General features: G+C 58.9%; 56 protein-coding genes, 2 tRNA genes and 1 pseudogene (1 of these 59 running past the window's edge). 26 read left to right on the plus strand and 33 right to left on the minus strand.

What is annotated here, in order from left to right:
* Together AACR93_RS16575 and AACR93_RS16580 are read right to left on the minus strand one after the other, a co-directional pair.
* A protein-coding gene (locus AACR93_RS16575) for an FKBP-type peptidyl-prolyl cis-trans isomerase (protein WP_033113327.1) crosses the window boundary here: on the minus strand, window positions 1-71 show its 5' portion. It extends 400 nt beyond the left edge of the window; 71 of the gene's 471 nt are visible here — the first part of the coding sequence; its start codon is at window positions 69-71; its stop codon lies off the left edge, out of view.
* 172 nt (window positions 72-243) lie between these two features.
* A complete protein-coding gene (locus tag AACR93_RS16580) occupies window positions 244-1392 on the minus strand; it encodes a sodium:phosphate symporter (RefSeq protein ID WP_043851397.1) in 1149 nt (382 codons plus the stop codon).
* A gap of 249 nt (window positions 1393-1641) precedes the next feature.
* Between AACR93_RS16580 and AACR93_RS16585 the strand changes: the two genes are divergently transcribed.
* Window positions 1642-2016, plus strand: a complete 375-nt coding sequence (locus AACR93_RS16585; protein WP_225315422.1) for a hypothetical protein — start codon at window positions 1642-1644, stop codon at window positions 2014-2016.
* 93 nt (window positions 2017-2109) lie between these two features.
* Here the strand turns inward: AACR93_RS16585 and AACR93_RS16590 are convergent, their stop codons facing one another.
* The 5 genes from AACR93_RS16590 to AACR93_RS16610 all read right to left on the minus strand — a co-directional run bounded on the left by AACR93_RS16590 (window position 2110) and on the right by AACR93_RS16610 (window position 9090).
* Window positions 2110-3456 (minus strand): APC family permease, encoded by a 1347-nt coding sequence (locus AACR93_RS16590; RefSeq protein ID WP_041208258.1) that lies wholly within the window; start codon window positions 3454-3456, stop codon window positions 2110-2112.
* Window positions 3456-3596 (minus strand): hypothetical protein, encoded by a 141-nt coding sequence (locus AACR93_RS16595; protein WP_167334751.1) that lies wholly within the window; start codon window positions 3594-3596, stop codon window positions 3456-3458. Before AACR93_RS16595 ends, AACR93_RS16590 begins: the two co-directional genes overlap by 1 nt.
* 776 nt (window positions 3597-4372) lie before the next feature.
* Window positions 4373-5716, minus strand: coding sequence for an APC family permease (locus tag AACR93_RS16600; RefSeq protein WP_041208437.1), 1344 nt, complete (start codon window positions 5714-5716; stop codon window positions 4373-4375).
* Between the two features lie 366 nt (window positions 5717-6082).
* A complete protein-coding gene (gabT, locus tag AACR93_RS16605) occupies window positions 6083-7372 on the minus strand; it encodes a 4-aminobutyrate--2-oxoglutarate transaminase (RefSeq protein ID WP_043851398.1) in 1290 nt (429 codons plus the stop codon).
* A gap of 254 nt (window positions 7373-7626) precedes the next feature.
* The gene (locus tag AACR93_RS16610; RefSeq protein WP_043851399.1) at window positions 7627-9090 is read right to left on the minus strand and encodes an NAD-dependent succinate-semialdehyde dehydrogenase; all 1464 of its coding nucleotides are present in this window, start codon (window positions 9088-9090) and stop codon (window positions 7627-7629) included.
* A 353-nt stretch (window positions 9091-9443) separates the two neighbouring features.
* On the opposite strand from AACR93_RS16610, the gene puuR reads away from it, so the two are divergent.
* Together puuR and AACR93_RS16620 are read left to right on the plus strand one after the other, a co-directional pair.
* Entirely contained in the window at window positions 9444-10046 is a 603-nt protein-coding gene (gene puuR, locus AACR93_RS16615) for an HTH-type transcriptional regulator PuuR (protein ID WP_041208438.1), read from the plus strand.
* 45 nt (window positions 10047-10091) lie between these two features.
* Window positions 10092-11369 carry an NAD(P)/FAD-dependent oxidoreductase gene (locus AACR93_RS16620; protein WP_033113332.1) on the plus strand — a complete coding sequence of 426 codons (1278 nt, stop codon included), beginning with the start codon at window positions 10092-10094 and terminating at the stop codon, window positions 11367-11369.
* 90 nt (window positions 11370-11459) lie between these two features.
* Here AACR93_RS16620 and AACR93_RS16625 read toward each other — a convergent pair whose 3' ends face one another.
* From AACR93_RS16625 to AACR93_RS16640, 4 genes are all read right to left on the minus strand, one after another.
* Entirely contained in the window at window positions 11460-11708 is a 249-nt protein-coding gene (locus tag AACR93_RS16625; protein WP_043851400.1) for a DUF3297 family protein, read from the minus strand.
* Between the two features lie 117 nt (window positions 11709-11825).
* Entirely contained in the window at window positions 11826-12257 is a 432-nt protein-coding gene (locus tag AACR93_RS16630; protein ID WP_043851401.1) for an N-acetyltransferase, read from the minus strand.
* 45 nt (window positions 12258-12302) lie between these two features.
* Window positions 12303-12581, minus strand: a complete 279-nt coding sequence (locus tag AACR93_RS16635) for a putative quinol monooxygenase (RefSeq protein WP_231556967.1) — start codon at window positions 12579-12581, stop codon at window positions 12303-12305.
* 144 nt (window positions 12582-12725) lie between these two features.
* Window positions 12726-13193 (minus strand): hypothetical protein, encoded by a 468-nt coding sequence (locus AACR93_RS16640; protein ID WP_052497090.1) that lies wholly within the window; start codon window positions 13191-13193, stop codon window positions 12726-12728.
* A gap of 506 nt (window positions 13194-13699) precedes the next feature.
* On the opposite strand from AACR93_RS16640, the gene AACR93_RS16645 reads away from it, so the two are divergent.
* Window positions 13700-14044, plus strand: a complete 345-nt coding sequence (locus AACR93_RS16645) for a DUF805 domain-containing protein (RefSeq protein ID WP_033113334.1) — start codon at window positions 13700-13702, stop codon at window positions 14042-14044.
* 93 nt (window positions 14045-14137) lie between these two features.
* Here the strand turns inward: AACR93_RS16645 and AACR93_RS16650 are convergent, their stop codons facing one another.
* From AACR93_RS16650 to AACR93_RS16660, 3 genes are all read right to left on the minus strand, one after another.
* Window positions 14138-14818, minus strand: coding sequence for a hypothetical protein (locus tag AACR93_RS16650; RefSeq protein WP_043851402.1), 681 nt, complete (start codon window positions 14816-14818; stop codon window positions 14138-14140).
* A gap of 147 nt (window positions 14819-14965) precedes the next feature.
* Entirely contained in the window at window positions 14966-16351 is a 1386-nt protein-coding gene (locus AACR93_RS16655; RefSeq protein WP_041208266.1) for an ATP-binding protein, read from the minus strand.
* Window positions 16351-17025 (minus strand): response regulator, encoded by a 675-nt coding sequence (locus AACR93_RS16660; protein WP_033113361.1) that lies wholly within the window; start codon window positions 17023-17025, stop codon window positions 16351-16353. Before AACR93_RS16660 ends, AACR93_RS16655 begins: the two co-directional genes overlap by 1 nt.
* A 212-nt stretch (window positions 17026-17237) precedes the next feature.
* Between AACR93_RS16660 and AACR93_RS16665 the strand changes: the two genes are divergently transcribed.
* Window positions 17238-17912 carry a bactofilin family protein gene (locus tag AACR93_RS16665; protein ID WP_043851403.1) on the plus strand — a complete coding sequence of 225 codons (675 nt, stop codon included), beginning with the start codon at window positions 17238-17240 and terminating at the stop codon, window positions 17910-17912.
* 60 nt (window positions 17913-17972) lie between these two features.
* Here AACR93_RS16665 and AACR93_RS16670 read toward each other — a convergent pair whose 3' ends face one another.
* Together AACR93_RS16670 and tsaA are read right to left on the minus strand one after the other, a co-directional pair.
* Window positions 17973-18521: a cytochrome b gene (locus tag AACR93_RS16670; protein ID WP_033113337.1), complete on the minus strand. Its 549-nt coding sequence runs from the start codon at window positions 18519-18521 to the stop codon at window positions 17973-17975.
* Window positions 18522-18803: 282 nt separating this feature from the next.
* Window positions 18804-19508, minus strand: a complete 705-nt coding sequence (tsaA, locus tag AACR93_RS16675; protein ID WP_043851404.1) for a tRNA (N6-threonylcarbamoyladenosine(37)-N6)-methyltransferase TrmO — start codon at window positions 19506-19508, stop codon at window positions 18804-18806.
* 227 nt (window positions 19509-19735) lie between these two features.
* Between tsaA and AACR93_RS16680 the strand changes: the two genes are divergently transcribed.
* Window positions 19736-20716: an NAD-dependent epimerase/dehydratase family protein gene (locus tag AACR93_RS16680; protein WP_043851405.1), complete on the plus strand. Its 981-nt coding sequence runs from the start codon at window positions 19736-19738 to the stop codon at window positions 20714-20716.
* A 97-nt stretch (window positions 20717-20813) separates the two neighbouring features.
* Here AACR93_RS16680 and AACR93_RS16685 read toward each other — a convergent pair whose 3' ends face one another.
* The 4 genes from AACR93_RS16685 to cydD form a co-directional block, all read right to left on the minus strand.
* Window positions 20814-21200, minus strand: coding sequence for a DUF488 domain-containing protein (locus AACR93_RS16685; protein WP_043851406.1), 387 nt, complete (start codon window positions 21198-21200; stop codon window positions 20814-20816).
* 6 nt (window positions 21201-21206) lie between these two features.
* Window positions 21207-21578 (minus strand): Rcs stress response system protein RcsF, encoded by a 372-nt coding sequence (gene rcsF / locus AACR93_RS16690; protein WP_033113362.1) that lies wholly within the window; start codon window positions 21576-21578, stop codon window positions 21207-21209.
* A gap of 162 nt (window positions 21579-21740) precedes the next feature.
* Window positions 21741-23471: a heme ABC transporter ATP-binding protein/permease CydC gene (gene cydC, locus AACR93_RS16695; RefSeq protein ID WP_043851407.1), complete on the minus strand. Its 1731-nt coding sequence runs from the start codon at window positions 23469-23471 to the stop codon at window positions 21741-21743.
* Window positions 23464-25233, minus strand: a complete 1770-nt coding sequence (cydD, locus tag AACR93_RS16700) for a heme ABC transporter permease/ATP-binding protein CydD (protein WP_043851408.1) — start codon at window positions 25231-25233, stop codon at window positions 23464-23466. Before cydD ends, cydC begins: the two co-directional genes overlap by 8 nt.
* 201 nt (window positions 25234-25434) lie before the next feature.
* Here cydD and AACR93_RS16705 point away from each other — a divergent pair.
* Both AACR93_RS16705 and AACR93_RS16710 read left to right on the plus strand, forming a co-directional pair.
* Window positions 25435-25508 (plus strand) — tRNA-Gly (locus AACR93_RS16705).
* A 15-nt stretch (window positions 25509-25523) separates the two neighbouring features.
* Window positions 25524-25598: transfer RNA gene (locus AACR93_RS16710), tRNA-Gly, on the plus strand.
* 147 nt (window positions 25599-25745) lie between these two features.
* Here AACR93_RS16710 and arcA read toward each other — a convergent pair.
* Window positions 25746-26465, minus strand: coding sequence for a two-component system response regulator ArcA (gene arcA, locus AACR93_RS16715; RefSeq protein WP_005338193.1), 720 nt, complete (start codon window positions 26463-26465; stop codon window positions 25746-25748).
* A 395-nt stretch (window positions 26466-26860) separates the two neighbouring features.
* Between arcA and AACR93_RS16720 the strand changes: the two genes are divergently transcribed.
* A complete protein-coding gene (locus AACR93_RS16720; RefSeq protein WP_082044143.1) occupies window positions 26861-27268 on the plus strand; it encodes a DUF3293 domain-containing protein in 408 nt (135 codons plus the stop codon).
* Between the two features lie 42 nt (window positions 27269-27310).
* Window positions 27311-27790 (plus strand): putative 4-hydroxy-4-methyl-2-oxoglutarate aldolase, encoded by a 480-nt coding sequence (locus AACR93_RS16725; RefSeq protein ID WP_041208276.1) that lies wholly within the window; start codon window positions 27311-27313, stop codon window positions 27788-27790.
* Between the two features lies 1 nt (window position 27791).
* Here the strand turns inward: AACR93_RS16725 and AACR93_RS16730 are convergent, their stop codons facing one another.
* Window positions 27792-28271 carry a hypothetical protein gene (locus tag AACR93_RS16730; protein ID WP_043851410.1) on the minus strand — a complete coding sequence of 160 codons (480 nt, stop codon included), beginning with the start codon at window positions 28269-28271 and terminating at the stop codon, window positions 27792-27794.
* 168 nt (window positions 28272-28439) lie between these two features.
* Between AACR93_RS16730 and AACR93_RS16735 the strand changes: the two genes are divergently transcribed.
* The 7 genes from AACR93_RS16735 (at window position 28440) to AACR93_RS16765 (ending at window position 34792) form a co-directional block, all read left to right on the plus strand.
* Complete coding sequence (locus AACR93_RS16735; protein ID WP_043851411.1) at window positions 28440-28838, plus strand: META domain-containing protein; 399 nt, start codon at window positions 28440-28442, stop codon at window positions 28836-28838.
* Window positions 28839-29034: 196 nt separating this feature from the next.
* Complete coding sequence (locus AACR93_RS16740; protein WP_043851412.1) at window positions 29035-29403, plus strand: ArsR/SmtB family transcription factor; 369 nt, start codon at window positions 29035-29037, stop codon at window positions 29401-29403.
* 4 nt (window positions 29404-29407) lie between these two features.
* On the plus strand, window positions 29408-29776 hold the full coding sequence (arsD, locus tag AACR93_RS16745) for an arsenite efflux transporter metallochaperone ArsD (RefSeq protein ID WP_043851413.1): 369 nt from the start codon (window positions 29408-29410) through the stop codon (window positions 29774-29776).
* 27 nt (window positions 29777-29803) lie between these two features.
* Entirely contained in the window at window positions 29804-31567 is a 1764-nt protein-coding gene (gene arsA / locus AACR93_RS16750; RefSeq protein WP_043851414.1) for an arsenical pump-driving ATPase, read from the plus strand.
* A 91-nt stretch (window positions 31568-31658) separates the two neighbouring features.
* Window positions 31659-32723 carry an ACR3 family arsenite efflux transporter gene (gene arsB / locus AACR93_RS16755; protein WP_043851415.1) on the plus strand — a complete coding sequence of 355 codons (1065 nt, stop codon included), beginning with the start codon at window positions 31659-31661 and terminating at the stop codon, window positions 32721-32723.
* 76 nt (window positions 32724-32799) lie between these two features.
* Window positions 32800-33225, plus strand: coding sequence for a glutaredoxin-dependent arsenate reductase (gene arsC / locus AACR93_RS16760; protein ID WP_080741219.1), 426 nt, complete (start codon window positions 32800-32802; stop codon window positions 33223-33225).
* A 358-nt stretch (window positions 33226-33583) separates the two neighbouring features.
* Complete coding sequence (locus AACR93_RS16765) at window positions 33584-34792, plus strand: NupC/NupG family nucleoside CNT transporter (RefSeq protein ID WP_043851416.1); 1209 nt, start codon at window positions 33584-33586, stop codon at window positions 34790-34792.
* Between the two features lie 77 nt (window positions 34793-34869).
* Here the strand turns inward: AACR93_RS16765 and AACR93_RS16770 are convergent, their stop codons facing one another.
* Together AACR93_RS16770 and AACR93_RS16775 are read right to left on the minus strand one after the other, a co-directional pair.
* Window positions 34870-36969: a hypothetical protein gene (locus AACR93_RS16770; protein WP_043851417.1), complete on the minus strand. Its 2100-nt coding sequence runs from the start codon at window positions 36967-36969 to the stop codon at window positions 34870-34872.
* A 204-nt stretch (window positions 36970-37173) separates the two neighbouring features.
* Complete coding sequence (locus AACR93_RS16775; protein ID WP_043851418.1) at window positions 37174-37950, minus strand: BPL-N domain-containing protein; 777 nt, start codon at window positions 37948-37950, stop codon at window positions 37174-37176.
* A 215-nt stretch (window positions 37951-38165) separates the two neighbouring features.
* Between AACR93_RS16775 and AACR93_RS16780 the strand changes: the two genes are divergently transcribed.
* A complete protein-coding gene (locus AACR93_RS16780) occupies window positions 38166-38690 on the plus strand; it encodes a metal-dependent hydrolase (RefSeq protein WP_043851419.1) in 525 nt (174 codons plus the stop codon).
* 287 nt (window positions 38691-38977) lie between these two features.
* Here the strand turns inward: AACR93_RS16780 and AACR93_RS16785 are convergent, their stop codons facing one another.
* From AACR93_RS16785 to AACR93_RS16825, 9 genes are all read right to left on the minus strand, one after another.
* Window positions 38978-39340, minus strand: a complete 363-nt coding sequence (locus AACR93_RS16785) for a hypothetical protein (RefSeq protein ID WP_156152990.1) — start codon at window positions 39338-39340, stop codon at window positions 38978-38980.
* 26 nt (window positions 39341-39366) lie between these two features.
* The gene (locus tag AACR93_RS16790; RefSeq protein ID WP_156152991.1) at window positions 39367-39951 is read right to left on the minus strand and encodes a hypothetical protein; all 585 of its coding nucleotides are present in this window, start codon (window positions 39949-39951) and stop codon (window positions 39367-39369) included.
* 152 nt (window positions 39952-40103) lie between these two features.
* Window positions 40104-40583, minus strand: coding sequence for a hypothetical protein (locus AACR93_RS16795; RefSeq protein ID WP_156152992.1), 480 nt, complete (start codon window positions 40581-40583; stop codon window positions 40104-40106).
* Window positions 40584-41218: 635 nt separating this feature from the next.
* Window positions 41219-42025 carry a tryptophan synthase subunit alpha gene (trpA, locus tag AACR93_RS16800; RefSeq protein WP_043851420.1) on the minus strand — a complete coding sequence of 269 codons (807 nt, stop codon included), beginning with the start codon at window positions 42023-42025 and terminating at the stop codon, window positions 41219-41221.
* Window positions 42022-43215, minus strand: a complete 1194-nt coding sequence (trpB, locus tag AACR93_RS16805) for a tryptophan synthase subunit beta (RefSeq protein ID WP_005347359.1) — start codon at window positions 43213-43215, stop codon at window positions 42022-42024. Before trpB ends, trpA begins: the two co-directional genes overlap by 4 nt.
* Window positions 43216-43291: 76 nt before the next feature.
* A complete protein-coding gene (gene trpCF / locus AACR93_RS16810) occupies window positions 43292-44788 on the minus strand; it encodes a bifunctional indole-3-glycerol-phosphate synthase TrpC/phosphoribosylanthranilate isomerase TrpF (protein WP_043851421.1) in 1497 nt (498 codons plus the stop codon).
* Window positions 44788-45816, minus strand: coding sequence for an anthranilate phosphoribosyltransferase (gene trpD, locus AACR93_RS16815; RefSeq protein ID WP_043851422.1), 1029 nt, complete (start codon window positions 45814-45816; stop codon window positions 44788-44790). Before trpD ends, trpCF begins: the two co-directional genes overlap by 1 nt.
* A gap of 15 nt (window positions 45817-45831) precedes the next feature.
* Window positions 45832-46431 (minus strand): aminodeoxychorismate/anthranilate synthase component II, encoded by a 600-nt coding sequence (locus AACR93_RS16820; RefSeq protein ID WP_005359135.1) that lies wholly within the window; start codon window positions 46429-46431, stop codon window positions 45832-45834.
* Window positions 46424-48058 (minus strand): anthranilate synthase component 1, encoded by a 1635-nt coding sequence (locus AACR93_RS16825; protein WP_043851423.1) that lies wholly within the window; start codon window positions 48056-48058, stop codon window positions 46424-46426. The genes AACR93_RS16820 and AACR93_RS16825 overlap by 8 nt, the downstream gene beginning before the upstream one ends.
* Before the next feature lie 448 nt (window positions 48059-48506).
* Here AACR93_RS16825 and rnm point away from each other — a divergent pair, with 448 nt between their 5' ends.
* The 8 genes and pseudogenes from rnm to AACR93_RS16860 all read left to right on the plus strand — a co-directional run bounded on the left by rnm (window position 48507) and on the right by AACR93_RS16860 (window position 54469).
* Complete coding sequence (gene rnm, locus AACR93_RS16830; RefSeq protein ID WP_043851424.1) at window positions 48507-49388, plus strand: RNase RNM; 882 nt, start codon at window positions 48507-48509, stop codon at window positions 49386-49388.
* Window positions 49389-49498: 110 nt separating this feature from the next.
* Window positions 49499-50119 carry an L-threonylcarbamoyladenylate synthase gene (locus AACR93_RS16835; RefSeq protein ID WP_043851425.1) on the plus strand — a complete coding sequence of 207 codons (621 nt, stop codon included), beginning with the start codon at window positions 49499-49501 and terminating at the stop codon, window positions 50117-50119.
* Complete coding sequence (locus AACR93_RS16840; RefSeq protein ID WP_043851426.1) at window positions 50112-50981, plus strand: segregation and condensation protein A; 870 nt, start codon at window positions 50112-50114, stop codon at window positions 50979-50981. Before AACR93_RS16835 ends, AACR93_RS16840 begins: the two co-directional genes overlap by 8 nt.
* A 24-nt stretch (window positions 50982-51005) precedes the next feature.
* Window positions 51006-51593, plus strand: coding sequence for an SMC-Scp complex subunit ScpB (scpB, locus tag AACR93_RS16845; protein WP_043851427.1), 588 nt, complete (start codon window positions 51006-51008; stop codon window positions 51591-51593).
* A complete protein-coding gene (gene rluB / locus AACR93_RS16850; protein WP_042032448.1) occupies window positions 51586-52509 on the plus strand; it encodes a 23S rRNA pseudouridine(2605) synthase RluB in 924 nt (307 codons plus the stop codon). Before scpB ends, rluB begins: the two co-directional genes overlap by 8 nt.
* 541 nt (window positions 52510-53050) lie before the next feature.
* Window positions 53051-53416: pseudogene (locus tag AACR93_RS16855) on the plus strand (transposase); the annotation flags it as partial.
* Between the two features lie 403 nt (window positions 53417-53819).
* The gene (locus AACR93_RS23160; RefSeq protein WP_442853472.1) at window positions 53820-53966 is read left to right on the plus strand and encodes an endonuclease toxin domain-containing protein; all 147 of its coding nucleotides are present in this window, start codon (window positions 53820-53822) and stop codon (window positions 53964-53966) included.
* Complete coding sequence (locus AACR93_RS16860; protein ID WP_082044140.1) at window positions 53966-54469, plus strand: contact-dependent growth inhibition system immunity protein; 504 nt, start codon at window positions 53966-53968, stop codon at window positions 54467-54469. Before AACR93_RS23160 ends, AACR93_RS16860 begins: the two co-directional genes overlap by 1 nt.
* Window positions 54470-54478: the final 9 nt, after the last annotated feature.

The following is a 54478-nucleotide window of genomic DNA, read 5'->3' on the forward strand; positions in this document are numbered from 1 at the left end:
TTGTTATTGCTGCTGGAGTAGAAGTAGTAGGCGACACCGGCAACCAGCAGCGCGATCAGTATGAATTTCATCGGTTTTCCTATTCCAAGAAAGACAAAGAGTGCAATGAGGGGCCATCTTATCGCGCACCGCCCCTCATGGCGAGCCACAGGGCGGGAGGATGTGAGCGGGCAGGCAAAGCAGGGTGGCGCAGACGTAAAAAGGGGCGAGTCGGTGACTCACCCCTTGTTATGGCGGCAGCGCTTACTTGGCCACGACCATCATCAGGGCCGGCAGGGCGAAGAAGAGTCCCGCCACATAACCAAGCGCCAGCAGCTTGTTCTCGCTGCCAATCCGGGCCAGCCCTTCGGCGGCGCGCACCGGCAGGTCACGCAGGAACGGCAGGCCATAAATCAGCGCCACGGCGAAGACGTTGAACAACACGTGGACCAGCGCAATGGTCAGGGCCAGCTGGGCACCGGCTCCGCTGATGGCGGTGGCAGCCAGCAGGGCGGTGATGGTGGTACCGATGTTGGCGCCCAGAGTGAAGGGGTAGAGCTGGCGAGTGCTGAATACACCGCCGCCGGCCAGCGGGATCATCAGGCTGGTGGTGGTGGAGGAGGACTGCACCATGATGGTCACCAGCGCACCTGAGGTGATGCCGCTCAGCGGGCCACGGCCCAGTGCCTTGTGCAGCACCTCTTTGGCGCGGCCAACCAGCACCTTCTGCAGCACTTTGCCCAGATAAGTGACGCTGGCCAGGATCAGCAGGATACCGATGACGATGGTGGCGATGGCGGCACCCTTGCCCGGCAGGAAGGCGACGGCGCTGTCGATCAGTTGCTGGGCCGGTGCGGTCAGCGGCTTCATGAAATCCATGCCCTTCATCGACATGTTGGCAGAGCCCACCAGCATGTTGGCCAGCCATTCGGCGCTATGTTGCAGCAGACCGAACATCAGCTCCAGCGGCAGGAAGATGACCACGGCCAGCAGGTTGAAGAAGTCGTGTACGGTGGCGGCGGCGAAGGCGCGGCGGAATTCGGTGCGGTCGCGGACATGGCCCAGCGACACGATGGTGTTGGTGATGGTGGTGCCGAGGTTGGCACCCATGACCATGGGGATGGCCATGCCGATGGGCAGGCCGCCGGCAACCAGACCGACGATGACCGAGGTCACAGTGCTGGAGGATTGCACCAGCGCGGTCGCCAGGATGCCGAGCAGCAGGGCGACGAAGGGGTTGTTGGCAAACGCGAAGATCTGGGCTGCGCCCTCGGCGCCGCCGGAGAAACCTTTGAAACCGTGGGAGACTGCGCCGACGGCTACCAGGATCAGGTAAACCAGGGCGATGACACTCATCCAGTTGAACAGGGCGCGGGTCGCTGACTGCTGCTGTTGGGAGTCACTCTGTTGCATAAAGCCTCTTGGGACGGCCGTGCCGTCTTGGGTTGTTGATGACCCGCGCATTTAATCAGTGGTTAATGACAGAAATATGACAACGTGACATTTCGATGATGTTTTTATGACGACGAGCTGCGGCGACAAGCGCTGACCGAGCCGGTTGGCTCTGGGGTGATAAAAGGGGGAGCGAAGGCACTGCCGCCTTGCCAGCCGGGACGTGATCGCTACACTGCGCCCCTTTATTGGCAAGCAGGAGTAAAAAAGATGATGCGTGCATGGATCCTCTCTCTGTCGCTGGGGCTGCTCTCGGCAGGGGCACAGGCCAGCCTGTTAAAAACCGATTGCAACCTCGACAAGGCACTCAAGAACGAAGCGGTGAATGCCACTCTGGGGGTCAAGGGCAACTGTGATACCAGCAAGCTGGTGAAGCAGGAGAAAGAGAAGGTGAAAGCCGAGGTGCAAAAAGGCCGCACCGACCTGCTGGGCGAGAAGCGCGCCGACCTCAAGGAGAGCGGTAACGGTATGCAGCAGAAGATGGACAAGGCAAACCAGCAGCTGCACAAGGCGGAACAGGATGCCAAGACCATCGCTCGCGATCCGCTCAAGGCTGCTGCGACCGCCGTGCTGGATAAGCAGTAAGCAGACTGGGCCCAAGCCCGTGTGACCGGCAACAGACCGGCAGCAAAAAGGGGAGCCATGGCTCCCCTTTTGTTATGCGCTATCCGCAGGCGATCAGGCGTCGGCCGCCTCTTCGTACTGGCGGAACGGGATACGGAACACCGCCAGACGCAGGAACAGATAGGTCACACCGAGGCCAGCCCAGATCAGGCCAAGTTCGAGGGAGCTCTGCTCCAGGTTGATCCAGAGGGCGCCGATGGTGGCGGCACCGAGCAGCGGCATCAGCAGATAGACGATGTGATCCTTGAGGGTCTTGTTGCGCTTCTCGCGCACCCAGAACTGACCGATCACCGACAGGTTGACGAAGCTGAACGCTACCAGCGCACCGAAGTTGACCAGCGCCAGCGCGGTATCCAGATCAAACGACACGGCGGAGAGAGCCAGTGCACCAACCATCAGCACGTTGATGGCCGGAGTGCGGTATTTCGGGTGAATGTAGCCAAACACCCGCTCCGGGATCATGTGGTCACGACCCATCACGTAGAGGATGCGCGACACACCGGCGTGAGCCGCCATGCCGGAGGCCAGTACCGCGACCGTGGTGCAGACCAGCACTACCGACTGGAAGAAGGTGCCGCCGACATAGAGGGCGATCTCCGGCAGTACCGCATCCGGATGCTGGAAGCGGGAGAGGCTCGGGAAGTAGAGCTGCAGGCAGTAGGAGACCACCACGAAGATGATGCCGCCGATAAGGGCCGTCAGCACGATAGCCTTGGGGATCACCTTGCCGGCGTTCGGTGTCTCTTCGGAGAGAGAGCTCAGGCCGTCAAAGCCCAGGAACGAGAAGCAGAGGATGGTTGCGCCGGTGAAGAGCGGCACCAGCTGTGCTGACTCGAAGTGGAACGGACGGCTGCTCATCAGGGTGCCGGCGCCTTCGCCGTGATAGATGCCCCATGCCATCAGGCCGATGAAGATGGTGATGATGGCCAGCTGGATCACCACGATGAGGCCATTGAAGTTGGCCACCAGGTTGATGCCACGCAGGTTGAGGAAGGTCATCACGGTCACCAGACCGAAGATGAAGACCCAGGGCTCGACACCCGGGAACATGGCGGTCAGGTAGATCTTGGCCAGCAGGATGTTGATCATCGGCATGAACATGTAGTCGAGCAGGGAGGACCAGCCGACCATGAAACCGATGTAGGGGTTGAATACTTTCTGGGCGTAGGTATAGGCAGAGCCCGCAGAGGGGAACTTGCGCACCAGATGGCCGTAGCTGAAGGCGGTCAGCAGGATGCCGCCGAGGGCCAGCAGATAGGCAGTGGCGACCCGGCCTTCGGTGATGTCACCGACGATGGCGAAGGTATCGAATACAGCCATGGGGGTCAGGTAGGCCAAACCCATGACGATCACTTGGGTCAGGGTCAGGGTTTTGAGCAGCTTGGCGCCTTGAGATGCCATTACGCTTTCTCCTCAATCAGTGCCGCAGCACGTGCTTGCAACGAGTACAGGATTGCGGTGGATTCGCAGGCCTGCAGATCAAAGGCGCCGGGGAGGCGCAAACCGGTATTAGCCGGCAGGAAAGCATTGAAACGCCCCATGTTTTTCCTCATTAACGTCGGGAGATTGTTGGCAATCTCGGGTATCACTTCCGGAACGTTTCCGGCCTCTTGTGGTGGGTTTGCACTGCTCTTCAAAATACAAAAACCGATGTCGCAGTGAACATCGGTCCTTTATTGGCGGCGTATTGTGCATTCGGGATTCCCCCTTGACAAGCAATAATCGGCTCAATATCGCATTTTTTTGCATAAGCGCAGCGAAGGTAAGTGGTCACTCGCCCCCTGTGGCCGACCCCGTGCCGCCCCCCTCTTTACGGGGGCATAGAGGGGGGCGGAGCACTATTTTTCTGTTGTGCGAAATTTGTCCTGATTGTCCCTGCAGGGCGCATTGCGCCTCAAGATTGATCCTGATCATATTTGCCGCCATCCCCCGGACTGTAGCCCAACCTCCCGGAGGCGTTGCTGGCGGGAATAAGGGGGTTGGCGGGGGAAAATAACGACTGCATGTTTAGTCACAAAAGTGACTAAATTAAATGGTTTGCCTGGTCAGTGCCATGTTACGGAGGGCGATAGTGGCGGGTGCCGATTTGAAATCAGTCACATTTTCAGCAAAAAGCGCAATGGCAAAACATGCGGAGTTGCCAATAAGGTGGCGGCCATAACCGCATCACATACAGCAGATCAGGGGATCGCCAGCGCGGTGAAGGAGAGTAAGCGCAAAGCGTTAAAACGGAGAGCAACGCGCTAAACAATCAGCATGACAGAGTTAAAACAAAGGAGCCCGCAGGCTCCTTTATCGTTTTATCCGCGCGGGTGGCTTATTGCGCCATCTCCTCGCTGGTGCGCAGCGGAATGCGGAATACCGTCAGGCGCAGGAAGAGGTAGATGGCACCGAGCGCCGCCCAGATCAGCCCCAGCTCGAAGGAGGAGGGCTCAAGGTTGAGCCACAGCACCCCGATACAGGCGGCGCCACAGAGCGGCAGCAGCAGATAGATCAGATGATCCTTGAGACTCTTGTTGCGACCGAGCTTCACATAGAAGTGGGCAATCACCGCCAGATTGACGAAGGTGAAGGCCACCAGAGCGCCGAAGTTGATCAGGGCCAGCGCCATCTCCAGATCGAACGAAACGGCGGAGAGGGCGAGCAGGCCGACCAGCAGCACATTGCAGGCCGGGGTCTGCCACTTCGGATGCACATAGGAGAAGAAGCGGCTCGGCAGGGCGCGATCCCGTCCCATCACGTAGAGCAGGCGCGATACGCCGGCGTGGGAGGCGAGCCCGGAGGCGAGGACCGCTACTGTGGTGCAGACCAGCACCACCGCCTGGAACAGCTTGCCGCCCACATAGAGGGCGATCTCCGGCAGCACCGCGTCCGGATGCTGGAAGCGTGAGATGTCCGGGAAGAAGAGCTGCAGGAAGTAGGAGGTGGTGACAAACAGCACACCGCCGATCAGCGCCGTCAACACGATGGCGCGGGGGATCACCCGATCCGCATCCGGGGTCTCTTCCGACAGGGTGCTGATGGCATCAAAGCCGAGGAACGACAGACAGAGGATCGAGGCCCCCATCAGCAGCGGCGAGATGTTGATCTGCTCGGAGAAGAAGGGCCGGCTGCTGGCCACAGTGCCCAGCCCCTCGCCATTGTGCACGCCCCAGGCGATCAGGCCGATAAAGACGGCGATGATGCTGAACTGCATGATGACGATGACGCTGTTGAAGTTGGCCACCAGCTTGATGCCGCGCAGGTTGAGGGCGGTCATCACCGCCGCCAGACCGAAGATATAGGTCCAGGGCTCTACGTTCGGGAAGAGCGCCTGCAGATAGATCTTGGCTAGCAGCATGTTGATCATCGGCATGAACATATAGTCGAGCAGGGAGGTCCAGCCCACCATAAAGCCGACATAGGGGTGGAACACCTTCTGGGCATAGGTATAGGCAGAGCCTGCCGACGGGAACTTGCGCACCAGATGGCCGTAGCTCAGGGCGGTGAACAGCATGCCGATCAGGGCAAACAGGTAGGCGGTAGGGACATGACCTTCGGTGATCTCGGTAACGATGCCGAAGGTGTCGAACACTGCCATGGGGGTGAGGTAGGCAAGACCCATGACCACGACCTGCCACAGTTTCAGGGTCTTTTTCAGACCAACCGGTTGGGCGTTCATCATGCCTGTTCCTCACGCGGTGCCGGGGCGGCACACTCCATCAACGAAACCGGGAAAGAGGCCCGGGAATCAAGGGCGCCGGGGTGGCGCGCACCGGCCAGAGCCGGTCGGAAAGCATTGAGATGCCCCATGTTGTTCCTCACTGAATGTGGTGTCGGGAGATTGCTGCCAATCTCGCTATCTTTTCCGGGGGTGATCCGGCCTCGTTTATGGGTTTGTTCACTGTACAAAAAAGGACCGGCGAGATGTGGTAATACCGGTCCTTGCAGTGGCGGCGCATTGTGCATTTGCAGGGCCCCCTTGACAAGAAAAAAAGGGGGCAAAACTGCATTTTTTTGCACAGGTTAGCGGTTACTTTCCTGCTGGTCAGGCCAGCGCGGCCTCCAGTGATTTTTCAAGGATTTGCATCCCTTCGTCAATCACTGCCGCCGGGGCGGTCAGCGGGGCGAGAAAACGGATGACATTTGCGCGCACCCCGCATGAGAGCAGGACCAGACCGCGTTTGCCCGCCTCGGCCACCAGACGTTTGGTGAGGTCGGGATCGGGCTGGTCGGCATTGCGCTGTTTCACCAGCTCCATGGCCACCATGGCACCGGGTCCGCGAATTTGACCTATGCAGTCAAAACGCTCGGCTATGCGTTGCAGCCCCGCCTTGATCTGCTCACCCTGATCCAGCGCTTTCTGGTTGAGTTTTTCCTCTTCGATCACCTGCAATACCGCCAGCGCGGCGGCACAGGCGATGGGGGAACCGGCATAGGTGCCGCCAAGGCCGCCCGGCTTGGCGGCGTTCATGATCTCTGCCTTGCCCACCACGGCGGAGAGGGGGAAGCCGCCCGCCAGACTCTTGGCCAACGTCATGATGTCCGGCTCGATGCCGGCATACTCGGTGGCGAAGGTCTTGCCGGTGCGACAGAAGCCGCTCTGGATCTCGTCGCAGATGAGCAGAATGCCGTGCTGATCGCAGACGCTGCGCAGCTTTTGCATAAAGCTCGCGGAGGCGGGATAGAAGCCCCCTTCGCCCTGTACCGGCTCGATGATGATGGCGGCAACGCGGGAGGGCTCGATATCGGCGCTGAAGCAGAGGTCGAGGGCGTGCAGGGCATCCTCTTCACTCACCCCCAGATAATCGGCGGGGAAGGGGATGTGGTAGACCTCGCCCGGGAAGGGGCCAAAGCCGGTCTTGTAGGGCACCACCTTGCCGGTGAGCGCCATGCCCATCATGGTACGGCCGTGAAAGCCCCCCTTGAAGGCGATGGTACCGCTGCGACCGGTATGGGCGCGGGCAATCTTGATGGCGTTCTCCACCGCCTCGGCGCCGGTGGAGAGAAACAGGGTGCGTTTCGGGGTCGGGCCGGGCACCAGGGCGTTGAGTTTTTCGGCAAGCTCGATATAGCCCGGGTAGGGGGTGACCTGAAAACAGGTGTGGCTGAACTTTTCCAGCTGCTCGCGTACCGCTGCCAACACTTTCGGGTGGTTGTGGCCGGTGTTGAGCACGGCGATGCCGGAGGCAAAGTCGATGTAGCGGTTGCCCTCCACATCCCACAGCTCGGCATTTTGCGCACGGTCGATAAAGACCGGCAGCAGGGTGCCAACGCCGTTGACCACGGCCGCTTCGCGGCGCGCTTGCCACGCCTTGTTTGATTCTGACTGACTCATCTTTCCTCCCTGAGGGGCCGCAGCCCCGGATATTCCCTGAAAATGTGGCGGGCGATCTGGCGCCCATCACCGCCAATTAGCCCATCGGGCCAGATCGGCGGCGTGTGGTGTGTGTTGCAAAAGCCCTCTTGCGAGACAGCGCAGGCCAAATTACGCCCCTTGCCGCCTCGGGTGAGCGTCTGCATCTATCTGTAAAAGCGATGTATATTGCGGCTAAAGCATCGATGAATGCGATGCTTTAGCCCTCTGCTGCCCTAGCGAATGGCGCCAAAGCAGAGGTATTTGGTCTCCAGATACTCCTCCAGCCCCTCGGCTGCCCCCTCCCGACCCAGACCCGACTCCTTGATGCCGCCAAAGGGGGCCAATTCGGTTGAGATGATCCCCTCGTTGATGCCGACCATGCCGTATTCAAGCTGCTCGGCGACGCGCCACACCCGGGCGATGTCGCGGCCATAGAAGTAGGCGGCCAGACCATAGGGGGTATCGTTGGCCAGCGCGATGGCCTCGGCTTCGCTCTCGAAACGCACCAGCGGCGCGACCGGGCCGAAGATCTCCTCCTGCAGGATGGGGTTGTCCCTGGCGACCTTGCCCAGAATGGTGGGGCGGTAGAACAGGGGGCCAGCGGGGTGGGGCTCGCCACCCAGCAGCACTTCGGCACCGGCGGCAACAGATTGTTGCACCAGCTCGGCGACCTTGCTGGCGGCAGCCGGGTTGATGAGCGGGCCGATCTGGGTGCCCTCACTCATGCCATCTCCCACCTTGAAGGCGGCGACGGCGGCAGCCAGCTTCTCGGCGAAGGCGTCATAGACGCTGGCCTGCACCAGAATGCGGTTGGCACAGACGCAGGTCTGCCCGGCGTTGCGGTATTTGGAGGCGAGCGCCCCGGCCACGGCGGCGTCGAGATCGGCGTCGTCAAAGACGATAAAGGGAGCATTGCCGCCCAGCTCCAGCGAGAGGCGCTTCATGGTGTCGGCGCACTGGCGCATCAGCAGCTTGCCGATGCGGGTCGAGCCGGTGAAGGAGAGCTTGCGCACAGTCGGGTTGTTGCACAACTCGTTGCCCACCGCGCTCGGCTGGTGGCTGGTGACGATATTGATGACCCCGGCGGGGATCCCCGCCTGCTCGGCCAGTACCGCCAGTGCCAGCGCGCAGAGCGGCGTTTCGGCGGCAGGCTTGATGACGATGGTGCAACCGGCGGCCAGCGCCGGGCCCGCCTTGCGGGTGATCATGGCAATCGGGAAGTTCCACGGGGTGATGGCGGCGACCACCCCGACCGGCTGCTTGATGGTGGCCAGCCGGCGATCGCCACTAAAGCCCGGGATGGTACGGCCATAGGCGCGCTTGCCCTCTTCGGCGAACCACTGGATAAAGCTGGCGCCGTAGGTCACTTCCCCCTTGGCTTCCGCCAGCGGCTTGCCCTGCTCGCAGGTCATGATGCGGGCCAGTTCATCGCTGTGGGCGGTGATGGCGGTAAACCAGGCGTAGAGCTTGTTGCTGCGCTCCTTGGCGGTGAGGGCTGCCCAGGCGGGTTGTGCCGCGTGGGCGGCCGCGATGGCGCGGCGGGTATCCTCTTCATTCATGTCGGGCACCTGAGTGATCACGGCACCGGTAGCCGGATTGGTGACCTCGAAGGTGCGGCCGCTGGCGGCCTCGCACCACTGACCATCTATATAGGCGCGGGATTTGATCAAGCTTTGATTGGAGCTGGTAGCGGACATGGCAAGCCTCAATGGTGAAACCTGGCAGCAAGGTGGCGATGATGCGGCTCATCCTGTGGTGCTGCCGTATAAAATAATAAGCACAGGGAGACCATAAATTGAGCTGAAATGTTTTTCAAGTGTTAAATATATTTGAATTGTTGGTGTGCTGCGTGCTAGAAAATGGGCTGTGTAGCGCAGTTTACCCCGATCCGGTGGCTTGGTGTGATGGTTGGGGTGTGCAAAATAATTAACGATATGTGTGTGGCATCGCAAACAGCCAGGTATGGTGCTGGTCCGCTATTTTAACCAGAGGGAAGAGGGAGATGACCCATGTTGCGGGAGTGCAGGCAGAAGATGAGAGGGGGCCTGCCATGAGCGGGCCACAGAGCAGTGAGAGCGAGGCTCGCCTGCAGCTGGTGCCGCAGAGTGGTGCCCGTACCATGGGCGAGCGGCTGGCGGCAGTGCGCCACCAGCTGGGGCTCTCCCAGCGGCGGGCGGCGGAGCTGAGCGGCCTGACCCACGGTGCCATCTGCATGATAGAGCAGGACAAGGTGAGCCCCTCGGTGGCGTCGTTGCAAAAGCTGCTCACCGTCTATGGCCTGCCGCTGTCGCGCTTTTTCGCCGAGGAGGAGAGTCGCCCCTGCAGCGTGGTGATCAAGGCTGAACAGCTTATCGAGCTGGGCAGTCAGGGGGTCTCGATGAAGTTGGTGCACAACGGCAACAACCGCCGCCAGCTCGGCTTTATGCTGGAGACCTATCCCCCCGGTACCGACACCGGCGGGCAGGTCAAGCATCAGGGAGAGGAGGTCGGCACCGTGCTGGAGGGGTCGGTAACCCTGACGGTGGCAGGCCAGAGCTATCAACTCGAAGCGGGCGACAGCTATGTGATCGACACCGGCGAGCCCCACAGTTTCAGCAATCCGTCGGGGCAGACCTGCCGCATCGTCAGCGCCCACACCCCGGCGAGCTTTTAATCCTGACAGTAGTTTGGCAACAGAACCGGTAAGGAAACAGGGATCATGACCGAACATGTAAACAGTTACTACGCAGCCAGCGCCAATAAACACGCGCCCTACCCAACATTGACCGAGCAGCTGGAGTGCGATGTCTGCGTCATCGGGGCGGGTTATACCGGCCTCTCCAGCGCCCTGCATCTGGTAGAGAAGGGCTACAAGGTGGTGGTGCTGGAGGCCGCACGAGTCGGCTTTGGCGCCAGCGGCCGCAACGGCGGCCAGATCGTCAACTCCTACAGCCGCGACATTGACACCATAGAAGCGAACTGCCCGCCGGATCAGGCCAGGCTGCTCGGTTCCATGCTGTTTGAGGGGGGCCAGATCATCCGTGAGCGGATCAAGCGCTATAACATCCAGTGCGATCTGCAGGAGGGGGGCGTCTTTGCCGCCGAGACCGAGAAGCAGCTGCACGAGCTCAAGGCGCAGAAGGCGCGCTGGGAGAAGTGGGGCAATGAGCAGCTGGAGCTGCTCGATGCCAAGGGGGTGCGCGAGGTGGTAGCGAGTGATCGCTACGTCGGCGCCCTGCTCGACAAGAGCGGTGGCCATATTCACCCTCTCAATCTGGCGCTGGGGGAGGCGGAAGCGATCCGCATCCAGGGGGGGCAGATCTTCGAGCAGTCCGCCGTCACCAGCATTACTCCGGGTCAGCCGGCGTTGGTCAAGACCGCCAAAGGAGCGGTGAAGGCGCGCTTTATCGTGGTGGCCGGCAACGCCTACCTCGGCAATCTGGTGCCGGAATTGGCCAGCAAGAGCATGCCTTGCGGCACCCAGGTGATCGCCACCGAAGTGCTGGGAGAGGAGCGGGCCCGTTCACTCTTGCCGCAGAACTACTGTCTGGAGGATTGCAACTACCTGCTCGATTACTACCGTACCTCCGGCGATCACCGGTTGATCTATGGCGGCGGCGTGGTCTATGGCGCGCGGGATCCGGCGGATATCGAGAGGCTGATCATCCCCAAGATGCTCAAGACCTTCCCGCAGTTGGCCGACGTCAAGGTGGAGTACACCTGGACCGGCAACTTCCTGCTCACCCTGTCGCGCCTGCCGCAGTTTGGCCGCATCGGCCCCAACATCTACTACATGCAGGGTTACAGCGGCCATGGTGTCACCTGCACCCATCTGGCGGGCAAGCTGCTCTCCGAGGTGCTGAGCGGTCAGGCGGAGCGCTTCGATGCCTTTGCCAAACTGCCGCACTACCCCTTCCCGGGTGGCCGGTTGTTCCGCATCCCCTTCACCGCCGCCGGCGCCGCCTGGTACACCCTGCGCGACCGGCTGGGGGTATAAACCCGACCAGCTTGTCGTCGTACTGACCGACGCAAACAACAAGGCCACCGCGAGGGTGGCCTTGTTTTTAACCGAAGCGGGTAGCTGCAATTAGCTGTAATAGGCTTCGACGGTGCCCTTGAGCTTGATCAGGATGGGCTGACCACGGCGATCCAGCGCCTTGGGGGAGGGGATCTTCACCCAGCCTTCGCTGATGCAGTACTCTTCGACGTCGGTGCGCTCTTTGCCGTTCAGGCGAATACCGATCGGATGCTCGAAGCAGGCCGCCACATAGTGGGGGCTGCGGGGATTGCAGGAGAGGTGATCCGGCAGTGCCGGCTTGGTGCTGGTATCGATCATGGCTATGACCCGAAATGGATATAAAGTGGGGCATTGTAGAGAATGGCGTCATGGCATTCAAGGCAACGCCTGCCCGCCCTGCCGCAGCATGTCAGCAATCAGCGAGTGTTTTTGACTTCAGATGCCCCGCTGCCAATGCATGATGATCTCGGCGTGGCCGCTATGCTCGCATATTCTCTGCTCCCCCTCGTGAAAGCCGTTGCGGGTGTAAAAGCGTCGCGCCTGCTCATTCTCGGCGTAGACGGTGAGCTCAAGTTGCTCATGCCGTGACTTGAGTTGGTCTAGCAGCTGGCGACCCAGCCCCTGTGATTGCAAGCTCGGGGCGATAAAGAGGGCGGCAACAGAGCCCTGATGCCAGGAGATAAACCCCGCCAGCAGCCCCTGCTCCTCATAAACCCAGCTCTCGCTGGCGGGCAGATAGATATCACGCATCGCGGCACGCTGCGCATGCCAGAAGTCGGCGGGAATAAAGCCGTGGGCCTTGACCGAGGCCTGATACCAGAGCTCGACTGCGGCATCGAGATCGGATTTGGATAATGGGCGGATCATAAGTCTCTCAATCATTGAAGGTGGAAAATAGGCGAGGGGCTACGGCTATTCGCCAAGTCCCGTCACGGTATAGTGTCTCTCGACATTGACCGTGATCTCCCCCCAGCGGGAGGCTTTGACCCGGGCCTGATGGGCGGCAAAGGCGGCGGGATCGCGAAAGGTCTCGCAGACCTCGAAACGGCAGGAGTTGAGTCTGGTTTGCGTCACCTCGAACTGCAGGCAGCCATGTTCATGTCGGGTCAGCTGGATATGGTTATCAAGCTCCCCCATGACGGCTGGTAAATCGGAGGCAGGCACAATGATATAACCGGTTAGCACAACCATATTTATCTCTTTGGTGGGCAGCATTGTTGGCTTTTTGTCGAATAAAGGCAGGATGTTTTTATTTGCTGTGAACTCACTCTGTTTCTCTTTATATTGTAAGGGGCAGGTCAGCATCAAATAAATTAAATCCATAAAGCCTATGGGCTACATGGTGGTTACCACTATCTGCTGTAGTTTTTGTTGGTGCGGACTGGACTGACGAATAAAATAACCAATACACTCTTCATCGCTCTCATCGAGACAGATTAAAAACTGATCTTCCGACGGCGAAAATTTCAGATAGTAGACGTAGTCAGTATCCTCATTCTGGGACATGTCCAGGCAGTCTTTGCCGCCATTTTCTTTGAGAATATGTTCTTCCAGCTTGTAAAATCCGGAGGCAGATGGCTCGCGCTCAATAATATAGGATGATTCGATCTGCTGTTGATTTGACGAGGTATAGAGACGACCATCCGCCCTGAAGTCGTACTCTTCATAACAACTGGTATCGGCAAAATTGAGGCGCCATACCCCGATAACCGGATGAGCATCGCTGTTAATGGTCGTAAGGTTCTGGCCAGCATGGAGATTTATGCTGAAGAGAATGGAGAATATAGCCGCTGTCTTGTTCATCTGGTCATCCCTGATATCCATGCGCTGTTATTGAGCTTGGCCTGCCAACGTAGCGTTTATCCAGTTACCACACTGTTGGCTGCCGTTATCCAGCTTCGATTCTTCCGCTGCCACTCGTTAGCCGGGCTCCCTTTGCGGCTTTTGGGGCCAGCATTGGCCGGAAACGGCGCCTATGGCTCTGCTGCAAAGCCCTTATTGTGCGTGTTTGCACGATGAAAAGTTATCAAAAATTATCAAAAATCTTTAAAACTTGGGGCCTGTCACACTGCGCAAAACCAGAGCTGGCACCGCTGGCGGCGCTCATTGGCCATATCGGTGATTAACGGGGTATTCTTTTTTATATTTTATAATTCTAATTGTCTTGCTGAATATCACAATGTCCAATTATCTTTGTCTGGCCGCAGCAGGTTATGACAAGCGACCAATACCAATACTGATGGTTTTGCTATCGCTTATTTCTGTCTCCTTCGTGCAAAATCAACATAGACGCAGAAGCTGGAGTTTTTATGAACTGGTATTTTCGTGCATTTCAGAAATTTGCTGATTTCAAAGGACGGGCCTCGCGCAAAGAATATTGGATGTTCGTTCTTATCAATACCGTTATTTGTGTCATCCTCTCGCTGCTGACCAAACAGCTGGATTATGGCTACAAACTGATGGGCGTATATGGTCTCTTTATTATTGTGCCCTGCTGGGCATTGAGCGTGCGCCGTCTGCACGACATTGGTCGCAATGGCTGGTTTTTGCTGCTGGGATTAATCCCGATTATCGGCCCGCTGATGGTGCTTTTTTTCAAGGCAAAGCGCGGCAATCCCTATTCAAATCGCTATGGTGCCGTCCCTTTTATCTGAATAAACACCGACAGAAAGCTCTCCCGTGTAGCAAGCCGGCCGGACGAAATGAGATAGTCCGGCCTCTTTTATTGGCCGCTTGCCAGCGCTGGATCATTGACCGTTGCCCGCATCCAGCGGGAAGGCGAACAGATCCCGGCGGTAGGTCTCGACCACCAGACTGAACGGCGTGCCATCCTCCCGTGAAAGCAGGGCGCGGTGCTGCAATACCTGCTCGGGGATGGTCAGCGGTGCTTTGCCGGTGGCAATGACGGGCATCTTCATCTCCCAGCCAGCCGGCAGGGGCGACCAGAGCAGGGTGGAGGAGAGGGTCTTGCGGCTGAAGTTGAGCGCCTTGACTGCGAGCCCGAACGGGGTGTCGCTGCTGTCGAGCAGCTGGTTCATCTCCGGAGTGAGGCGGCTTTTGACATACCAGTTGTCCGCTTCCGAGAAGATATGATCGCCGCAAGTTAGCTGCACCCGGCGATAGCCCACCGGCTCATCGGCGCCGATCTTGAACAGCTCACGGGTGGCGGCATCGGCTGGTTTGCGTGTTGTCTGGTCACGCAGGGCGCGAATGCGCGGTTCGCCCGCCATCTTGTGGTCGGCGCACCAGTTTTGCAGGGTGACGGTAGCACTCGGGTTGCTCAGCAAGGTGGCGTTGAGGGTTTGCAGCAGGGCCTGTGCCTTGAGGCGGGTTATGGGGCCATCTTGCCAGCCATCGGGGGCCTTCTCTTGCGCCTGTACGGCGCCGTGGCAGAGCAGGGCGGCCAGCAATAGCATTCGGATCTTCATGTTTTCATTACCTTTCCCGATTTTTGTGACGGGATTGTAACATCGAGGGACATGAATGCGACCAATATGTGGTCTGATGAGCAAAGGGCTGCGGGCCGCTAAAGGGCCCGCAACGGAGAAATTTCAAGGGGGGAGACAGGCGTGCTGTCAGGGGAGATCCAGGGTAAAACGGGCACCGCCAAGAGGAGATTCATCCACCCGGATCTGGCCGCCGTAGCTGTGGACGATTTCGGTCACTACCGCCAGACCGATGCCTTGGCCAGGGGAGCTGTCGGCGCGCACACCGCGCTGGAAGATCTGTTCGGATTTGGCCTCGTCGATGCCGGGGCCATCATCTTCCACCTCGATGCGCAGGCGCTCGAGATGGCGACGCAGGGTCACCCGCACCTCGCTGATGGCAAACTTGCAGGCGTTGTCGAGCAGGTTGCCCATCAACTCCATCAAGTCCCCCTGTTCGCCGTGGAACAGGGCATCATCATCGAACGTGAAGTGGGTTTGCAGCTTTTTGTGACGGTAGACCTTGGTCAGACTGGCGAGCAGCTTCTCGATAAGCGGTACCGGCTCGGTCCCCTTGCTGGCAAGGCGCTGACGGCCGGTGACGGCGCGTCTGAGCTGGTACTGGATCATCTGATCCATGGTGAGGATCTGTTCGTTGATGTTGTCGTGGATCTCCCGGCCCAGCTCCAGCTCGCGGGTGGTCATCTGGATCAGCGCCAGCCGGGTTTTCAGGCTGTGGGCGAGATCGTTCAGGGCGTGCTGGTAGCGCTGGGTTTGCTGCCGTTCGTTCTCCAGCAGCTGGTTGACCGACTCGGTGAGCGGGGTGAGCTCCTGCTCGAAGTCGCTGGAGAGAGAGTCGAGCTTGCCGGAGCGAATGTCATCGATCTGGCGGGCAATGGTGCGCAGGGAGCCGAGGCTCCAGTAGGTGGTGAGCAGCAGCAGGCTGGCCAGCAGCATGTAGGCGAGCACCGCCTGCCGGGCGATATGGCCGAGATAGGCGAGGGATTCGGCGTGATAGCGCTTGGCCGAATCGATCATCACCACGTAGTAGGCGGTGGTGCCAGTGCCGGGGTTGCGGATAAAACGCAGGCTGTAGACGAAGTAGCTTTCACCGTTCTTGATGGTGTGCTTCTTGAAGAAGTAGTCGAGATCCATCCCCCCCAGATACTGCATCAGGTCGCCACAGATACTCTCTTTGGCCTTGATCACCTCCGGCATGTGCAGGCTCGACCAGATCCGTTCGCCATCGGCACGGCAAATCAGGGTGTCGAGGTCGGCATCCCCGGCATTGCGGGAGATGTGGCTGAGATCGGTCGGGCCGCCATTGCTCGGCTCGGTCGAGGAGAAGAGTTTGGCCAGGTTCTCCTGCATCCGGGCGCTCGCCTTCTGGGTCTGCTCCTCGACATGGCCGAGGTAGAGGGCATAGACGGCAAACCCCATGCTGAGGGCGATCACCAGCAGGGAGCTGAGCAGCAGCTTGATATGCAGCGAGCGGCGCAGCACCCGCACCATCCGCAGTAGCGGGCAGAATCGCATCAGTTGCACGACAGGTTGAAGATGTAACCCTGGCGGCGGATGGTGGAGATGGGTTGAATTGTCCCCTCCGGATCCAGTTTCTTGCGCAGGCGGCTGACCATGACCTCGATGGTGTTGGGATCCCCTTCGCCATCGCCGTAGAGCTGGTCGAGCAGCTGCTGCTTGGAGACCACCTGACGGGCATTGCGCATCAGGTACTCCAGAATGAGGTATTCGAAGCTGGTCAGCACGGCCACTTCACCGGCGATGGTCAGCTCCTTGCGGGAGAGATCGAGCTCGTAGTCACCCGCTTTTACTCGCGGCGAGATAAAGCCGGCGCTGCGGCGCACCAGCGCGTTGAGGCGAGCCAGCAGCTCATCCTTCTGAAACGGTTTGACCAGATAGTCATCGGCACCCGCTTCCAGCCCTTCCACCTTGTCCTGCCAGTTGCCACGGGCGGTGAGGACGATGATGGGAAAGGGGATCTGCTTTTCGCGCAGCTCGCGGATCAGTTGCAGGCCATCCATATCGGGCAGACCCAGATCGATGATGGCCACGTCGATGGGGTAATCCGTTGCATAGTGCTGCGCAATCCCTGCCTGATCGGTGCTGTAGACCTGATTGTCTGCTTCGGTCAGCAGAGAGGAGAGGTGGTGATTGAGCAGCTTGTCGTCTTCGACCAGGAGAATTTTCATGGTGTGTGCGGCGGTCATAGGGATCCAAGCAGTCAATTAGAAGATGTTCGCTATGCGGAGTCAATCCGTATCCTAATGCCTCCCGCCTGTATCGGGACTGAATCACCCGGGCTTCAGAGTTTCCTCCGATTGGTCGTCTATCCCGAGCATGTTGTTATCGATGGCCATCGCATCGGCATTTGCTGACTGGCCATGCTGCAAAGGGTGTGGTGATGAGAGAGATGGCCATCAGGTGGCGATGCCACCTGCAGGAGCGGGAGCGTAGCGACCTTCTCTATCTGGTCTGGCTCTGCTGGGGAGCGGCACTGCTGCTCTATGTGCTGGGGTCGGATGCCTATTTATGGCCAGTGGCGCCCATGCCACTGGTTCTGCTTGTCTGGTTGGGGGAGAGATTCGGAATGTTTGGACGAAAAGCCAAGAGTGAGGGCTCAGTGCCGGGAACGGCAACGGTGATCGCCGCAGGTGCCCGCTTCAAGGGGGAGTTGCAGCTTGAGGGGGATCTGGAGGTGCGTGGTGTGCTGGTCGGCACCATAGTGCTGAGCGACGGGATCCTGCGCATCATGGCGGGTGGCCGTGTCGAGGGAGAGGTGAAGGCACCACGCGTCATCATCAATGGCCTGCTGGATGGTACCTGCTCTGCTGCCGAAGTCGAAATACTCGAGAGTGGCCGCATGCAGGGGACGTTCAAGGGCGGCAGCCTCTCCATCAGCAAGGGGGGCAATTTTATCGGTCACTCTCGTCCGGATGAGAGCTCTGCCAGCTCTCCCGCACCGGTACCAGCCAATCAGGAGCTGGAGAGCGGGCCCGTCGAGGGGAAAGGAAATGTGAAGGCACTGGCCAAAGAGGGTCGGGGCAAAGGCAGCGAGCCGTTGGCCAGGCAGGCGTGATGGATGCCGGATAGCAAGAGGGGGCCATGGTGGCCCCCTCTTTTGTCTGTCTGCAACGCCTTAGCTGCGGCGTGGCGGCAGCATATTGGTCAGAGTGTTGTCCTTGAGCACATGGTGGTGGAAGAGGGCGGCCACAGTGTGCAGGGCGATCAGGGCGTAACCCAGGTTGCCCAGGGTTTCGTGCACCTCCTTGATAAACCCTTTGGCGTCAGGGCTAGGCGCTATCAGCGCAGGCAATTCAAACCCGAAGAAGGGGATGGGCTTGCCAGCGGCGCTCAGCAGCAGCCAGCCACACAGCGGGGTCAGAATGAGGAAGCCGTAGAGGGCGATATGGGCCAGCTTGGCCAGCTTGTGCATCAGGGGGGAGAGCTCGGGCACGATACGCGGCGTCGGGCTCATCCAGCGCAGGGCCAGTCTGACAAAGACCAGTGCAAAGATCAGTAGCCCCAGCATGAAGTGCCACTCCTTCATCAGATCCCGACCTGGGTCTCCTTTGGGAAAAATGTCGCGAAATTCGATCAGGGCATAGACGGCGATCATGGCCCACAGGGTCAGCCAGTGCAGCCCGAGACTCAGGGTGCCGTAGCGTTGTTCACTGTTCATCAGCATGGTTGGTTTCCTTCAGTCAAAGAGTCACATCCGTGTGGCATCTCCCGATGAGCGAAACGATCGGAGGAGGCCAGTTCCATTGGCGACGCCTGCCGGATACACACTGGTGCAGGCCGGAGCGCCCGTTAGAGGAAAATCGTCTGTATTTTCCGCATGATACTGCCATGGAGATGGTATCACTGCCGGCTCGTTGAGGAGCTGATCAATACCACACAATTTACAGGTTAATTAAACCGTGAGCAGTGTGAAGCGCCCGTGAAAAGATTGGCCTGACCCTGATGGTCAGGCCGGTTCGATGGCAATGACCAGACAGGCGGGCTCGCTGATCCGGAAACGCACATTGCAGTTGAACAGCCGCACGCCGTACTCCTTCTCGTCCGGCTTGCCCTTCTTGTAGGCAGGGCGTGGATCCTGTGCCAGCACTTCGCTCACCAGCTGGCGCAGCTCGGGGTAGCGCTGGCTCCATGTTTGCAGCTGCAACTCGGCGTCCGGGCTGAAGCTCACCGCCAGCGGCGGGGTCGGGGCATCGGGGGCAAAGCCGCCACGGGCCTCCGGCAGGCTGTCGGCATAGGGAATATAGGGTTTGATATCGACGATCGGAGTGCCATCGAGCAGATCGACGGCACCCAGCTCCAGCCAGAGTTTACCGCGCTCGCGACCTACCCCGTGCAGCTCGACGACCGAGAGGCCGAGCGGATTGGGGCGAAAGGTGGAGCGGGTAGCAAAGACCCCGACCCGTTCGTTGCCGCCCAGGCGCGGCGGGCGCACCGTCGGATTCCACCCCTGCTCCATGGTCTGGTGAAAGACGAAGCTGAGCCACAGATGGGAGAACTGCTCGATGCCGCGCAGCACGTCCGGCTGATCGTAGGGGGGGCGCAGCTCGAGGCGGGCACGGGCCGATTTGACCAAGCCGGGCTGGCGCGGAATGGCGAACTTCTCCTTGTAGGGAGAGCGGATTATCCCGAGGGTGTCGATTTCGAACTTCATGGCGGATCCTGGCTGAAAACCCTGGCAATTTAGCACATGCGGCCCCAAAACGCAGGCTTCCCCGTGCGGCGTCCTCGCCGCCTGCTGCCGTGATCCCCGTCCCATCCCGGTATACCGAGGGCTGTGCCTTGGCGCCAAGTTGCGTAGGGTGGGACAAACAGGAGGTGCGGTGCTGGCTCGCCACGGTGCGAAGACCGCAACAGTAAGCCGGATGGGGAGGGAGAGGGATGAAACTGCTGATTATCGGTGGCACCGGATTTTTGGGGCGCCACCTGACTGCGCTGGCGCTTGACTGGGGTCACGAGGTGACCCTGTTCAATCGCGGCCATCACCAGCATCCCGACTGGCGGGAGCTGGTACAGCTTACCGGCGATCGCAATGGCGATCTGGGTGCGCTGCAGGGAGAGGGGCGGCAGTGGGATCTCGTTATCGATACCTGCTGCTATCGGCCAGAGCAGGCGGCGAGCCTGTCGGCGGCCCTGCTCGGGCGCTGCGAGCGGCTCATCTTTATCTCCACCATCAGCGTCTATCGCGACTTTGCCCAACCCGGAATGGATGAATCGGCGCCACTGCATGTCATCGGTGCGGGCGAGCAGCCCGAGGAGTATGGCCCGCTCAAGGTGTTGTGCGAAGAGGTGTATCGCGCCCGCTGGGGGGATCGGCTCTGCATTCTGCGCCCGGGCGTATTGTGCGGCCCCCATGATCACACCGGCCGTATGGCCTGGTGGGTGAAGCGGGTGCAGCAGGGCGGGCGCTGGCTGCTGCCGGGGGAGGGGCTGGATCGACTGCAATATCTGGATGTGCGCGACTGCGCCGAGTTTGTGCTGCGGGCTGCCGAGCAGCAGTTGACGGGAGTTTTCAATCTGGTCAAACCGGGCATTGCGCTGACCGATTGGGTCGAGCGGTTGGCGGCGAGAGTGGGAGTTGCCACCCCCATAGAGGCTGATTGGGCGCCTTGGCAGGCACTGCTTGCGGCCGGTGTCGAGCCTTGGCTGAGCTATCCGACCCTGCTGCCCAATATGTTGCCGGAGTATGCCGGTTATGGCCGCATCAGCGCCGAGGCGGCCATTGTGCATGGTCTCAACTTCCGGCCGCTGGAGGAGACGGCCGCCGATCTGGCCGAGTGGCTGGCACGTACGCCGGATGCGGCGGTGGCTGAAGGGATGACAGTTGAGCAAGAGACGCTGCTGCGCCAGCAGGTGCGATAGCGCATAGCGAACTGGCGCGTTATGTAATACCTGAAAACCAGAGGGCATCGTAATGATGCCCTCCTGTTTTTATTTTTACCGGCATGGCATGCGGGTGCTAGCGGATGTCCGCACCTGCGGCCGCCAGCAACTCCCGCAAAATGGCGCGATGGCAGCGGGACTCCTGCTCGCAGTAGCAGCCCACCGACAGGTTGGTGGTGTGGGAGAGGGCAGCCAGCAGTGCCAGATCGTGTTTGGCTGCCGGGGTTGCCAGCTCCGCCTTGTACGCCTTGCCAAAGGCAGCCCACTGGGCCGGGGTCTCCGCGGCCTGCCCCAGCTTCATGGTTTCGCTGCTAGGGGCGAGGTTCGGGAACCAGACGTCATACCAGTTCTGGCTGGCAAACTCGGTTTTTGGCACGCCGCGGGGCGGGCGACGTACCGTGCCGATCCGCAGCCCCTCGTCGGGGAGGCGGGGCGAGCCGAGACGGACGATGGCGAGCGCCATGAGTCGTTACTTCTCTTCAGCCACTTTCAGCGCCTGACCGTAGCAGATGACCTGCTTCAGGCAGCCGGGGGTATCGCTGAATTCGCTGCACTTGTCGAAGGTGACGCCGTTGCCGCCCATGTCGGCAGCGCGGCGGCGAGCCAGGGTGCGCGCTTCACCTGCGTTGGGCACCGGCTGCTTGGCATCGGCCTGGCACGATTCCCCCTCGACGGTGCCGAGGTAGAGGTAGTTGAGATCGGCCAGCTGAGCTTGCTCGTAAATCCGCACGCTACCGGGTTTGAAGTAGTCGTCGAAGTTCTCTTTATCCAGATTGCTGTTGAAGGCGTAGTTGGCACAGCCGGAGGCAATCAGGGGCATCATCAGGATCAGGCGTTTCATCATCTCGTATCTTGTGTCGGTGATGAGGACAGTAGAAAGGCGCAGGCGCTCCATGTCGGCATCTTGTTGAATAATGAGGGGCCATTATAGGGGCCAGTCACCTGTGGCGGCCAGCCCCGTTTTGACCCCGAATGTCAGGGTGTGACCGCCATCAGGCTGATATCAGACCGGTGCCAGCCGCTGATGCAGGCTGCGATAGTACTCATCTGCCAGCAATTCGTGATGGGGGGCGCAGAGGCGGATCTGCCCCTCTTCCATCAGGGCTATGCGATCCATCTGCTCCAGTCCCAGTAGACGGTGGGAGATGAGCAGCATGGAGCGATCGGCCCCCAGGGTGAACAGCAGCGCCATGATCTCCCGCTCGGTCTGGCTGTCGAGCCCCTCGGTAGGTTCATCGAGCAGCCAGAGCGGCGCATCGTGCAGCAGGGCGCGGGCGATGCCGATACGGCGGCGTTCACCACCGGAGAGCGGGCGGCCACCGTCGCCGAGCCAGGCATCCAGACCCGCTTCATCTTCCAGCAGGGTGGCAAGGCCAACCCGGGTCAGTACCTCAACCAGCTGTTCGTCAGTGGCGGTCGGTGCCGCCAGCTTGAGGTTGCCGCGCAGGGTATCGGCAAAGAGGTGTACCCGTTGGCTCACCACCGAGATGGAGGCGCGCAGCGCCCCTTCGCTGTAGTCGGTCAGCGGCTTGCCACCCAGCAGGATTTTGCCCGCCTGCGGGCTCCACTCGCGGGTCAGCAGGCCCATCAGGGTCGATTTGCCACAGCCGGTCTGGCCCAGCAGCGCCAGCTTCTCGCCAGCATGCAGTTGCAGGGTGCAGCCGCGCAACACCGGCTGCGGATTGCCGGGATAACCGAAGTAGAGGTCATTGATCTGCAGCGAACCTTGGCTGGCATGAGCCTGCTCGCTGCCCCACTCGGGGGCTTTGGCTTCCTGCAGGATCTCGTTCAGGCGGCGTGCCGAGGTGAGGCTGGTGGAGAGGTGCTGGAAGGATCCTGCCAGCGGCATCAGCGCTTCGAAGCTTGCCAGCGTGGCAAATACCATCAGGGCGGTAACGGGAGCGGGCGCAGCTCCCGCAACGCCGTGGCCTGCCATCCAGAGCATCAGGGTCAGGGTCCAGCCGCTCAGCAGTTGCACCGAGAAGTTGGCCAGCCCGCTCACTTTGGCCATGCGGGCCTGGGCGGCGAGCAGTGCCTGCTCGGCCTGTTGCAGTTCACCCAGCGCCTTGGGGGCGGCGGCAAACATCTGCAACTCGGCCTGACCATCCAGATAGTCCACCATGCGGGTGCGCAGGCTGGCCTTTTCGGCGATCAGTGCCTGACCGGGGCGACGGCCGAGGAAGTAGAACACCAGCGGCAGGGCGATCATGCCAAACAGCAGAATGGCGCCAAGGGTCAGAGCGAGACGGCTGTCGAACAGGGAGAGGAACAGCACCATGGCACCCGTGCCCAGCAGCGCGGCACCGATGGGGGTGAGCAGGCGCAGGTAGACGTGGTCCATGGCGTCGATATCTGCCACCAGCCGGTTAAGCAGATCCGCCTGACGAAAGCCTGCCAGTGTACCGCTGGAGAGTGGCGAGAGCTTTTGCCAGAACCAGACCCGCAGCCGGGTCAGTACCCGGAAGGTGGCATCGTGGCTCACCACCCGCTCACCCCAGCGACCGGCGGTGCGGATGATGGAGAAGAAGCGCACCCCGCCAGCTGGCGTCATGTAGTTGAAGCTATCGCGACTGGCGACTGCCATCCCGGCAACGGCAGCGGCAGAGAGGAACCAGCCGGAGAGGGACAGTAGCCCCATCCCGGCAATCAGAGTGACCAGTGCCAGCAGCAGTCCGAGGGAGAGGCTGAGCCAGTGTTGACGGTAGAGGCGCAGAAACGGCAAGAGATCAGTCATCGAGAGAGCCCTCGGAACGTTGGGAGAGCAGCCGGGCGAATGGCCCCTCTGCCTGACAAAGTTGCTGGAAGTTGCCCTGTTCCACCAGCTGACCGCGCTCCAGCACCAGGATCTGATCCATCTGGCCGAGCTGGTCGAGGCGGTGGGTGATCATCAAAAGAGTCTGGCTGGCCATCACCTCTTCAAGAGTGGCCATGATGGCCCGCTCCGAGTGGCGATCCAGACTGGCGGTCGGTTCGTCCAGCACCATCAGCTGGGTTGACTTGAGCAGGGTGCGCGCCAGCGCAAGGCGCTGGGCCTGACCGACCGAGAGGCCGCCCGCCTGATCGCCAACCGGATAATCAAACCCCTTCTCCATGGCAAACTCCCATGCCTGCGCCCGTTTCAGGGCCTCCTCCAGCTCGGCATCGCTGGCTGTTGGCTTGGCCAGCAGCAGGTTGTCGCGAAGAGAGGCGTGAAACAGTTGCGGGTTTTGCGAGAGCCAGCCCAGTTGCAGGCGCCACTGACTCATGTCGAGGGTGGCCAGCTCCTGACCATTTACCTTGAGCTCACCGCGATAGGGGGCAAAGCCGAGCAGGGCGTTGACCAGCGAGCTTTTGCCGGCACCACTGATGCCGACCAGGGCGGTGCGTGAGCCTGCTGCAAGGGTGAAGTCGATGGGGCCGACCAGCACCTTGCCCTCGGCGCTCAGCACTTCCAGACCTTTGGCTTCAACCTTGATGGGGCTGTCGGCGTGGAAAGGGGTGCTGCCTGCGGCTGGCTCGCTCACCTCGGCTTCGAGGAATTCGAGCAGCTGTTCGGCAGCACCGATGGCCTGTGCCTTGGCATGGTAGTGGGCACCCAGTTCGCGCAGCGGTGCGTAGAACTCGGGGGCAAGGAAGAGCACGAACAGGCCGGTAAAGAGAGTAACTTTGCTGCCATAGTGGCCAAAATCGAGGTGATCGATGTAGGAGAAGCCGAAGTAGACGGCGACCAGCGCGACCGAGATGGCGGCAAAGAACTCCAGTACGGCGGTGCTCAAAAACGCAAGGCGCAGCACTTCCATGGTGCGCTCACGAAAATCTTCCGAGGCGTCGCGAATGGCGTCGCCTTCAGCCTGGGTACGCATAAAGAGTTGCAGGGTTCGCAGCCCCTTCAGGCGATCGAGGAAGTGGCCGGAGAGACGAGCCAGCGCCTGAAAGTTGCGGCGGTTGGCATCGGCGGCACCGACACCGACCAGGATCATGAAGATGGGGATAAGCGGTGCTGTGCCCAGCAGGATCAGGCCCGCCGCCCAGTTGACCGGGAATACGGCCACCAGAATGACTACCGGAATAAAGACCGCGATGGCCATCTGCGGCAGATAGCGGGAGAAGAAATCCTGCATGTTTTCAATCTGTTCCAGCAGCAGGCTGGCCCAGCTGCCGGCCGGGCGACGCTGGATATAGGCAGGGCCGAGACGGCTTAAGCGAGTGAGCACCAGCTGGCGGATGGTCTGGCGCACCGCGCTGCCGGCCTTGAAGCTGGCCACTTCGCGGCCATAGGCGAGTGCCGCCTTGCCGAGAGTTACCAGCAGCAGGGTAATAAAGAGGGGGATGGATTGTTCCGGCTGTTTACCCTCCATGATGAAGCCGTGGAGCAGGGTCGCCAGCAGCCAGGCTTGCGCCACCATCAGAATGCCCTGACCCAGGCCAAAGGCGATGGAAATCGTGATCCAGCGGCGACCGTGACTCGATTGCGTGCGCAACCAGCCATAGAGACGTTTTTGCGTTTTTTTATCCATTACCACCATCCTCGCGTCGAGTGGCGCAAGACTATCCTCGCCGTTTGGCCTTGGCAACCTTGTAAATTATCTGTGTTGAAAATGTTTGCTTGAAAAAGCAACCGACTGTTCAATCCTTGTCCGAACAGATTGATTTATTGAAAAAAGTGGCAAGGACGGCATTGCGCTCACCGGCAAAATGCATATAGTAGGAGCCCTGACGCGGGTGTAGTTCAATGGTAGAACGGTAGCTTCCCAAGCTGCATACGTGGGTTCGATTCCCATCACCCGCTCCAAATTTCAGATGCCAGGCGGGCATCGTATAATGGCTATTACCTCAGCCTTCCAAGCTGATGATGCGGGTTCGATTCCCGCTGCCCGCTCCAGCTTCAAAGCAAAAAGCCCACTCTTGCGAGTGGGCTTTTTGTTTGTCCGCGATTTGCTCCTCTTTGCCACTCTACATGGCGTACCGGGAGCCGGAAAAAAAGAAAAGGCGCCACAGGCGCCTCTTCGGATGGGTAAGCGGTGCGGAATTACTCCTGCTCCAGCTCGCCGCAGAAACGGTAACCTTCGCCGTGGATGGTGGCGATGATCTCGGGGGTATCGTTGACGCTTTCGAAGTGCTTGCGGATACGACGGATGGTCACATCGACGGTACGGTCGTGGGGCTTGAGCTCGCGGCCGGTCATCTTCTTCAGCAGTTCGGCACGGGTCTGGATCTGGCCCGGGTTTTCGCAGAAGTGCAGCATGGCGCGGAACTCGGAGCGCGGCAGCTTGAACATGTCGCCAGTGGGACTGACCAGCGCGCGGCTGTTGATATCCAGCGCCCAGCCGTTGAACAGGTAACGTTCAACCAGCTTCTTCTCTTCGCCACCAGCGGCCACATTCATGGTGCGGCTCAGCAGATTGCGGGCACGGATGGTCAGTTCACGGGGGTTGAACGGCTTGGTGATGTAATCATCGGCGCCGATCTCCAGACCCAGGATCTTGTCCACTTCGTTGTCACGACCGGTCAGGAACATCAGGGCGATGTTGTCGTTCTCGCGCAGCTCGCGGGCCAGCAACAGGCCGTTCTTGCCCGGCAGGTTGATGTCCATGATCACCAGATTGATGGTGTGAGAGGTGAGGGCCTGATGCATCTCGTCGCCGTTGTTGGCCTCGAGTACGATGTAGCCTTCTGCCTCGAAAATGCTTTTCAGGGTATTACGAGTGACCAGTTCGTCTTCGACGATCAGAATGTGTGGTGTTTGCATGAGTATTCCCAGATTCTTATCAGTTAATTATCTTAAATTTAACACTTCTTGGCGTTTCAAGCCGATTTCCTGACTGATCCTGAAAATTAATTACGTCATCCTGGGTATGAAGGTCAGGTCGGCATAGTGTGAATTTGGCATCAGTATCGGCAAATATCCCTGTGCCACTTATAGGTTCCCGAGAAGACTACTCGAGCAAAGCCTGGAAAGGTCATCCATTACGAAGTTGCCGCATTTTATCAGTTAACAGGAGCATAACAACACCCTTTGCCGTCAGATAGCAACTTTTTAACTCTGTTTTGATATAGGTCAAACCGTGGCACAACAGCATCATACTTGGCCTTAACCGGGTTTTCGCCCCTATAAAATGTAATGGAATGTAACATGTGATTGACATGATTTTGTGGGAAAACTACAAGAAAATTTGCTTTTTAGCGCCATTTGGAATGCCTTCCTGGCCCGAATTTGCCATCGTTACAGCCTGGAATCCTGCCAGCCAATGGGTCGGAGAGCGTCGCAACCAGCGTCGCGAGCGGGCACTTTGGCGTCATCTGGAGTCCATGCCGGGCATTAATATGGCTGGCCCTGTGTGGGGAGCCGCACCGGACGCAAGCTGGCGCGAGTCCTCGCTCGCCGTGGCGCTGCCCCTGCCAGAGGCTTGCGCACTGGCTGCCCGTTTTGGCCAGAACGCCATTTACTGGATAGAAGGCGGGCAACTCTGGCTGGTGCCGGTATTAAGCGATAAATCAGCAGTTTGTCTGGGAGATATCGCTGCTTTCTGGATTGTCAGAGCCAATTGTTGATGAAAGAATGAACATCTTCATGCATCTGAAAGGAATCAAATCATGCTGGATCTTCTGCCCGACCTCTGCGATCAGCACGGCGATATGCTGCAAGTGGCTGAACCCTGTTTTCACGATTTTGGTGGCAAGGCCATCTTCTATGGTCGAGCCGTGACCCTCTCCTGCTACGAGGACAACAGTCTGGTGCGAGAGCTGGTGAATCGTCCAGGCCAGGGCAAGGTGATGGTGATCGATGGGGGCGGTTCGCTGCGCCGGGCTCTGCTTGGTGATCAACTGGCCATCAAGGCGGTGGAACAGGGGTGGGAGGGGATCCTGATCCACGGTGCGGCGCGGGATGTGGGCACTCTGGCGACACTGGCGCTTGGGGTCAAGGCGCTGGCGGCCTGTCCGGTCAAGACCGAGAAGCGCGGGCAGGGCGAGCTTGGCGCGGTAGTGAACTTTGCCGGCGTGACCATTCATGAAGGGGATTATATCTATGCGGATCGCAACGGCGTGGTGGTGAGTGCCACGCCGCTGATCTGATTCAGAAGTTGAAACCCACCCCCAGGCTCAGCGCCTGATCGGCTTTAAAGGTGCTGACGCCGTAATTGGCGGTAAGGGAGAGTCTGGGAGTCAGCAGCAGGCTGGAGTTGAGCTCCAGCAGGGTGCTGCCCTGATTGAGTTCCAGATGGCGGATCTGGCTGCCGACATTGAAGGCAGGGGAGAGTTGATAGCGTACCCCCGAGCTCATGTTGAAACCTGATTGGCGGTTCTGATCCGCGACCGCTGGCCCCGCTTCCATAAAGAGGCTGACATCATCCATCACCGGATATTGATAGCCGCTGTTGACCAGCCAGAGATCAAAACTGTCGCTGTGATGGTTCTGACTGTTGAGCAGTACCCCGGAGTAACTTTTGACATAGAGTGCGGGGTCCGCTGGCTGCTTGAAGAGAGCCCAGTCGGCAGCCTGAGCGGCCACGCTGGTGCAGGATGCGAGCAGTGTGATGAGAAGCGCCTTGGTCATTCTTTTCCCCTCCCTGGGTCCGGAACTGAGCTTAAGCATGGCACAAGCATGGCACATGCCAGAGCGGAGTTAAGTGAACTCTGATCACAATAAATCGCTTTGGCTGAGGCTCTGAGCATGTTAAACAGGCTGCCGTATTGATGAGTCCAATCATTAAGAGGTGAATCCATGAACAAGAAACTGACTCTGCTGGCCGCGCTGGCACTGGGAGGCTGCGCCATGGCGACCGGTTCTACCATGACTCAACTGCAGGCATCCGGCTGGCAACTGCAAGGTGCCACTGGCGATACCTTTACCCTGCACATTGCCGACGGCAAGGTGGCGGGCAAAGGTGGCTGCAACCGCTATTTTGGCGGTATCACCAAGCAGGGTGACGGTGTCTTGACGCTGGGGGCCATGGGCTCCACTCGCATGATGTGCATCGGTGACGCCATGAACAAAGAGACCGAGTTCCTGCAAAAGCTGGAGAAGGTGGCAACTTACTCCATCAACGGCAACCAGCTGACTCTGAGCGATGCCAACAAGGCGGCCCTGCTCACCTTCAACGCCGTTCCCGTGACCAGGTAAGAGTCTGTTGCAAACCCTTGGCTGACGCCCTCCCTGCCGGAGGGCGTCTCTGTTTTACCCACAGCAATCCCCTCCCGGCTTCTCCTCCCGATTCCTTGCTCTTCCCTCGCATCATGGTGAAATGAGAGTCTGCAAATTGATCATTTCAATAGTTCTTGTATAGTTGAAATAAAAGAGCATCCAACGAGAGGCAACTATGAACAAAGAGACTGCCACCAAGGTCTTTGAATCGCTGGCATCCGGCATCCGGCTCGATGTATGGCGGCTGCTGGTGAAGGCCGGGCTGGAGGGGCGGGTCGCGGGCGAACTGGCCAGCGAGCTCGATATTGCCCCCAATACCCTCTCGTTTCACCTCAAGGCGATGCTCAACACCGGTCTGCTGTCGGTGGAGCAGGAGGGGCGCTTTCTGCGCTACCGCGGCAATATTCCCCTGATGCTGGATGTGATCGCCTACCTTACCGAGGAGTGCTGTGCCGGTCATCCCGAGGCGTGCGGCGTGATGCGTGCCGAGTCAGCCTGCTCCCCCCATGTTCTGCCTGCGCAGCCCTGCTGCAACAAGGAGTAATGCCATGTCAGTCATTCAGATTTTTGATCCCGCCCTCTGCTGCTCCAGCGGCGTTTGCGGTACCGAGGTTGATCAGGCGCTGGTCACCTTTGCTGCGGACCTTGCCTGGGCCAAGGAGCAGGGGGTTGCCATCGAACGTTTCAATCTGGCCCAGCAGCCGATGCAATTTGCCGAGACACCTGCCGTCAGCGCTTTTCTGACCCACGCTGGGGAGGAGGGGTTGCCACTGGTGCTGGTGGAAGGGCAGGTGGTGTTGACTGGCCGTTATCCGAGCCGCAGCGAGCTAGCCCGTTATGCCGGGCTGCCTGCACCGCAAGCGGCCATCAAGGGGATCGTCAAGGGCGGCTGCTGCTCCGGCAGCGGTTGCTGCTGAGTCGTGACGCACCATTCGGGAGAGGCTATGTACCATTTTCTGACCAATCCACCGCCGTTTCTCTTCTTCACCGGCAAGGGCGGGGTGGGCAAGACCTCGCTGGCCTGCGCCAGTGCGGTGGCTCTCTGTGATATTGGCAAGCGGGTGCTGCTGGTGAGCACTGACCCCGCCTCTAACGTGGGCCAGGTGTTTGCCACCGAGATCGGCAATCGGGTCACCGATATCGCTGCAGTGCCCGGCCTGTCGGCGCTGGAGATAGATCCCCCCGCAGCGGCCAAAGCCTATCGGGAGCGGATCGTCGGGCCGGTGCGCGGCAAGTTGCCCGAGAGCGTGATACGCAGCATCGAGGAGCAGCTCTCCGGCGCCTGCACCACCGAGATCGCCGCCTTTGACGAATTCACTGCGCTGCTAACCGACCAAACACTGCTGGCCGAGTATGACCATATCGTCTTTGATACGGCCCCAACCGGCCACACCATCCGGCTGCTGCAACTGCCGGGTGCCTGGAGCGAATTTCTGGAGCAGGGCAAGGGGGATGCCTCCTGCCTTGGCCCGCTGGCGGGGCTGGAGAAACAGCGCAGCCAGTATGGCGAGGCGGTCGCCGCCTTGGCTGATGCTGCCCGCACCCGTCTGGTGCTGGTGGCGCGCGCCCAGCAATCCACTCTGCGGGAAGTGGCTCGCACCCACGAGGAGCTAGCCGCCATCGGCTTGCTGAATCAGCAACTGGTGATCAATGGCCTCTTCCCCGAAGGCGCTATTGCCGGAGATCCGCTGGCAATGGCGCTCTGGCAGCGCGAGCAACAGGCTCTCGCCCAGATGCCGCAGGGGATCAAGGGGCTGGCGCAGGATCATATCCCGCTGCTGGCCACCAATTTGGTGGGGGTCGAGAGCCTGCGCCAACTGCTGCAACCACAGGATGCTGGTGAGCAGGCGCCATTGGCAACATCAGCCCATCAGCCAGCCCAGCCCGAGTTGAGTTCGCTGGTGGACGAACTGGCCGCCGACGGTCACGGCCTCATCATGCTGATGGGCAAGGGCGGGGTGGGCAAAACCACGCTGGCGGCCGCCGTGGCGGTGGAGCTGGCGAGCCGAGGCTTGCCGGTGCACCTCACTACCTCGGACCCCGCCGCGCACCTGAGCGAGACCCTGGCCGGTAGCTTGCCCCATCTGGAGGTGAGTCGCATCGACCCCCACGCCGAGACCGAGCGTTACCGCGCTCAGGTGCTGGCCACCAAGGGAGCTGCGCTGGACGAGCAGGGGCGGGCACTGCTGGAGGAGGACTTGCGCTCCCCCTGTACCGAGGAGATCGCCGTTTTTCAGGCCTTCTCGCGCATTATTCGCGAGGCGGGCAAGCGCTTCGTGGTGATGGATACCGCACCCACCGGCCACACCCTGCTGCTGCTCGACGCCACCGGCGCCTACCACAGGGAGATCGCCCGCCAGATGGGAAACAAGGGGCTGAACTTCACCACCCCCATGATGCAGTTGCAGGATCCCAAACAGACCAAGGTGTTGATTGTGACGCTGCCCGAGCCGACGCCAGTGCAGGAGGCTGCCAATCTGCAATCCGATCTGCGCCGGGCCGGCATCGAGCCCTGGGGCTGGCTCATCAACCACAGCTTGCTGCAAGCCGCGGTCAGCTCACCGCTGCTGCAACTGCGGGCCGAGCGCCAGTTGCCCCATATCGAGGCGGTCGAGCAGCAACACGCCAGCCGCTACGCCGTGGTGCCGCTGCTCGCCGAGGAGCCGGTGGGGCCCGATGCCCTGCGCCGCCTCTGCCAGCACCATTGAGTCGCCGCCCCGGCCCGCTGCCGGGGCGGTTTGAATTGAACCTTTTTTGAATCTTTAGAAGATGCGGGATTGCGCCGCATCGGGAGCTGTCATGTCTGCAACATGTGATGCCAAGGCCGTGCCTGCCATCGGCTTTTTTGAACGTTATCTGACCGCTTGGGTCGCCCTCTGCATTCTGGTGGGAATTGGCCTCGGGCAAGGTTTGCCGGATCTCTTCAAGGCGATCGGCGCCATGGAGGTGGCCAAGGTCAATCTGCCGGTGGGGCTGCTGATCTGGGTGATGATCATCCCCATGCTGCTCAAGATCGACTTTGGCGCCCTGCATCAGGTGAAGGGGCACCTCAAGGGGATTGGCGTCACCCTCTTTATCAACTGGCTGGTCAAGCCCTTCTCCATGGCCTTCCTCGGCTGGCTCTTTATCCGGGTGCTGTTTGCCGACTGGCTGCCGGCTGATCAACTCGAGAGCTATGTGGCGGGGCTGATCCTGCTGGCGGCGGCCCCCTGCACCGCCATGGTGTTTGTCTGGAGTCGCCTCACCAACGGCGATCCCTACTTCACCCTGTCGCAGGTGGCGGTGAACGACCTCATCATGGTGTTTGCTTTTGCCCCGCTGGTGGCGCTGCTGCTCGGGGTCTCCAGCATCATAGTGCCGTGGGATACCCTGCTTACCTCTGTGGTGCTCTATATCGTCATTCCGGTCATCATCGCCCAGCTGCTGCGCAAGGCCTTGCTGAAAAAGGGTGAGGCCCATTTTGACGGCGTTATGACCCGCATCCAGCCCTGGTCGGTGGCGGCCCTGCTGCTCACTCTGGTGCTGCTGTTTGCCTTTCAGGGCAACGCCATCATCGAGCAGCCGCTGGTTATCGCCCTCTTGGCGGTGCCCATTCTGATCCAGGTGCTGTTCAACTCCGGGCTGGCTTACTGGCTCAACCGCAAGGTGGGGGAGAAGCACTCGGTCGCCTGTCCTTCCGCCCTGATCGGAGCCTCCAACTTCTTCGAGCTGGCGGTGGCCGCCGCCATCAGCCTGTTCGGCTTTCACTCCGGCGCGGCGCTCGCCACCGTGGTCGGGGTACTGATCGAGGTGCCGGTCATGCTGCTGGTGGTGCGGGTGGTTAACGCCAGCAAACCCTGGTACGAAGCGGGGCTGAGCCGTTAACTGATGGCCGCTAACAGCTGGCCGCGAACTAGATGCTATCCATTTTCTATTCACTTGATTAATGAGAGACACGCAAATGAGTGCAATCACCATCTATCACAACCCGGAATGTGGTACCTCCCGCAACACCCTGGAGCTGATCCGCAACAGCGGCGTGGAACCCACAGTCATCCACTATCTGGAGACGCCCCCCTCCCGTGACCAGCTGGTGGCGCTGATCGCCGCCATGGACATGCCGGTGCGTGATCTGCTGCGCAAGAATGTGCCCCCCTACGAGGCGCTCGGGTTGGCGGAAGATCGTTTCAGCGATGATGAACTGATCGATGCCATGCTGGCCCACCCCATCCTCATCAACCGCCCTATCGTCGTCACCCCCCTTGGTACCAAACTGTGCCGCCCGTCGGAAGTGGTGCTCGATATTCTGCCCGATCAACAAAAAGGGGCCTTCGCCAAGGAGGATGGCGAGCAGGTGGTGGACGCGAGCGGCAAGCGCCTCAAGTAATCATCTGAGTACTCAAGTACGGATTGAAACAGGGCCAGCTTCACGCTGGCCCTGTTTCGTTGTGTGAACAAGTTGAAAAAGTTACTCCGGCCAATCGTTTTACCGCTTTTTCTGTGACGATGATCACTGTACCATCGCCGCCCGACCTGCCACCCGGCCGCATCTCCACCTGCGACGGCGCTGGCGTCACCCGATACATGCTGTCACCCGGAACGTGAATGACCCCAGGATGGGACCCGCCACTAACCTGTAGGTTTGTGGTCTGCGTGTCGCGTGGGTCGGCACCTCTCCCGCCGGATCTCCCGCGACGCCTGTCTGCAGACTTGCCATATGAAACTCCTCTCTTCATAGGTGCAAGATGACACTGTTATTGAGTCTGGTCGGTATGCTGGCCCTGATGTTTATCGCCTGGCTGGCGAGTGAAAACCGCCGAGCCATCCGCTGGCGAACCGTGCTGGGTGCGCTCGCCCTGCAAACCGGTTTTGCCGCTCTGGTGCTCTATTTCCCCCCCGGACAAATCATGCTCGGTGCCATGAGCAATGGCGTTTCAGCCCTGCTCGGCTTTGCCGACAGCGGCATCCGTTTCGTGTTTGGCGATCTGGCCAGCAACGGCTTCATCTTCGCCGTGCGGGTGCTGCCGCTGGTGATCTTTATCAGCGCGCTGATCGCCGTGCTCTACCACTTCGGCATCATGCAGTGGGTGATCCGGGTATTGGGCGGTGCCATTCATCGCCTGCTCGGCACCAGCCGCGCCGAATCCTTGGTGGCCACCGGCAATATCTTCCTCTCGCAAGGGGAGTCGCCGCTGCTGATCCGTCCCTTCCTCGCCGGTATGACCCGCTCTGAACTCTTTGCGGTGATGACCTGTGGCATGGCCTCGGTGGCGGGCTCGGTGCTGGGCGGTTACGCCGGTCTGGGGGTGGATCTTAAATACCTGATCGCCGCTTCCTTTATGGCGGCGCCAGGTGGCCTGCTGATGGCCAAACTGCTGGTGCCGGAGCAGCAGCAGGTGAGCGATCAGACCGAGATCACCCTCGACAAGAGCGACTACAGCAACGCCATCGACGCGCTGGCTGGCGGTGCCATGGGCGGCATGAAAATCGCCGTGGCCATCGGCACCATACTGCTCGCCTTTGTCAGCGTCATCACCATGATCAACGCCGGCCTCACCACCGTCGGCGAGTGGTTCGGCTGGGCTGATCTCTCCCTGCAGCAGTTGCTGGGCTATCTGTTTGCTCCGGTGGCCTGGCTGATTGGCATACCTGCCAGCGAGATGATGGCGGCAGGCTCGCTCATCGGTCAGAAGGTGATCATGAACGAGTTCGTCGCCTATCTGGACTTTGCCAATATCAAGGCAGATCTGAGCGCCCACACCCAGATCATCATCACCTTCGCGCTGTGCGGTTTTGCCAATCTGGGCTCCATAGCGGTGCAGCTTGGTTCTATCGGCACCATGGCACCGGAGCGCCGTCATGATGTGGCCAATATGGGTTTCAAGGCGGTGCTGGCGGCGACCCTCGCCAACCTGATGAGCGCCACTCTGGCCGGGATCTTTGTCTCCCTCTGATGAGATAAAGCCAGGCTGCGCCAGTAAAAAAGCGCCCGCCCCATGGGGGGCGGGCGCTTTGCTTTATGGGCAGGGTGCTAGCGAGCGTTCGCTTCCCCCAGCCGTGGGTTGAGGGAGAGGATCCGGGTCTTGCTGACCCGGTGGCGATAGATCTCCCGCAGATAGAGCAGCGCCTTTTTCACCGATTCGCGACTGAGGCGAATATCGTTGATGGAGACGAACTTCTCTTTCTCGCGGATAAGCTCCCGATATTTCTTCTCATACATGGGCTTGATGGCGTACCAGTTGGTATCGAGGATCTTGGCCGGGTTCTCGAACTCGTTGAGCATGCTGTCGAGCAGCGCATCGTTCCACTCCTCATTGCTGATCATCTCGATCACCGCCTTGTCCAGATGCTCATCGAAGCGATAGTGATCCTTGGCAAAGCAGCGCTTGATAAAGGCCACGATCAGGGTCAGGAAGTCATCGCTCAGGCAGGGGCTCTTGACGATCAGGGTGGTGAGGGAGATGTTGGCCGACGCCCCGATGACCAGCGCATAGCGCTTGAGAGTGGTATTGGGGAAGAGCCCGTTGAGGTGAGACTTGAGCCGGTTGAGATCCATATAGGAGAGCTTGTACTCCTTGGGCAGGGAGATGATCGACACCACAGAGGAGCAGTTCTTGAAGAAGTGCAGCTCGTTGAGGTGGGCCGGGTCATGGCCACTTTTCACATAGTCGTCCAGATACTCCCGATAGTTGCCCGCCTCGATGGGCAGCAGACTGATCCCCTCGATGGCTTGGGTCATCTTGTTGAAGTGGGGCAGCTCGATGGAACGGGTGAAGAGATCGTCCACATTGAGCCCGTCCTCCTTGTCAAACAGGCCGCCGGGGGGAGAGATGGACTCGGCATACGCCACCGCCACCGGCCCCGCCAGACTCATAAAAAGGTCGTTGGCATCGAGCCGAATGGTCTCGCTGATGTCGATGCCCGCCCGGCGAAAGTAGTTCTCGTCGTAGTCGGTGGTGACAGCCTGGGCGGTAAGAATGTTGAAGATCTGCTGGGAGATGTACTGGTTGGCGTACTTCTCCATGGTGTTGACGTCAACATGCTGGATCTCACCATCGTCGCTCTCTTCGGCGTAGCGCATGATGTCGTTGGAGATCAGCATCATGGCATTCCAGGGCCTGATCCGTTTGAGCATGCTGGCATCGCACGCCTGCTCGTTGTCGAAGTGATAGGAGAAGTCCCACTCCTCGGCCAGATACTTGCACAGCAAACGCCCCGCGTTGATGTGCAGCGCTTCCGAGATCTCGATCCCCCGATCACAGATATTGGGCAGGATGCAGATGCCGCTGGTGAAGATGGGATCGAACATGAAGTGCTCCCCGAGGGAGAGGTGCTCCTCCTCTTCTGACGGGGGGGAAAAGGTCTTGCTCATGTAGGAGTACTGTTGGGCCAGCCCGAACTCGGAGGCCATGCCGGAGCCGGTGCCGCCCCCGGCACTGAAGATGTAGAAATAGAGGCGGGACTGGTTGGCCTTGATGCCGCAGGAGTCCACCAGATAGGTATGAATGGCCTGCCACTCGGAGTTGGCGAAGTAGTGTGGGCTCTTGTTGAGGATGATCTTGGCCAGATACTGGCCAAGGATGGGAGCGTTACCCGCACCTCCCGCATGGATCTCCGACAAGTCCATCACCCGCATCTTGGCGTAGTCACGCAAGGAGCCACCTTCGCCGCTGCGATTGGAGTGGCGGATGCGGCCATCGATGTCCTTGTCCAGATCCCCCAGCATCACCATGGGCTCGATCAGAAAGACCGGCCGGGCCCCGTTGTTTGGCAGCCGCAGATTGCGCCGGATCCAGCTCACCGGGCCAAACTCCTTCTCCCGCTTGCGTTGCTCTTCACTGTTGAATTCATTGAGATAAAAGCTGCGGGCGTTGTAGACCAGCGAGGCCACATCCTGCGCGATGTTGGAGCCGCAGCGCCCCAGCCCCACCAGACAGACGGACGGAAAGTTGTGGGGCACTGTTGCGCCCGTTTCACTCTCTCCGATGGCGGCAGGAAACACCGCGTGGCGCAGCTGTTCCAGATTGGCGAGAATGCGGGCCAAATCCCCTTCGGTGTAGTAGAGGTAACGGTTGCCTGCGTCCTGCTCATCATCCGTGCTGATAGGTAGCAGATCGATATGCTCGGTCATGAAAAAAGATCCCTCTTGGCGGCGAATGTATATAAATCAGCAGCTTTGGACTGCCCGGTAACTCTAGATGATAAAAAGCGGGGGCGCGGTGAGAGGAGGGCGAGAGTTGTGACTGTGTGATCATGGGCACAGCAACACCCCGGAAATTTGCTGGTACGCCTCACTTGGGGATAGCGCAGCATTTCCAGGGGCGTAGGGACGCGACTACTTCGAATGGGTGACGGGCTCTTCGGAGAGCAACTCGTTGACGAGTCCAACTGCTAAATGAATATTCGACTCCATCTTGTCGCCGTCCACCGCGTTTGCTTTCCATGATTCGGGGGCTTCGGGGTGTGGCCCGGAAACGGCCACCTTGCCTTTGCCGTATGAGCTGATCAGCGCGGCAATCTGATGGTTTTGAAAATGGGCGATGACCTTGACCTGCTCTGGGCTTGGCACCGGCGTAAATTGCGGGCCGGCCTGGTAATACATCTGGCGCTCTTCACCAAGCCAGCTGATAGGGAAGATCCTGGCGCTAAAGTCGCCGTCATAATCATCGGATGTCGCAGGAACAAGGCCCAGCGCCGGCACAAAGCCCTCCTCCTCAGACCAGCCGGTGGATGCCACAAATGCACCCCCACAGATCCCGAGGTAGTGGCCACCGCTTAGCAAATAGGCTTTTAATGCCGAACGCGCGTCCGCGGTGAAGGCGTTGAGGAGCGGCTCCACATCGTCCTCTGTGCCGCCAACGATAAACAGCCTGGCATTATCGAGCTCTGCAGGCAGCGCCCCGATATTGGAGAGATACCTGACCGGCAAGCCCACCTGCTTGACCACATCCGCAATCGCTCTGGTGCTATCCCCATCAGAAACCGGCCCGTTATAGATCAGCGCGTATGGCTCTTGTTTCGGCTGCGCAGAGGCGGCCTCTGCCATGCATCCAGTCACTAACCAAAGGCTGATAACGCTCGCAATCAGCCTGATGCTTTTTGAAAAATTCATCGCTGCCACTATCCCTGTGATGTGAATCGAAGAGACTACTTATCACGATCCCGTTCTGCATGTCAGCCGCTGTTAAATGAACATTTCAAGTTAACGCACCAAGGCTATGGGAGCTGCGTTCAGCTAACAGCGAACCAATACAGTGGGCGCACTTCACCTTCACTTCACCGAGCGGGGGTAGGGTAGGCTCATGTTTTCATTTGGAGCTTCATTCTATGCCCACCATAGTCACCCACGCCGCCGTCCCTCTCTGCCTGGGACTCGGGCTTGGCAGCCGGATTATCTCGCCGCGCCTGTTGCTGGCAGGGGTTGCCATCGCCATGCTGCCCGATGCCGACGTGCTTGCCTTCAAGCTGGGGGTCGCTTATGGCCATGTTTTTGGCCATCGCGGCTTTACCCACTCACTGCTGTTCGCCTTTGCTTTGCCCACGCTGGCCATGCTGTTTCACCGCCAGTTAAGGGCCCGTGCCGCCACCGTCTGGTCGTTTCTGCTGGTCTCGCTACTCTCCCACAGCCTGCTCGATTCGCTCACCACCGGCGGCAAGGGGGTTGGCTGGCTCTGGCCGTGGCGTGACGAGCGTTTCTTTGCCCCCTGGCAGGTGATCCGGGTCGCCCCCTTCAAGCTGGAGGCCTATCTCACCGCCCGAGGTGAGGCGGTGATCCTCTCCGAGTTCTACTGGGTCTGGCTGCCGGGGGTTGTATTGATGCTGGTGTTGATGGGGTGGGGAAGGGAGAGGTAGTGGTGGGATGGGAAAGGGTTATTGTATATATCGTTGCTAAGTAAAGACTTGGACCCCATCTCTTGTGTTCTGGCTATGTAACGTATTGCTCAGAAAGATGGGTGTCCAAAAAATGTTTTAGTCAGAATCAATCTTTACTGAAACTGACTGGCAATTCATACGTTCCATTTATTTTATCAAGATTTCAAACATGGTACATCCCTATTTTATGCATAACGTCTGGTTAAGGGGCAGGATTTAACCCGCCCTTGTTAGATAAGCTAGCTGTGTCGAACGCTATGTTGGGCTCATAATTGACGTTCAAAAGGACGTATTTCTTTATATATCCAAGCTTCGTCCCCATTTTCTCGGGTAAAGCCACGAGCGCCAAGTTCTACAAGCAGTCGTCGGAGATCATCATCGGGTGTACCTGTTACACGCTTAAGAGTATTAAAGCTTCGACCTTTTTCTCTGATGGCGTTGTCAAGCATTTCTTTGATGTAAATTTTTCTAGGACCCCAGATTCTTTCTTCTTCTCGGGCTGCCCTCTCCATTTCTAGTTTGCGTGGTCCCCAGTATCCGGAGAGCCAAGCACCGGTGATACCTATAATCCCACCAAGAAGCCCACCGATAATTCCTGCTATATACTCCGATCCCATGTAGTCTCCCATGAAGTACCGTTAACTTTCAAATATCGTTAAATTTCGTATAACGTAAATATAGAGAAGCTTAGATTTGTCCCCTCAATTCTCTCTGTTTTTAGTTTTCTATCATTAACCCACTCGTTTAGCCTTGCCTCTTGTTTAAAAGCTTTGTCAAATACTGTGTGACTTTCAGTTTCGGAAGGATGAAAGCCAACCATCCAAAAACTTCTAATAATGTTATCTGATCTATTTATTTTTCTCAACAACGATCCATCATCGATCATTCGTTTTACACACTCATTGATACTTTTTGCTCTTTTAAACTCAATAATAATTTCGCCAGGACGTTTTTGATATTTTCGTTTTAACCAGAAATCAACAGTTGTTGTTTTTCTCTGTTTTATGCGAGACTTTAGTCGTCGATCAAGTAAATAAGTTTTTTCTCTTCCCCAGTCAGAAATATCGCCGTTTTGACGTTGGTATAAAAACATCGCAAATTCAATCTGTAACCACTTTTCATAGTCATGGACTTTTTTTTCTGGAGTATTAATAAGACTTTCTATAAGTTGAAATTTATTACCTACTGATAAAGAGTCGACGAAATCAGAAATTAATTTATAAATAAACTCTAAGTCCATGTTATAAACCTAAAAGAGAAGCCTAATGCAGAGTTAAGGTGTGAGCAATGCTAACACCTAGTCTCAGCAATAGCAGCATAAACATGAAACTCAACGATTGAATGAAGGGTATAAAAATTGATAGTCACTCTCAAATACTCTGTTATGTAGATTTATCTTGGACGATACGCATGCTCCAACACCATTCTAGAAAGTGCAGTTTGTTTTGCTGATAGATCTATTTTATGCGAGGCACACAAAAAACATAAAACTCTTGCAAATTTTACTCTGATGATTTGAAGTGTTTTATAAAAAAGAAAATCATTACTAGAACTTTTCAAATTATAAAGAACCCGTAGTTCTCTGCTGAGTAGGGTGATAAGTTCAAGTAGGAAATGACTGGCCATTTCGGATTTCAGATTTAGTCTGCATTGTTCGGTTTCGTTTTTTATTGATTCGAGACTATTGATCACGGCCTGAGTGACTTCTTGATCAAAGGGAGCAACTAAAACCTGGCGTGACTCTAGGAAAGAGAAATACCGTTCAAGCTCATTTTTATCAGGGTCATTTACGAATTTAATTAAATCTTTTAGTGAAAAGCCTGATATAGATGCAGCACTACTTATTCCGCCGATGATTTCTAAAAATGTCAAAATGTACTCCTGTTACATAGTCGTGATTAGATTTAAGGCTGCACAAATCTGATAGTGGGGCCTTCTGTATAACTCCACCCATTATCATAACAACCACGGATTGTTTAATTTCTGTATGACTAGTCGACTGTATATACTTTTTAAACTTGCTATTTTTAATCAACTAATTTCACTATGAAAATAACAACTATGGAATTGATCTTCATCAGGAATGCCTGCCGGTGTTATTTTTCGGGCTACGCTACCGCCCCTGAGTTTCAGCCCCCAGTTCGCTGCTTTTCATCCGTGAGCTAGCAACAATCGCTTTCATGGCGTTCTTCCCAGAGGTTGATTGTCGTTTGGCTATCTTAAGGGCGATGCTGATAGCTGAGAAGGGGGCTTTGGCGGGAATCTGTGTTGGATCAATAAATTAGTTATTAAGGCGTGCGCTATGTGAGCAACTCATTTGGTTGGGAATGCAAAGCCGCCCTCACCCCAGCCCTCTCCCGGAGGGAGAGGGGGCAATACGCCAGAGTCGCAAGTGGGGCGAAGCGATAAAAAGAAAGGGAGCCGGTCAGGCTCCCTTTCTCATGGTTATGGCGTGGTTATGTGAACTGGCAGATCAGGGTCACAACCAGCTGACCCCAAATCCAACCTTATCTATTGGTCGCCGCCTTCATCCCTTCAACAAACTCTTTCAGACGAGTGAGCATATGCTCCGGGTTCTGGTGGTGGGTCTCGATGATCTTCACCACGGCGGAGCCGGAGATGGCACCGGCAGCGCCGGCGGCAATCGCTTCACGCACCTGAGCCGGTTCGCTGATGCCAAAGCCGAGCAGGGCGGGGGGGGCGTTGAACTCGCGCAGTGTGTTGATCAGCCCCTCCACCGGCATGCCGGCCTTGGTTTCGGCACCGGTGACGCCAGCGCGGCTCACCAGATAGGTGTAACCATTGCCAAGCTCCGCCACCTGTTTCAGGGTCTCGGCGTCGCCATTGGGCGGGGCGATAAAGATGCTGTCGATGCCGAACTTGTCGGCGGCCGCCTTGTAGGGAGCGCACATCTGCACCGGCACGTCGGCGACCAGCACCGAGTCCACGCCAGCCTGCTGGCACTTCTCGTAGAAGCCATCGATTTTGCGCACATAGACGAGATTCGCGTAGACCAAGAGGCCAATGGGCAGCTGCGGGTACTTGGCGCGGATGCGGCCAAGCAGCTCGAAGCAGTCATCCGGGGTGGTGTGGCTGGCAAAAGCGCGCAGAGCGGCGCCCTGAATGGTGGGGCCATCCGCTACCGGATCGGAGAAGGGAATGCCGAGTTCGAGGGCATCGGCGCCCCCTTCTACCAGCGCATCGACGATGGCTAGTGACAATTCGGGGGTGGGGTCACCCAGCATCACGAACGGCACAAAGGCGCCCTGATTAGCCGCGTCCAGACGGGAGAAGAGTTGTGCGTAACGGTTCATGACAAGGTTCCTTCTTTCTCAAAAATGTCGGCCACGGTGAAGATATCTTTGTCGCCACGGCCGGAGAGGTTGACGATGAGCACCTGCTCTTTCTCCGGTTCACTGCGGGCCATCTTTAGGGCATGGGCCAGCGCGTGAGAGGACTCCAGCGCGGGTATGATGCCTTCGGATTTGGCCAGCTCCTGGAAGGCGTCCAGCGCCTCCTTGTCGGTCACCGAGGGGTACTCGGCGCGGCCGATGGCGGCCAGATGGGCGTGCTGCGGGCCGACGGAGGGGAAGTCGAGCCCTGCCGAGACAGAGTAGGACTCCTGAATCTGGCCCTGATTGTCCTGCATCAGGTAGGAGTGCATGCCAAAGAAGACCCCCTTGCTGCCGTGACCGAGCGGCGCACCGTGCTCGCCACTCTCGATGCCGTGACCGCCCGGCTCGACGCCGATAAGGCGCACCGACGGCTCATCGATAAAGTCGGCAAACATGCCGATGGCGTTCGACCCGCCGCCGACGCAGGCGATCACCGCATCGGGCAGCCGCTCCTCCTTCTCGAAACACTGGGCCTTGGCCTCTTCGCCGATCATCTTCTGGAACTCCCGCACGATAGTGGGGAAGGGGTGCGGGCCCGCGGCGGTGCCGAGCAGGTAGTGGGCCGACTCGTAGTTGGCAGCCCAGTCGCGCAGCGCCTCGTTGCAGGCATCTTTCAGGGTGGACGAGCCGGAGTGCACCGGAATAACGGTGGCGCCCATCAGCTTCATGCGAAAGACGTTGGGCTTCTGGCGCTCGCAATCCTTGGCACCCATATAGACCCGGCACTTGAGGCCGAGCAGGGCGCAGGCCAGTGCAGTGGCCACGCCGTGCTGACCGGCGCCGGTCTCGGCGATGATCTCGCTCTTGCCCATCCGTTTGGCCAGCAGCGCCTGACCCAGCACCTGGTTGGTCTTGTGGGCGCCGCCGTGCAGCAGGTCTTCACGCTTCAGATAGAGGCGGGTCTTGGTGCCCTTGGTCAGATTGCGGGTCAGGGTGAGCGGGGTCGGGCGACCGGCATACTCGGTCAGCAGGGACTGAAATTCGGCGATAAAGGCCGGATCATCCTTGGCATCGACAAAGGCTTTCTCCAGCTGGAGCAGGGCCGGGATAAGGATTTGGGGCACATACATGCCGCCAAATTCACCGAAAAACGGGTTGAGCAGGGTCATAGACTATTCCTTGTATTTATAGGCTTAAGCGATTCATTCATTTGGTGCATGTGTTTAGCGGGTTCGCAGCGCTTTTTCACAGCTGGCGCAGTGCGCCGAAGGCGGCTGCAATCTTGTGCGCATCCTTCTGGCCCGGGGCACTCTCCACCCCGGAGTTGAAATCAAGGCCGAGGCAGCCCACTTGCGCCGCCTGCAGGGCGTTGTCGGGATTGAGGCCGCCCGCCAGCATCAGTTTGCTCTTGTCGAGCGTGGCCAGCATGGCCCAGTCAAATGCCTGACCGGTACCGCCGCTCTGGCTGCCGACTTTTGTATCCAGCAGCAGTCGATCGGCCGGGTAGTCGAGGGCAGGCAGCGGCTCACCACTTGTAACTCCTACTGCTTTCCAGATCTGGCAGCCAGTCGGCAGCAGCGCGCGCAATCCCTCGATATAGGCGGCATCTTCATCCCCGTGCAGCTGTACCGCGGCGAGCCCCAGCATCTCCACCGTCTTGACGATGGTGGCGGGCTGGGCGTTGCGAAATACCCCCACATAGGCGAGCGGTGCGCCCGCCATCACGGCGCGGGCGGCGGGGATGTCCACATAGCGCGGGCTTTTGGAAACAAAAATCAGGCCGCCAAATACCGCACCCGCCTGATAGGCGGCGGCGGCATCCTCGGCGCGGGTCAGGCCGCACACCTTGTTCTGGCCCAGAGTGAGCTTGCGCACAGCCGCTTCCAGATCCGGCTCGGCCATGAGGGATGAGCCCACCAGAAAGCCTTTGGCGTGGTGGCGCAGATCCGCCACCTGAGCGCGATGGTTGATGCCGGATTCGCTGATCACTACCCGATCGGCTGGGATGTCTTTGGCAAGCTGTTTGGTGCGGGCGAGATCGACGCTCAAGTCGCGCAGATCCCGGTTGTTGATGCCAATCACCGGCGCGCCCAGCGCGATGGCGCGGGTCAGCTCCTCCTCGTTGCTCACCTCGGTGAGCACGCCCAGGCCCAGCTCTTTGGCCACCGCGAACAGGGCGCGATACCCCTCGTCGGTGAGCACCGAGAGCATCAAGAGGATGGCGTCCGCCTGATAGTGGCGGGCCAGATAGACCTGATAGGGGTCAATCATGAAATCCTTGCAGAGCACCGGCTGGCTGACGCGACTGCGTACCCGCGGCAAAAAGGCGAAATCCCCCTGAAAGAACTTCTCGTCGGTCAGCACCGAGATGGCGGTGGCGTATTTGCCATAGATGTCGGCGATCGCCTCCGGGCTGAAGTCGTCGCGGATCAACCCCTTGGAGGGGGAGGCCTTCTTGCACTCCAGAATAAAGCGGGTAGAGCCCGCCTTGAGGGCGCCTACGAAATCCCGATCGCTGGGGGTCAGTGCGCTCTGGAAGCTCTCCAGCGGCTGGGCCAGCTTGCGGGCGGCAACCCACTCCTGCTTGGCCGCCACGATTTTGCCGAGAATGGTCTGGCTGATGGAGGCCATGTTCAGAAAAGCATGGGGGGCAATAAGGTCTGACATCTCGTTATCCTTGCGAAGCTGGCTCTTGCCCTGTGGGCGTTCTGAATGACTGCTGTGCGACATGGTGGCTGACATCATGCCTCCTGATGGCCCGCTTCCTGATGGCTCAGAGTAGCCAGCTGAGCGGCCAGATCCGCTGCCTTGCCACTGGCCAGCACTGCCAGCACCTCGGCGGCCGCGCTCTTGAGATCCTTCGCCTTGCCCGCCATCAGCAGCAGCGGTGCCACATTGGCGGCGATGGCGGCGTTGTGGGCCGGGGTGCCACGCCCTTCCAGAATGGCGGCGGTGATGGCGCGGTTCTCTTCCGGTTCCCCGCCCTGAATGGCGCTGACCGGATAGGTCTCGAGGCCAAAGTCAGCCGGGGTGATCATAAATTCGCGGATCTCGCCGTCACGGATCTGGGCCACCTGGGTCGGGCCGTGGATGGCAATCTCGTCGAGCCCGGCGCCGTGAACCACCATACCGGTTTTCAGCCCCAGTGCCAGCAGGGTTTCTGCGATGGGGCGCACCAGCTCGGGGGCATAGACTCCCATCAGCTGATAGGTGGGGCGAGCGGGGTTGATAAGCGGCCCCAGCACATTGAACAGGGTGCGGGTCTTGAGGGCCTGACGCACCGGCATGGCGTGACGCACCCCGGCGTGATACTGGGGGGCGAACAGGAAGCAGATGCCGAGCTCGTCCAGACAGCGGCGCGCTTGCGCCGGGCTCATGTCGAGCTTGATGCCCATCTTGTCGAGCAGATCGCTTGAGCCCGACTTGCTCGAGACCGAGCGGTTGCCGTGCTTGGCCACTTTCAGGCCGCAGGCGGCGGCGACCAGCGCCGAGGTGGTGGAGACGTTGATGGTGTTGAGGCCATCGCCACCGGTGCCGACGATGTCGCAGAACTCGTAATCCGGACGCGGGAAGTCGCGCGCTTCTGCCAAAAGCGCCTCGGCGGCGCCGGCGATCTCCTCCGGGGTCTCCCCCTTGATCTTGAGGGCAGTCAGCAGGCTTGCGAGAACTATGGGATCCACTTCGCCACGTACCACCTGACCGAAGGCGTCGCGGGTACTTTCACGGCTCAGAGACTGACCCTGATAGAGGGTGTTGAGATGATGATGCATGTTGGTCTCCTTACCTTACCGCACGCTGCTTTCTGGACGGGTGATATGGGCGAGCGCCTGGGTCAGCAGACGGGCCCCTTCCGAAGTCATGATGGATTCCGGGTGGAACTGGAAACCCAGCACCCGCTCATCCTGCTGCTCGATGGCCATGGGCATGCCCTGATAGTGGGCAATCACCGTTAGCTCTTCCGGTACATAGGTAGCGACCAGCGAGTGGTAGCGGGCCACCGGCAGCGGGCTCGGCAGACCGGCGAAGGCGCCGTGGCCATTGTGCTCAATCAGCGAACGCTTGCCGTGGACGATCTCGCCCGCCGCACCGACGGTGCCGCCGTAGGCTTCGCACAGGGCCTGATGGCCGAGGCAGATGCCGAGGATGGGCACCTGACCGCGGGCCAGCTTGATAAGGTCAATCAGGCAACCCGCCTCGTGGGGGGCGCCCGGGCCCGGCGAGAGCACCAGCACGGCGTCCCCTTCGCAGGCGGCGATCTCGCTCATGATGCGGCTCGCCGGCAGGCTGTTGCGGTAGATCCGCACCGGATAGCCGAGGGAGCGAAACTGGTCGACGAGGTTGTAGGTAAAGGAGTCGAAGTTGTCGAGCAGGAAGATGTTAGTCATGGCTCACGTCCTTATGTTGCTCCTGCTGGGCGCTCAGGGCTTGCAGGGAGGTGCCATGGCTGGCGGCGATGGCGGCCAGCACGGCGGCCGCCTTGGCGCGGGTTTCGTCCGCTTCGGCCTGGGGTTTGGAGTCATAGACCACCCCGGCACCGGCCTGTACGTGGGCCACGCCATCTTTGACAAACGCCGAGCGAATGACGATGCAGGTATCCATCTCGCCGGCGCCGTTGATATAGCCGACCGCGCCGCCGTAGCTGCCGCGGCGCTTGCCTTCCACCATGCGAATAAGCTCGCTGGCGCGGATCTTCGGTGCGCCGGTGAGGGTGCCCATGTTCATGCAGGCCTGATAGGCGTGCAGGGCGTCAAGGTCGGCGCGCAGGGTGCCCACCACCTTGGAGACCAGGTGCATCACGTGGCTGTAGCGATCCACCTTCAGCAGCTCCTTGACGTAGCGGGTACCCGGCTCCGAGATACGGGCGATGTCGTTGCGGCCGAGATCTACCAGCATCAGGTGCTCGGCCACCTCTTTCTCGTCCTGACGCAGTTCAAGCTCGATGCGGCCGTCGAGATCCCGGTTGATGCTGCCATCCGGGTTGAAGCCGCGGCGGCGGGTACCGGCGATGGGGTACATCTCCACATCGCGGCTGGTGGCGCAGAACTTCACCGCGCTCTCCGGCGAGGCGCCAAACAGGGTGAAGCCCTCATCCTGCACGTAGAACATGTAGGGGCTGGGGTTGGTCTGTTTGAGGCGGCGATAGGCGGCGATGGGGCTGGGGCAGGGCAGGGAGAAGCAGCGGGACGGCACCACCTGGAAGATGTCGCCGCGGCGGATAAAGCCCTTGAGCTTCTCCACCTCGGCGCAGAACTGCTTGTCACTCTTGTCCACGCTGATGCCGCCGGTCAGGGCTGGCGTTACCGGCTCCTGTTGCGGCGCCTGCTGGCAGGCTTGCTTGAACTGGCCGAGACGCTCGCTCAGGCGGTGGTATCTGTCCTCCACCCGGCTCTCGTCGCTGTCGCCGCCAAAGATGCAGGCAATCAGCTGGGTGGTGCGCTCGATATGGTCAATGGTGATCAGGGTTTCGGCCACGTAGAAGCAGTAGTCGGGGCAGTTGTTGCTCCCCTCCGGTACTTCGGGCAGATCTTCAAAAGAGGCGATGAGGTCGTAGGCGAAGCTGCCCGCCATAAACAGCGCCTCTTTGCCGAGCTGGCAATCGAGCTCCCGCTGCAGGGTGCGCAGCACGTCCAGCACGCTGATCCCCTTGAGGCGGGAATCTTCATCCTGCTCCCGATCGGAGGCCGGGAAGTCGAGCTGCAGCTCGCCGGCCACCAGGCTCTGGATTACGGCGGCGGGCAGGCGCTCGGTCAGCAGACTCTGCAACTGGGCGCCGTTGTCATTGAGGCTGCGCACCCGCACGGTGCGGCCACGGCACTCGATGCGCAGGCAGGCATCGACCAGCAGCAGGCTCTGTTTGCCCGCCTTGGAATCGATCTCGACCGATTCGAGCAGCAGGGTGTTGGGGCGCTGCTGGCAAAACTCGCTGTAGAGCGCCAGCGGATCGGCCACATAGGGGGCGTTGAGTTTGAGGGTATCGAATTCACCCAGAGGAAGGCGGTGCGTGGCTGTCATAGTGCGTTCCCTTGCGTGTGATGCGTGTTACCGATGTTCATGACGTCTAATACCTTGAAAAAGTGCCTTGAAAATGAGGTGGGTTCTGGCGGTTTCAGCTGGGGCGCCATCGCTTGGTCATTACGCTTGTCTGAATTCTCGGTTTCATCACAGCTCCATTTGCCGGATAATAAAAAAGCCCGCTGGGGTCAGCGGGCTTTTTCTTTGGGTTCTTAATTTGCTGTCAGTTTACAGGTACAGCAACGACCACACGCCCGCATGTCAGGGAGTGTGCCACCACCAAATGGTCAGGATGGAAGTCGTTTGCATGATAAAGTCCTGTAAAAAGATGTTTGCAATGAAGTGCCTACAGAAAACGATAAAGCCGCGGCCAAGTCAAGTCGCTTTTTAGCCTTCTTTCACCGATTTTTCATGAATGGTGACCTGACCACGAGAGCGGAATAACCCGATGAGATTCGATCTTCACTGTCATACTACCGCTTCGGATGGCGTGCTGAACCCCGCCGAACTGGTGCGCCGCGCCGCCGAGAAAGAGGTCGAGGTGTTAGCAATCACTGACCACGACACCCTTGCCGGCCTTGATGAGGCTCGCAGCACCATCGCCGCCGAGCAACTGCCGCTGCGACTGGTGAGCGGAGTCGAGATCTCCACCGGCTGGGAGCATCACGAGATCCATATCGTGGCGCTGGGAGTGGATGAAAAAAATCCGCAGCTGAGCGACTTTCTGACCGGCCAGCAGGCTCGCCGTGAAGAGCGCGCGCAGGAGATCGGGCGCCGTCTGGAGAAGTGCCTCATCCCCGGCACGTATGATGAGGCCAAACAGTTGGCCGGTGATGCCGCCGTGACCCGGGCCCACTTTGCCCGGGTGCTGGTGGCGCGCGGGGTGGCCGACAACATGCAAAAGGTATTCAAGAAGTACCTGAGCCGGGGCAACAAGGGGTATGCTCCTGCCCAGTGGCCCGAGATGGGCGAAGCGATCACTGCGATTCACGCAGCGGGCGGGCTGGCGGTGCTGGCCCATCCCAGCCGTTATGATCTCACCGCCAAGTGGATCAAGCGCTTGCTGGTGGCCTTCAAGGCGGCAGGCGGCGATGCCATGGAGGTCTCGCTGCCCCAGCAGAGTCCGCAGGAGCGGGCCAATCTGGGTCAGTGGGCGAACGAATATGGTCTGGCCATTTCGGTGGGGTCCGATTTTCACTTCCCCTCCAACTGGACCGAACTGGGCCGCCACCTCTGGCTACCCAAAGAGGGGACGCCGCTCTGGCTGGTCTCTCCCGAGCACTTCGGGCTGAGTCAGGAAGAGCATGCCGCTCTGGTGGCCAGCCGCTGACCGGCGGCAAGAGACGAATTTTAAAGCAGAATAGTAAGTGAGTGCCGTGGAGCCCGGCTTCATGGCCATCAAGCGGGCAGATGTTGCTGCCCCCATTGCGAGAACAAGGTATGAGTCAGCACTTTTACGTACATCCGGAAAACCCGCAGGCGCGTCTGATCAGCCAGGCGGTGCAGATCATCCAGAACGGTGGCGTTATCGTCTATCCGACCGACTCCGGCTATGCGCTGGGTTGCCACATGGGTGACAAGGGGGCGCTGGAGCGCATCTGCCGCATCCGTCGTCTCGACGCCAACCACGATTTCACTCTGGTCTGCCGCGATCTTTCCGAGATCGCCACCTACGCCAAGGTCGATAACGGCGCGTTTCGCCTGATCAAGAACAACACCCCGGGCGCCTACACCTTCATCTTCAAGGCGACCAAAGAGGTGCCGCGCCGCCTGATGAACGAGAAGAAGAAGAGCATCGGGATCCGGGTGCCGGACAACAGGATTGCCCAGGCGCTCTTGGAAGCCCTCGGTGAGCCGCTGCTCTCCACCTCGCTGATCCTGCCGGATTCCGAGATGGCGGAGTTCGACCCGGAGGAGATCTACGACAAGCTGGGCAAGCAGATCGATCTGGTGGTCAACGGCGGTTATCTGGGTGAGCAGCCCACCACTGTCGTGGACTTCTCCGACGATGACCCGGTAGTGCGTCGTCGCGGTGCCGGAGACCCGACCCCGTTTGAGTGATACCGCAGATCCTGTGACGACCAGCACCGGCGATAACGGCGCGGGCGTCACACCTCCCATCGCGAAAGTCCTGGGGCAGCCCTATCACGAGCTGCCCCAGGACTTGTTCATCCCGCCCGATGCGCTGGAGGTGTTCCTCGATACCTTCGAGGGGCCGCTCGATCTGCTGCTCTACCTCATCCGGCGTCAGCAGCTCGATATCCTCAATCTGCCGATCCTGCAGATCACCGCCCAGTACATGGAGTACGTGGAGCTGATGCAGGGGCTCAATCTGGAGCTCGCGGCCGAATATCTGCTGATGGCGGCCTGGCTGGCCGAGATCAAATCCCGCCTGCTGCTGCCCAAGGCACCCGAGCTGGAGGACGAAGAGGAGGGGGAAGATCCCCGCGTCACCCTTATTCGCCGCCTGCAGGAGTACGAGCGCTACAAGGTAGGTGCGGAGCGGGTCAGCGAGCTTCCACGGGTGGAGCGGGAGATCTTTATCGCGGCCGCCCTGCCGCCCGATTTTGGCGATCTCAAGCCGCTGGCGCCCGATGTTTCGCTGGTTGAGCTCGCCCTTTACATGCAAAGTGTGGTAAAACGCGCGACTCATTTTGAGCATCACCAGATCCGCCGCGAACAGATCCCGACCCGGGTACGCATGGCGGAGATCCTCGCCATGCTCTCGTTGGGCCAGACCCTGCGTCTTGAGCAGGTGCTGCGTGCCGAAGGGGGGCGGATGGGCGTGCTGGTGACCTTTCTGGCGCTGCTGGAGCTGTGCAAGGAGCAGCTGATCTGGATTTTGCAGGCCGAGCCTTTGGGTCCGATCCATTTTGCCCTGGCCAGCCAGAGCGAGGAGGGGGAGCGTGGTCTTGCCCATTGAGATGGTTTTTGCGAGGAATGCCCAATGGCGCTGCCAGCTGAACGATTAAAGACGCTGATCGAGGCGGCCCTCTTTGTCGCCGGGCGTCCGCTCAACGTCAGCGAGCTCAAAGGCAGCGTGCTGGCCGACTATCCGGTCACCACTCGCTACGTGCAACTGCTGCTGGCGGAGCTCAAACAGGATTACAGCGAACGGGGCGTCGAGCTCAAGGAAGTGGCCTCCGGCTGGCGCTTTCAGGCTCGTCAGGATTATGCCGAAGAGCTTTCGCGGCTCTGGAGTGAGCGGGCGCCCCGCTACTCGCGCGCCGTGATGGAGACGCTGACGCTGATCGCCTATCGTCAACCCATCACCCGGGCCGAGATCGAAGCGATCCGCGGGGTCGCGGTCTCGAGCCAGATAGTGAATACCTTGAAAGATCGTGGCTGGGTGCGCAGCATAGGCCACAAAGAGGTGGCGGGTCGCCCTGAGCTGCTCGCCACCACCAGAGCATTTCTGGATTACTTTAATCTGCAGAGTTTGGAGCAGCTCCCCGAGCTGGATCCCGAGCTGAAACCCCCGTTGTCCGCCATGTTTACGGGCAGCGATCAACAATCAGGTAACCCCGATGAGTGAAAAACTGCAAAAAGTGTTGGCCCGCGCGGGTCACGGCTCCCGTCGTGAGATGGAGGCCCTGATCACCGCAGGTCGGGTCAGTGTGGATGGCAAGGTCGCCACGCTGGGGGATCGCGTCGAAGTGAACGCCGTGATCCGGGTGGATGGTCACCAGGTCAAGACCCGTGCCGCAGAGGAAGTGATCTGCCGCGTGCTGGCTTACCACAAGCCGGAAGGGGAGATGTGTACCCGTCACGATCCGGAAGGTCGCCCTACCGTGTTTGATCGCCTGCCCAAGATGGAAGGGGCCCGCTGGATTGCGGTTGGTCGCCTCGACGTCAACACCTCAGGTTTGCTGCTGTTCACCACCGACGGTGAGCTGGCCAACCGCCTGATGCACCCGAGCCACGAAGTGGAGCGCGAATACGCGGTGCGCGTGTTTGGCGAGATCACCGAAGCCATGCTGCAGCGCCTGCGCAAGGGGGTGCAGCTGGAAGATGGCATGGCCAAGTTCAACAAGATCAAGCCGGCTGGCGGCGAGGGTCTGAACCAGTGGTTCAACGTCACCCTGACCGAAGGTCGCAACCGTGAAGTGCGCCGCCTGTGGGAATCCCAGGAAGTGCAGGTAAGCCGCCTGATGCGGATCCGCTACGGCGACGTCAAGCTGGATCGCGCCATCCCGCGCGGCGGCTGGCAAGAGCTGAAACTGCCGGAAGTGAATTACCTGCGTGGTCTGGTCAACCTGCCGCCGGAGACCGAATCCAAGGTCGATCTGCAGCAGGATGGCAAGAGCAGCCGCCACAAGCAGGCCGCCCAGATCCGTCGCGCCGTCAAGCGCCACAAGGAGCTGCAAGGCAAGGAGCCCCGTGCTCGCGCCACCACCGCCCGCCGCAAGCCGCAAGCCTCTACCCGCAACTCAGGTACCGGCAGCAAATAAGCGCCGTTTGCCAGTGACGCACACTGATAGATGTGCAAACTTGCCAAAAAGCCCGCACCAACTGGTGCGGGCTTTTTTATATCCTTAACAATATAACTACCTGGCAAAATAAATATTTACTTGGCTTTATATCAATAAATCCGCTTATTTGTTGACCTCAATGAGAAAACGTTTTTCTTGTTTCGTGGTTATTTTTTGTGGCTCAGTTAACAGATAAACGGTTCTTTTTTATTCACAACTCCGGATGGATTGGTGAATAATATGGCCGGGTTCCAAGCGCAACTTTTCATGCCGGATGCATGAGTTTTTCGTTGAAGAGTTCTGCTTGCCAATAGTGATACATGACTCGCGCCGAAGGGTCGTCTCACTGTTATTGGGCTTACAGCAGTGTCGCCGAGCAATTAAATATGCTCAGGGACTGCGGTAGCTATTTGCTAGAATTAGCTCTGCTTGTGGCGTTGTTGCCCAAATCGATACAGCTTGAATGGAACTAACTGATAACTTGGTGATCTGATCCCGCCATCCTCTTCAAGTCTGCATTATGGGCGTGTCGCTTCACCCCATCACCAACTGGCCTCAATATAACAAGTCTTTGCTCAACAGTGGTTCACTCACCTTCTGGGTTGATACCGAGGCAATGAACAATTGGTTTCACCAAAGCCATTACGGACGACGGGGCCGCAGCCAGCTTGATACTGACCAGACCATCTGTACATTCCTGATGCTCAAGAGGATTTTCAACCTCACTTTGCGGGCCACTCAGGGACTACTCGACTCTCTGCTCCAGTTGATGAATGTGCCGTTGTACGCACAGGACTATAGCTATGCCAGCAAGCGTGCAGGCACGGTGACCGTGGCTTATCGTATCCCCCAAAAAGAACGTATTACCGATTTGGTTATCGACTCGCTTGATTAGACAGGCCGTGCTATTCGGCCCGACAAACGGGGTCATATTCCGGCTCAACTTGGACCCATTCTGGAACGGTTGGGCCTTGATGGTGTTCTCTGGTTGAAACTGGTGGCGCTATTCAGGCGACAAGGGATCAGCGTGGTGGGAGGCAGAGATCAATGTCAGCAGTTTTCCCGCCATTTTGGCCAGCGGCGATGCCATCAACCACGGATTTTATTGCTTTGCGTTTACCCTGCTGATAGCTCCGGGTATTGCACATAGTTCAGTAAATGGTTGTGCAGGGGCGGTTGCTTTCCAAACCTGAAAATCTCTCCCTCCAGTGGACTTTTGCAGGCATCAGTTCGAATGCATACACCCTTATAATGCCTGCAAGCCGTTCGATAGTGGCTTGCTACAAAAGGTGGGCGTCCTAATCGTTTTTGCTAACAGAGAAATCCAGATAGCTGTTCCCGCCAATACCACCAAGATACAATGGACAGAGATAAATCGAGCCATTGAGTATGGCAAAAATCAAGGTGTAATAGTTAAAGTGACACAGGTGAAGTGATGCAATTTAATCAAGATCAAGACTACTGGGCCAATGTTTTTACTACACATGATTTTTTTAGTGTAGAAACTTATTCTGGATTAGGTCGGACTGGAAGTGACCCTCTTTTCCCATGTCATTTATTAACTCCTGATGTAGATGATGACTGTTTTGGAGGGACACTATTACAAGCTTTGTCTGATAGCCGAACATTAACTGAACTGGCAGATCGTATTGAGTTTTTTGATCTAGAGAAAGGCATAGAACGATACGCAGCTTGGATTGCGATGTTGATGGGGAAATATGGATATAAAACCAAACGAGCTCTGTTTAAGGACATGAAAAACTGCGGTATTCATCTGGTAAATGGCGTAATAACCATATCACCTACACGCCATGAAAAACTGGAAGCTTGGGGAAGAACTAAAGGCGATGGTTTAGAAGATGTCATTCTTTCTTTAGATTGCTCCCCAGCTGAAATTGGAGCTGGTTTGCGACTAGCATTAAGTCGTTGTAAAGGTTGACTTTATATA

Origin of the sequence: Aeromonas sp. L_1B5_3 (assembly GCF_963866575.1) — a bacterium.
GTDB lineage: Bacteria > Pseudomonadota > Gammaproteobacteria > Enterobacterales > Aeromonadaceae > Aeromonas > Aeromonas jandaei.

What these genes read in the sequence shown, in the direction of transcription:
- AACR93_RS16580 (WP_043851397.1), bottom strand. Translation starts at nt 1,392, where the DNA reads ATGCAACAGAGTGACTCCCAACAGCAGCAGTCAGCGACCCGCGCCCTG.
- AACR93_RS16585 (WP_225315422.1), top strand. Translation starts at nt 1,642, where the DNA reads ATGATGCGTGCATGGATCCTCTCTCTGTCGCTGGGGCTGCTCTCGGCA.
- AACR93_RS16590 (WP_041208258.1), bottom strand. Translation starts at nt 3,456, where the DNA reads ATGGCATCTCAAGGCGCCAAGCTGCTCAAAACCCTGACCCTGACCCAA.
- AACR93_RS16595 (WP_167334751.1), bottom strand. Translation starts at nt 3,596, where the DNA reads ATGGGGCGTTTCAATGCTTTCCTGCCGGCTAATACCGGTTTGCGCCTC.
- AACR93_RS16600 (WP_041208437.1), bottom strand. Translation starts at nt 5,716, where the DNA reads ATGAACGCCCAACCGGTTGGTCTGAAAAAGACCCTGAAACTGTGGCAG.
- gabT (WP_043851398.1), bottom strand. Translation starts at nt 7,372, where the DNA reads ATGAGTCAGTCAGAATCAAACAAGGCGTGGCAAGCGCGCCGCGAAGCG.
- AACR93_RS16610 (WP_043851399.1), bottom strand. Translation starts at nt 9,090, where the DNA reads ATGTCCGCTACCAGCTCCAATCAAAGCTTGATCAAATCCCGCGCCTAT.
- puuR (WP_041208438.1), top strand. Translation starts at nt 9,444, where the DNA reads ATGAGCGGGCCACAGAGCAGTGAGAGCGAGGCTCGCCTGCAGCTGGTG.
- AACR93_RS16620 (WP_033113332.1), top strand. Translation starts at nt 10,092, where the DNA reads ATGACCGAACATGTAAACAGTTACTACGCAGCCAGCGCCAATAAACAC.
- AACR93_RS16625 (WP_043851400.1), bottom strand. Translation starts at nt 11,708, where the DNA reads ATGATCGATACCAGCACCAAGCCGGCACTGCCGGATCACCTCTCCTGC.
- AACR93_RS16630 (WP_043851401.1), bottom strand. Translation starts at nt 12,257, where the DNA reads ATGATCCGCCCATTATCCAAATCCGATCTCGATGCCGCAGTCGAGCTC.
- AACR93_RS16635 (WP_231556967.1), bottom strand. Translation starts at nt 12,581, where the DNA reads ATGGTTGTGCTAACCGGTTATATCATTGTGCCTGCCTCCGATTTACCA.
- AACR93_RS16640 (WP_052497090.1), bottom strand. Translation starts at nt 13,193, where the DNA reads ATGAACAAGACAGCGGCTATATTCTCCATTCTCTTCAGCATAAATCTC.
- AACR93_RS16645 (WP_033113334.1), top strand. Translation starts at nt 13,700, where the DNA reads ATGAACTGGTATTTTCGTGCATTTCAGAAATTTGCTGATTTCAAAGGA.
- AACR93_RS16650 (WP_043851402.1), bottom strand. Translation starts at nt 14,818, where the DNA reads ATGAAGATCCGAATGCTATTGCTGGCCGCCCTGCTCTGCCACGGCGCC.
- AACR93_RS16655 (WP_041208266.1), bottom strand. Translation starts at nt 16,351, where the DNA reads ATGCGATTCTGCCCGCTACTGCGGATGGTGCGGGTGCTGCGCCGCTCG.
- AACR93_RS16660 (WP_033113361.1), bottom strand. Translation starts at nt 17,025, where the DNA reads ATGAAAATTCTCCTGGTCGAAGACGACAAGCTGCTCAATCACCACCTC.
- AACR93_RS16665 (WP_043851403.1), top strand. Translation starts at nt 17,238, where the DNA reads ATGAGAGAGATGGCCATCAGGTGGCGATGCCACCTGCAGGAGCGGGAG.
- AACR93_RS16670 (WP_033113337.1), bottom strand. Translation starts at nt 18,521, where the DNA reads ATGCTGATGAACAGTGAACAACGCTACGGCACCCTGAGTCTCGGGCTG.
- tsaA (WP_043851404.1), bottom strand. Translation starts at nt 19,508, where the DNA reads ATGAAGTTCGAAATCGACACCCTCGGGATAATCCGCTCTCCCTACAAG.
- AACR93_RS16680 (WP_043851405.1), top strand. Translation starts at nt 19,736, where the DNA reads ATGAAACTGCTGATTATCGGTGGCACCGGATTTTTGGGGCGCCACCTG.
- AACR93_RS16685 (WP_043851406.1), bottom strand. Translation starts at nt 21,200, where the DNA reads ATGGCGCTCGCCATCGTCCGTCTCGGCTCGCCCCGCCTCCCCGACGAG.
- rcsF (WP_033113362.1), bottom strand. Translation starts at nt 21,578, where the DNA reads ATGAAACGCCTGATCCTGATGATGCCCCTGATTGCCTCCGGCTGTGCC.
- cydC (WP_043851407.1), bottom strand. Translation starts at nt 23,471, where the DNA reads ATGACTGATCTCTTGCCGTTTCTGCGCCTCTACCGTCAACACTGGCTC.
- cydD (WP_043851408.1), bottom strand. Translation starts at nt 25,233, where the DNA reads ATGGATAAAAAAACGCAAAAACGTCTCTATGGCTGGTTGCGCACGCAA.
- arcA (WP_005338193.1), bottom strand. Translation starts at nt 26,465, where the DNA reads ATGCAAACACCACACATTCTGATCGTCGAAGACGAACTGGTCACTCGT.
- AACR93_RS16720 (WP_082044143.1), top strand. Translation starts at nt 26,861, where the DNA reads ATGATTTTGTGGGAAAACTACAAGAAAATTTGCTTTTTAGCGCCATTT.
- AACR93_RS16725 (WP_041208276.1), top strand. Translation starts at nt 27,311, where the DNA reads ATGCTGGATCTTCTGCCCGACCTCTGCGATCAGCACGGCGATATGCTG.
- AACR93_RS16730 (WP_043851410.1), bottom strand. Translation starts at nt 28,271, where the DNA reads ATGACCAAGGCGCTTCTCATCACACTGCTCGCATCCTGCACCAGCGTG.
- AACR93_RS16735 (WP_043851411.1), top strand. Translation starts at nt 28,440, where the DNA reads ATGAACAAGAAACTGACTCTGCTGGCCGCGCTGGCACTGGGAGGCTGC.
- AACR93_RS16740 (WP_043851412.1), top strand. Translation starts at nt 29,035, where the DNA reads ATGAACAAAGAGACTGCCACCAAGGTCTTTGAATCGCTGGCATCCGGC.
- arsD (WP_043851413.1), top strand. Translation starts at nt 29,408, where the DNA reads ATGTCAGTCATTCAGATTTTTGATCCCGCCCTCTGCTGCTCCAGCGGC.
- arsA (WP_043851414.1), top strand. Translation starts at nt 29,804, where the DNA reads ATGTACCATTTTCTGACCAATCCACCGCCGTTTCTCTTCTTCACCGGC.
- arsB (WP_043851415.1), top strand. Translation starts at nt 31,659, where the DNA reads ATGTCTGCAACATGTGATGCCAAGGCCGTGCCTGCCATCGGCTTTTTT.
- arsC (WP_080741219.1), top strand. Translation starts at nt 32,800, where the DNA reads ATGAGTGCAATCACCATCTATCACAACCCGGAATGTGGTACCTCCCGC.
- AACR93_RS16765 (WP_043851416.1), top strand. Translation starts at nt 33,584, where the DNA reads ATGACACTGTTATTGAGTCTGGTCGGTATGCTGGCCCTGATGTTTATC.
- AACR93_RS16770 (WP_043851417.1), bottom strand. Translation starts at nt 36,969, where the DNA reads ATGACCGAGCATATCGATCTGCTACCTATCAGCACGGATGATGAGCAG.
- AACR93_RS16775 (WP_043851418.1), bottom strand. Translation starts at nt 37,950, where the DNA reads ATGAATTTTTCAAAAAGCATCAGGCTGATTGCGAGCGTTATCAGCCTT.
- AACR93_RS16780 (WP_043851419.1), top strand. Translation starts at nt 38,166, where the DNA reads ATGCCCACCATAGTCACCCACGCCGCCGTCCCTCTCTGCCTGGGACTC.
- AACR93_RS16785 (WP_156152990.1), bottom strand. Translation starts at nt 39,340, where the DNA reads ATGGGAGACTACATGGGATCGGAGTATATAGCAGGAATTATCGGTGGG.
- AACR93_RS16790 (WP_156152991.1), bottom strand. Translation starts at nt 39,951, where the DNA reads ATGGACTTAGAGTTTATTTATAAATTAATTTCTGATTTCGTCGACTCT.
- trpA (WP_043851420.1), bottom strand. Translation starts at nt 42,025, where the DNA reads ATGAACCGTTACGCACAACTCTTCTCCCGTCTGGACGCGGCTAATCAG.
- trpB (WP_005347359.1), bottom strand. Translation starts at nt 43,215, where the DNA reads ATGACCCTGCTCAACCCGTTTTTCGGTGAATTTGGCGGCATGTATGTG.
- trpCF (WP_043851421.1), bottom strand. Translation starts at nt 44,788, where the DNA reads ATGTCAGCCACCATGTCGCACAGCAGTCATTCAGAACGCCCACAGGGC.
- trpD (WP_043851422.1), bottom strand. Translation starts at nt 45,816, where the DNA reads ATGCATCATCATCTCAACACCCTCTATCAGGGTCAGTCTCTGAGCCGT.
- AACR93_RS16820 (WP_005359135.1), bottom strand. Translation starts at nt 46,431, where the DNA reads ATGACTAACATCTTCCTGCTCGACAACTTCGACTCCTTTACCTACAAC.
- AACR93_RS16825 (WP_043851423.1), bottom strand. Translation starts at nt 48,058, where the DNA reads ATGACAGCCACGCACCGCCTTCCTCTGGGTGAATTCGATACCCTCAAA.
- rnm (WP_043851424.1), top strand. Translation starts at nt 48,507, where the DNA reads ATGAGATTCGATCTTCACTGTCATACTACCGCTTCGGATGGCGTGCTG.
- AACR93_RS16835 (WP_043851425.1), top strand. Translation starts at nt 49,499, where the DNA reads ATGAGTCAGCACTTTTACGTACATCCGGAAAACCCGCAGGCGCGTCTG.
- scpB (WP_043851427.1), top strand. Translation starts at nt 51,006, where the DNA reads ATGGCGCTGCCAGCTGAACGATTAAAGACGCTGATCGAGGCGGCCCTC.
- rluB (WP_042032448.1), top strand. Translation starts at nt 51,586, where the DNA reads ATGAGTGAAAAACTGCAAAAAGTGTTGGCCCGCGCGGGTCACGGCTCC.
- AACR93_RS16860 (WP_082044140.1), top strand. Translation starts at nt 53,966, where the DNA reads ATGCAATTTAATCAAGATCAAGACTACTGGGCCAATGTTTTTACTACA.